This window comes from Geotalea toluenoxydans JCM 15764, assembly GCF_001311985.1.
Classification (GTDB): domain Bacteria; phylum Desulfobacterota; class Desulfuromonadia; order Geobacterales; family Geobacteraceae; genus Geotalea; species Geotalea toluenoxydans.
This window is the reverse complement of sequence record NZ_BBCJ01000008.1, coordinates 57,427-115,097: the sequence shown is the minus strand read 5'-3', so window position 1 is coordinate 115,097 and position 57,671 is coordinate 57,427. Positions and strand designations below refer to the sequence as shown.

The following is a 57,671-nucleotide window of genomic DNA, read 5'->3' as shown; positions in this document are numbered from 1 at the left end:
CATGCCCAATATGGCTACCATGCTGGCTTTTATTGTAACTGATGCCGCTGTGGAACAGTCCTGGCTTAAAAAAGTCTTCAGCGAAGCCAATGATGCCTCTTTCAACATCATTTCCGTTGATGGCGATACTTCCACCAACGATACGTCATTGATACTTGCCAATGGCATGGCTGGTAATCCGACGATCCGGGAAGGAACCGGAGATGCCGAAACATTCCGGTCCCAGCTGCAGGCAGTTCTTTTGTCGCTTGCGCAACAGATAGTCAGGGATGGTGAGGGGGCGACCAAGTTCGTGGAAATATCCATCAAGGGAGCGCAGTCTGTGGCCGATGCCAAAAAGGCTGCAATGGCCGTTGCCAATTCCTCACTGGTCAAGACAGCTTTTTTTGGTCAGGATGCCAATTGGGGCAGAATTCTTGCCGCAGTGGGGTATTCAGGAGCCGAGGTTGATGCTGACAGAATTGAACTTTTTTTTGATGACGTGCAGATGGTAAGGAACGGAGTCTTTACCGGAGGAAACGCAGAAGAAAGGGGCTCCGAAGTGCTGAAGAGAAAAGAGTTCGCCGTAACTGTAGACCTGAAGCTGGGGCAGGGAGAGGCTACCGTCTACACCAGTGATCTGTCTTACGAGTATGTGAAAATAAATGCTGATTACCGGACATGATCCGGTTCTTCGAAAAGGCAGAATAAATCTGCAAAATCATGCCGGAGGCTTTATGAGGGTAAGGCTATCAGGATTATTGTCGTTATTGGCTAGTGTCAGCATTGTTGTCGCTTCTGGTCACACTGTTCGAGCCGGAGAAATCAAGATCGCTGAAATGGCGGTGACGACCAAAATCGTCAAAGGCAATCCCATCGATTCTGTGAGTCGCATTTCATCATCATCGGTGAAAGCGCTTTTTTGTTTTACCCGGTTAACCAAGGACCTGGAAGAAGACGCTTCGGTCAAGCATGTCTGGTACAAAAATAACCAGTTCGCAGCCGAGTATGATCTTCCCGTGAAGGGGAAGCGTTGGCGTACCTACAGCCGGAAGCTTATTGGAAAGGGTGCGAGCGGTGACTGGCGGGTAGACGTTCTGGACGAAGAAGGTAACCTTCTCAAATCCATCAATTTCAGGATTAACTAGTTTTCCTCCGGAAACTCCGGATGGAAATTAACTTACTGATTGCGGGGAAATGGTGCTTTCGATCCGTTATTTTTTCGTTTTCCTGTTGTTTGTTACTGCGCCGGTCTTTGCAGCCGATGAGATACCGCAGCTTCCTGATCGCCATGCAAAGATCAATGAATTGATTGAGGGCGCAATCTCTGACGGTCTCATAGCCGGCGGTGTAGTTCTCGTCGGCGACCATGCCCAGGTCTTGTTTGAAAAAGCCTATGGCAAAGTCTCCAATGCTCCCGATGCCAGGGCGATGACAGCCGAAACCATCTTCGATATCGCTTCTCTTACCAAGGTAATAGCTACGACCCCGGCCGTCCTGAAGCTGATGGAAGAGGGGAAGCTCAGCCTCGTTGATCCTGTTGAAAAATGGTACCCGGAATTTTACGGCCGCATGAAAGACGATCTGCTAATGGCCAACCTTCTCACCCACACTTCCGGCCTTGACGACTTTCCCCTCTCTTCGGAAAACCCCATACAGAGTGCGGTTAACGGGGCCGCAACCCAGAGAATGAAAGGCTCTGTCTGGAGCCGATTCAAGTATGCCGACATAAATTTTATCCTCCTTGCTGAATCAGTGAAAAGAGCATCAGGGAACGGACTTGACACCTATGCCGCAACGAGCTTTTTCAAACCTATGGGGATGAAAGATACGACCTTCAACCCCAGCAAAGAAGACGGTCAGCGTTGTGCTGCTACCTTGGATACGGATAAAACGCTCCTGTTCGGCCAAGCCCAGGATTATGTTGCCCGACAGTTAGGTGGAGTAGCTGGTCATGCAGGGCTCTTCAGTACAGCCGGTGATCTTGCCCGTTTTTGCCGAATGATGCTGAATGGCGGCGAATATGAAGGGAAGCGGATCCTTTCCCAGCGAGTTATCGAGCAGATGACGGCACCGTACTTTTCCCGCGGCGGCAAGGTGATCAGGGGGCTCGGTTGGGACATAAACTCTCCGTACTCTTCACCACGAGGAAACTACTTTTCATCCACCTCCTTTGGCCACACCGGATATTCAGGCTCCTCGATCTGGATAGATCCATATAGCGACCTGTTTGTGATACTTCTTACCTCCAGGCTTGACTACAAAAACACTCATGGTTTCAGCATGCTGAGAGGCGCTCTTTCAAGCGCGGCAGCAGAACTATTTGCACTTTCTTCACCCAAAATTGAGGAAGTGACCAGCCTTGATTATCCGTAACCCGTGAAAAGGCAAATAGCTTGACACACTATGGCCATTGTGCTAGGTTTTTCGCATTTGTTCGGCCATTTATAACTTTCGCCCAGGCTAATCAGTCTTTTTCTAAGGTCCCATCAGAGGAGGGATAGATGAGCAATAAATTGCTCCTCGCCGATGACAGTATTACCATCCAGAAAGTTGTCGGTATAATCTTCGCGAATGAAGATTATGAACTCACTGTTGTTGATAACGGTGATGCAGCTCTGGAAAAAGCAAAACAGATAATTCCGGATATAATTCTTGTCGATGCGCTCATGCCAGGTAAAAACGGCTATGAAGTCTGTGCAGGAGTGCGGCGGGACCCTAAGTTGAACACGATACCGCTGCTCCTCATGACCGGCGCCTTTGAGCCATTTGATGAGGACAAAGCCCGTCAAAGCGGTGCCGACGATTTCATTTCAAAACCTTTTGAATCCCAGCAGCTCATTGACAGGGTCAAAAAACTGATCGAACTAGGCAAGGAGAGGGTGTCCGTTCCTGCTGCGGGACCCTCTGTTGCAATTGCGGCATCGCCCGAACCTGTCTTTCCCTCAGCCGTGGCAATGCAGACAGCTGCTCCTGTTGCTAATGAATTGGCTCAAGCCTTTGCCGAGGAGCCTGTCATAGAAGAGAAAGCCGAGGAAATTTTTGCCCTTGGCGAGGAGGCTATCGAGGGGAGTGCTGACGACGATCTGTGGGGCGCTTTCGAAATTGAAGATCTTTCTGCGGGTGGAGCTGCTGAATTCGGGGTTGTCGAAGAAAAAGTTCCTGCTGTGGCAATTCCGGCTCCTGTGGAAGTTGATGAAGAATTTTCCTTTGCCGATGTGAACGACGACATAGGTGGTGCGGTCGCAGCCAGTACTCAGGCTGAAGTTCAGCAGTTCGAGACGGGCTGGGAGCCTGTGGAAGAGCAGACTTTTGCTTTTCAGGAGGAAGAACATGGAGAGGTCGGCCAACCTGTAGAGCTGGGTGTGGCTGCTGAACCTTCCGAATTCGAGTTTGCTCCGGAAGCTGAAGAACCTGCTCCGGAAACAGTTTTTTCTTCCGATGAGAATGCTGAAACTGTTGTAGATTTGTCCTCAACAGTCTCCCCCCAGCCAGCTAAAGCACCGGTTGCTCCTGTGGCAATCCCGGATGCTGGTGTGTCAGCTGCTCCTGCTGCCGATGGTTCACAACTTCCCGTAATTACAGAGGCTCAGCTGGTAGCAGCACTTCGCACACTTTCGCGGGAGGTTATCGAGAAAATAGTTTGGGAAGTGGTTCCGGATCTGGCGGAGTTACTTATCAAGGAAGAAATCCGCAAACTTAAGGGTGGATCCGGGAGTTGATACTGTTTAGTTATAGGCATTAAAAACGGGGATTTAATATCCCCTTTTTTATTCGAAATTATTTGAAGAGGTTGCTGATGGCAGATAAAGAACTGACAAAGGTATACGATCCTGAAAACGTGGAACAGAAGTGGTACCGGGAGTGGGAAGCAAAAGGTTATTTTTCCGCTGCTGCGACCTCTGCCAAGCCAGCCTACAGCATAGTAATTCCTCCCCCCAATATCACTGGCGTACTGCATATGGGACATGCCCTGAACAACACCCTTCAGGATATTCTCTGTCGCTGGAAGCGCATGCAGGGGTTCAATGTACTCTGGATGCCCGGAACCGATCATGCCGGCATAGCCACCCAGAATGTGGTCGAACGGCAGCTGGCGGCCGAAGGGAAGGACCGTCATGAACTTGGTCGCGAGGCCTTTACCGAAAGGGTTTGGCAATGGAAGTCAGAGTCAGGTGGGCAGATCATCGGCCAGCTGAAAAGGCTCGGCGCCTCCTGTGACTGGGGACGCGAACGGTTTACCATGGACGAGGGCCTTTCCAAAGCAGTCCGGGAGGTATTTGTCCGCCTCTACGAAGAGGACCTGATCTATCGGGATAATCGGCTCATCAATTGGTGTCCCCGCTGTCATACGGCACTTTCCGACATCGAAGTGGAGCATGAAGAAAAAGACGGCCATCTCTGGCATCTTCGTTACCCGGTTATCGGCTCCGGCCGGCATCTGGTCGTTGCCACTACCCGCCCTGAGACCATGCTTGGCGATACTGCTGTTGCGGTCAATCCGAACGATGAAAGATATAAGGACCTCATCGGCGGCCACGTCATGCTGCCCCTTGTCAACCGGAAGATTCCCATCATTGCCGATGAATACGTGGATATGGAATTCGGTACCGGCGTTGTAAAAATCACTCCGGCCCACGACTTCAATGACTTCGAGATGGGTAAACGGCACAACCTGGACAGAATCAACATCTTTGACGAATCGGGTGTCATCAACGCTGCCGGCCATCAGTATGAGGGAATGGAGCGCTTCGCTGCCAGAAAGCAGATTGTCGCTGATCTGGAAGCACAGGGACTGATGGACAAGATCCAGAGCCATGCCCTGTCAGTGGGGGGCTGTTACCGGTGTAAAACTGTAGTCGAGCCTTACATGTCTCTGCAGTGGTATGTGAAGGTCGGGCCTCTCGCAGAAAGAGCCCTTGCTGCCGTAAAGGAGGGCAAGACCCGCATCGTTCCCCAGCAGTGGGAGAATACCTATTACGAGTGGATGGAGAATATCCGTGACTGGTGTATTTCACGCCAGATCTGGTGGGGGCATCGCATTCCTGCCTGGTACTGTGACCATTGCGGTGAGATTACCGTTGCAAGGTGGATCCTGTCAAATGCAGCAAGTGCGGCAGCGACGAAATCAGGCAGGAAACCGACGTTCTCGATACCTGGTTTTCTTCCGCCCTTTGGCCCTTCTCAACCATGGGCTGGCCTGACCGCACCCCTGAGCTGGCAACTTTCTACCCCACTTCCTGCCTGATCACCGGTTTTGACATTCTCTTCTTCTGGGTTGCCCGGATGATGATGATGGGGTTGCACTTCATGGAAGAGGTCCCTTTCCGGGATGTCTACATCCATGCTCTGGTTCGCGATGCGCAAGGGCAGAAGATGAGCAAGTCCAAGGGCAACGTCATCGATCCCCTGACCGTCATCGATTCTTACGGCACCGACGCATTCCGTTTCACTCTGGCTGCCTTTGCCGCCAGGGGCGTGACATAAAGCTGGCCGAGGAGCGAATCGCCGGTTACCGGAACTTTGCCAACAAGATCTGGAATGCTTCCCGCTTTGCAATGATGAACCTGGAAGGGTTCGATCCTGATGCTGTCAAGCCGATGAACTAGAGCTGTCCAACGCTGATCGGTGGATACTGTTCCGTATTAACGAAACAGCCGGCGAGGTGGAGGAGAGCCTGAATGCCTATCGCTTCAATGACGCTGCTGCTGCCTTGTACCGGTTTACCTGGAGCGAATTCTGTGATTGGTACATAGAGCTTGTCAAGGACGATCTCTACAAGGGGGATAGCACCCGGCAAACTACGGCGCGCTATGTATTATGGATGGTTCTGGAGCATCTTCTCAGGCTGCTGCATCCTTTCATGCCATTTATCACCGAGGAGATCTGGCAAGCACTGCCAGGGAAAAAGGGTCACGCTAGCATCATGCTGGCCGAATATCCGCGCCGCAAAGCGGAATGGGATTTCCGTGACGGAGCGACGGAAATGGAACTGGTGATGGCCGTAATCAGTGGCATCAGGAACATCCGCGGAGAGATGGAAGTCCCTCCCAGCAAGAGCATTGCCGCCATGCTTGATTGCAAGTCTCCAGCCAGCCTCAAGCTGCTTAAAAAGAATGAGGTCTACATTGTCAGTCTGGCCAGGCTCTCCGACCTTGCCATTGGTCAAAGCATCGAACGTCCCGCCGATGCGGCTCTGCAAGTTGCAGGGGACGTGGAAATAGTCGTCCCGCTTAAAGGGCTGGTAAACGTTGAAGAAGAGGAAAAACGCCTCCTGAAGGAAATAGGCAAAATCGACAAAGATATGGATTTTCTGAGTAAAAAGCTTGAGAATCCGAGCTTTGTCGATCGGGCTCCTGCCGAAGTGGTGGCCAAGGAGCGGGAGAAGGTTGCAGAATTTGCAAACAAGAAGCAGGTGCTTGGCGAGAGCTTGGAGAAAATCAGAAGATTGAAGTAGGATCAAGTCTGGCAAGCTCGGGCAGGGGGCATGGCGATGTCCCCCTTTACGGAGATTATGTATGGCAGGCACGTTACCTTTTTATATATTTGCCTTTGTTTTTGGCGCCGTTGTCGGTTCCTTTCTCAACGTCTGCATCTATCGTTTGCCAAACGGACAATCGGTGGTCTTCCCCCCATCACACTGCCCGAACTGCGATTACAAGATCAGATTTTACGATAATATTCCCATGCTCAGCTATCTGCTGCTCCGCGGCAAATGCCGCTCATGCAAGACTCCGATATCACTCCAGTACCCCCTGGTCGAGTTGATAAACGGCTTGCTCACGCTGTTTCTTTTCATCAAATTCGGTCCGACCCTTACATTTCTCTTCCTCTTCATATTTTCATCCGCCCTTGTCACCATCACCTTTATCGATCTGGAACACCAGATCATTCCCGATATCATCAGCCTTCCAGGCATAATAATCGGCTTTGTCGCTTCTTTTTTTCTGCCATGGCTGGGGTGGAAGAACTCACTGATCGGCATACTTCTCGGCGGTGGCAGTCTGCTGGTCGTTGCTTATGGTTACCAGTTCCTTACCAAAAAAGAAGGGATGGGGGGAGGAGACATTAAATTATTGGCAATGATGGGGGCATTTCTCGGCTGGCGCTCAGTTCCCTTCATCATTTTTGTCGCCTCTTTGGTCGGGTCGATAGTTGGTGTGACCCTGATGCTGGTTCAGAAAAAAGATTCCAAACTGGCCATTCCCTTCGGGCCATTTCTTGCCTTTGCCGCGTTGCTCTATGTCTTTTACGGCCGCGAGATCATCTGGTGGTATATGTCCCTGGCCGGTCCCAACCCAGGAGGGTAGGGGGCAGCATGAACCAATTTCGCATTTCCCTCACCGTTTCCATTCTCTCCTCTCTGGCTTGTCTGCTGGTCCTGACTTGGCTCTTGCTCAGTCTCATCTCTTTTAAAACCGCCGAAAAAGATCTCTTGCATCAGAAGAACGATGAAGGGCGTATTCTTCTCGCGGCTTTTGTGGAAGTGCTCCCCTCATCCCTCGGCAATTTGCCGGGAGATACCGTCATACGGAATTTTTCTGCACGCCTTGCCAGAGAGAAGGATTTTGCCGGCATTCATGTGGTGGATTCCAGCGGGAAACCGGTTTATTCAGTGGGGGATTCCCGCGGTGCCGACAGACAACTTCAAGAAACGCTTTCAACCGGCAGGGAGACGTATGCCTACAGCCGCGACGGCCGGTTTATCTATCGCTATGCTCCCATTGAGGCAGCAGATAAAATTACGGGGGCGGCTCGCCTTACCATTTCCCTGAAAAAAGCACAGGAGCACCTTGTTGAGTCCCGCCGCATGTTCGTTGCTTACTTCGTGCTGGATTTTCTCCTTCTGCTCGGCATCGGTTCATTCATGCTGTCACGCATTGTAGTAGTGCCGGTGCGGAAGCTCTTGGCTGCCACCGCACGGATAGCCTCAGGCGACTACCGTCACATGGTGAAGGTTCCGGGGAGTGCCGAAATAGCAGAATTAGCAGAATCCTTCAACACCATGGCGGAGGTGCTCGAACAAAAGCGGCTTGAGGTGAAGCGGACCGTGCAATCCCTTGAAAAGGCCAACCTGGACCTTCAAACCGCGAGGGAAGAATCGATACGATCGGAGAAAATGGCCTCGGTCGGACTGCTTGCCGCAGGGACGGCTCACGAAGTCGGTACGCCCCTTGCCGCCATCATCGGTTACGCCGGAATTCTGAAGGATGAACTTAAGGGTGACGAGGTAACGACGGATTATGTAAACAGGATTGAGGCCGAAGCGAGCCGAATCGATCGCATTGTCCGTGGGCTGCTCGATTACGCCCGGCCCACTCAGGCCCACCGTGAGCAGGTTAATGTCTCTCAACTGGTTAGGGATACAGTCGGACTCCTCCAGGAGCAGGGGATACTCAAACGACTGAGCCTCTCCATTACGTCGTGTGAGGATCTTCCCTACGTTGATGTGGATCCCCATCAGTTGCAGCAGGTTCTCATCAACCTGGTGATAAATGCCAGAGATGCCATGCCTGCGGGGGGAGCCTGGATATACGAACAGAGCTTGTGCGTGGGGATGTAGCCCCGCTACTGAAACATACCGGCGGCGGTGGGATTGTAAGGAGGCGGAAGGGGGACGGCAACAACGCCTTCAGGTGTGGAAACTTCATCTACCGGTGCCCTGACGGCTGGGTGACCATCTCGGTTCTGGACACGGGTGAAGGGATTGCCGCAGACAATCTTGAAAAAATTTTCGATCCCTTCTTCACCACCAAGGAACCGGGCAAGGGGACAGGCCTTGGACTGGCCATCTGTGCGCGGATTATCGACTCTTTTAACGGCAGGATAGTTGCTGAAAGCGAAACCGGCAAGGGGACTGCAGTTACCGTATGGCTGCCGGTCCCCGAAAGGTAAGGAACCACTATGAAGAGTGCCGCAAAAAGCATACTTGTCGTTGACGATGAGGAGAACCTTCGCCACATGCTGCAGGTGATGCTGGGCAAAAAAAGCTACAACGTTGACCTGGCATCGGAGGGGGCCGAAGCGTTGAGGCTTGTTTCCCAAAAGCATTACGATTTTATCCTTTGTGACATCAAGATGCCCGTTCTTGACGGGGTCGGCTTCCTCAAGGGGATAGATCGGGCCGGCACTGCAAGCACCATCATCATGATGTCCGCCTACGGCACGGTGGACACGGCCATCGAATGCATGAAGCTGGGGGCATACGACTATATTTCCAAGCCCTTCAAAAGCGATGAGATAGCCCTTGTCCTGCGCAAGGCGGAGGAGCGAGAGCGGCTGAAATTCGAGAATCGGGTGCTCAGGGATGAACTGAGGAAGGAATACTCATTTGCCGACATCGTCAGTAAAAACCGGCACATGCAGGAAATTTTCGGTCTGGTGCAGAAGGTCGCCGATTTCAAGACCACGGTATTGATCCTGGGGGAATCTGGAACCGGCAAGGAGCTTATCGCCAGGGCGGTACACCGGAACAGCAAACGGAAAAGCCGTCCTTTCGTGGCAGTAAACTGTGCCGCCATACCGGAGACCCTGCTTGAATCGGAACTTTTCGGCCATGTCAGAGGCGCATTTACCGATGCCTTGGCCGATAAAGTCGGGCTCTTCGAACAGGCGAACGGGGGAACGCTTTTTTTGGATGAGATCGGTGAAATGCCGATTTCACTGCAGGTTAAGCTACTGAGGGTCCTGCAGGATGAAGAAATCAGGGTTGTCGGCGGGACGACCACCAAAAAGATAGATGTGCGCGTTATCTCCGCCACCTCCAAGGATCTGGAGCATGAAATTACCGACTGTCGCTTCAGGGAAGACCTCTATTTCAGGCTCAATGTATTCACAATCACTCTCCCGCCGCTTCGTGAACGGCAGGAAGACATCCCCCTGCTGGTGGACCACTTCATCACCAAACATTCGGTGAATATGTCGAGGGAGGAGGTGGCGTGCTCGCCTGAAGCGCTAAGAGTGATGCTGGATTACAATTGGCCCGGCAATGTCAGGGAACTGGAAAATTGCATCGAGCGGGCCCTGGTGGTCTGTGAAAAAGGCACTATTGCCCCGGACTGCCTACCGGAAAAAATCACTCGCCACGGCAGCGAACACACCCCCCACAAGGTCGACTTCGGATCCCTCTCCATTAAACAGGCGGAGGAAACCGTTGAACGGGAACTGATCAGACAGGCGCTGGAAAAGACCGGCGGAAACCGGACCCATGCGGCGAAACTTCTTGAGATCAGCCATCGGGCGCTTTTGTATAAGATCAAGGAGTATGGGATGGAGTGAATGACACTTTTTGCATAATTGTAGTGTTGAACTATGAAATAAATGCATAGCGTCTTTGCTTGGGTATAGGCAATTCTTCGATTTAGCTCAATTTTTTTATTTTTGTTCAGCGGCATGCATGTTGCTCGTATGCTGCTGTTTCTTTTAAAGGTCTACGTTGTAAAGGAGATGGTGATGGCGGATTTGAGGATTTTTATTCTTGCTCTGGGTATTTTGATGTCTACAGGATCGATATCTGCGCTTGCCGATGAAGATGGTGCCGTTGTAGGCACCTACCTTGGTGTGAAGTTTTCCCGACTTACCATCGATGTTCCCCATAAGGGAACACGTACCTTTGTCGTCAATAACAAAACCAGGGTAAACAGTTCCGGCGTCCCATACGATATTAAAAAAATTCCGAGGCATTCGGTGGTAAGAGTCCTTGAAAAAGACGACGTTGTTTCTGTCGTCATTGTCGAGGAGGTACCGCGATGAGAAAAATATTTGTCAACCTGACCTTTCTCCTGCTCTTACTTATCCTTCCTACAGTTGCAAGAGCCGCTCTGACTTACAATGTCGATCCCACCGACGGTACAACAGGTGTTAGTGTAAACATCGCTACAGTATCGATTACCTTTAACGAAGCGATGCAGCTTTCCAGCTTCACCGACCGTGTTTCAGGCATTCCCATAGATTCAATAACCGCTTCCGCAGATAAAAAGACCTTATACTTCCATCTCAGTTCTACCTTATCCTACAGCACCACATACACGGTCACCATCAATAAAAAAGTTAAAAACGACAACAATGTGAAGATCGGTGATTTAGGTTATTCCAGTGGCATATCCTGGTCATTTACAACCATGGCAAAACCCCTCACCGATACCACCCCTCCGACCGTTGCTTCGACCTTTCCCACTGCTGGTGCCACGGGGGTAGCAGTCAGTGCTGTAGTCAGGGCGACTTTTTCCGAGGTCATGAACCAAGCCACCCTAACAACCTCCACTTTTACCGTTTCTGCAGGAGGGAGTCCCATAACTGGTGCAGTAACTATGGACCCCACCAATAAAATTGCGTATTTTACACCATCGGTAAATTTGTCCTCCAACACCGTCTACACTGCAACAATAACTACGGGTGTCCGGGATGCGGCGGGCAATGCAATGACAGTGGCTTACAGTTGGAATTTCACTACTGTCAGTACCGATGCAACCCCGCCGACCATAGTTTCAGTTTCTCCATTAAGCGGTGGAACAAGCGTTCCTGTAAGCACTCTTGTTTCAGCCACCTTCAGCGAAGCCATGGATGCCGCCACCATAACCAGTGCTTCATTCACCCTGAAAGCAGGCGCAACTTCCATAAGTGGTAGCGTTGCTTATGATAACGGCATCTTTGCTGCGACCTTTACGCCCCTTTCTGCTCTCGCCAACTCCACGACTTATACTGCCACCATTACAACCACCGCAAAAGATTTGGCCGGAAATGCCCTGACAAGTACCTATACCTGGACATTTACAACGGTTGCCGCAACTGCCGTGCCACCTGCCTCCGATTATTGCCAGATCCCACCGTATGTCACGTCTGGGTCGAGCAGTTTGAAACCCAACGTGCTGATCCTGCTGGACAACTCGGGGAGTATGGCTGAATTTGCCTATAAGACAGAGGGGAAAGGTTCCAGCAACAAGAACTATGATGACAGTTATAATCCTGACGCTTCCTATTACGGCTATTTCGACAGCACAAAAATGTATTCATATTACACCACATCAGGGGGGTACTTCAGGGTTGACCCGGCACTTGCTCCTGACAAAACCTCCTTCTGGTCAGGTAATTTCCTCAACTGGCTGACCATGCGCCGGGTCGATATCATCCGCAAGGTACTCGTGGGGGGGAAAACAAGCCCCAGATCTGCAAACGTTGCCAACTATCTGATTCCCCTTGAAGATCCCGACAGGGACTTTTACAAGACCTACAATAACGTCAAATATATGGTTTATGGAGGAACATCCAAAGAGCAGATAGTCAATCAAAACACCGGCACATCCTACACCCTTCAAGTTTATGTGGGTGATCAGCTTCCCCAGGAGGGCATCATTCTGACCATGGCCGATAAAATCCGTTTCGGCATAGAAATCTTCAATGATGCCGGTCAGAAATTCGAGACGGGTGGGAATGGTACTGCCGACGGCGGCAACATTATTGTGGATATAGGTTCTACAGGAACAAACCTTATCACCCAGATAGAATCTGCGGACCCTTCGACCTGGACTCCCCTTGCAGAATCTTTTTATGAGGCAACCCGTTATTTTCAGGCTACGACCGGTGCATTCACAAATGCCAATTACGCAGCAAAGGACCCGATTCAGTTCAAGTGCCAGAAAAATTTCATCTTGATCCTCACCGATGGTGAGTCCACCATGGATCGGAATTTGCCCGGTGGCAATTGGCAGAGCAGCAGCAATGCCAATCCTATTGCAGATAATGTTACCTCTCCCAATAATTTCAATGTCGAAACCTGGATGGACAGCATTGCTACTCAGGAAAATATAACCAGCCAGTGGGCAACTGATGCCAACCCATCGGGAGGAACATATTATCTTGAGGGGGTGGCCTACTGGGCACATAACACGGACATGCGCAGCTCCGTGCGTGGTAAGAATGATATTCCCGGCAGTCAAAATATCACAACCTATGCTGTTTTTGCTTTCGATGATTCGGCTGTGGGAAGGGACCTCCTGAAAAAAGCGGCGAAATATGGCGGCTTTAACGATTATGACCATACCGGCAAGCCGGATAATGCGGCAAAATGGGATAGGGATGGTAACGGAGTTCCTGATACTTACTACGAGGCCCAAAACGGAGCGCAACTGGCAGGAGAACTGCTGAAGGCGCTGAACGATATCCTCGCCCGTGTTTCAGCGGGTACGGCCGCTTCCATTCTCAGCAACAGTGAAGGGAGTGGCGCCAACATTCTGCAGGCGGTGTTCTATCCAAAAAAATTCTTCGATGCCCAGACCTCAGCCGACTGGATCGGGGAAATGCATAACATGTGGTATTACATCGATCCATTCATCAACAACAGCTCTATCAGGGAGGATTCCGACTACCCTAACCCGAATACAAAGCATGAACTGAACCTGGGCACCGACAAGGTGGTGAATTTCTATTTCAATACTGCCCAAAGCAGAACTTTGGTGCAGCGGTCCACCGATAGTCTCGGCGACGGCCAACCGGACATCGATACCAATGGTGATGGGGTCAAGGATACATATACCTTTGTCGACGAGGTCGACCCCGATTACGTGAAGAGTATTTGGAAAGCCGGTAAACAGCTGTGGAGCCGGACCTCGTCGCGGACCCTTTACACCCAGCTGAACGGCACGTTGACCAATTTTGCCACTCTCGATACGACACTTGCTTCAACTCAATCCTTTCTTCAAGCTGCCAACAAGACGGAAGCGGACAAAATCATCGCTTTTACACTGGCACTATGCCGGAACAGAGCGGTTATCGCAGCAGAAAGGTCACTATCGGCGGAACCACAGGGGTCTGGAAACTGGGTGATATCGTCTCTTCGACCCCCAAACTGCAATCGTCCATCAGGCTGAATGCCTACAATGTTCCCTCCCCCGTCGGGTACGGTGATACTACCTATGGAAACGACAATGCAAAAACAGGCTATATCTACACCTCCGGTTACAAAAATCGTGGCATGGTCTATGTCGGTGCCAATGACGGAATGTTGCACGCCTTCAAGTTGGGGACGCTAGATGTTACGGCAGCCCAAGACCGCAAGGCATCTCTGAAGGGCAGCGGTTTGGGCGAAGAAGAATGGGCTTTCATCCCCAAGAACGTTCTGCCTTACCTGCGGTACAGTACTGAAATGAACTACGAGCATCTGTATTATGTCGACGGCACGACGACCATCAATGATGTGAGCATCGGAGTACCGTCCGGGTGTACGGGGGATTACTGGAATTGCGTACGCCCGGCCGACGGCAGCAGCTGGCGGACGGTTCTTGTGGGCAGCATGGGGTTGGGGGGTGCTTCGAAGATCAAGGGTGCCGGATGCAAAGGTACCGGCTGTGTCGAGACTCCTGTTCTTGATCCTTCGGATAACACCAAGGGGATAGGTTATTCGTCCTACTTTGCCCTCGATGTGACGAATCCAGATTCACCATCCCTTTTATGGGAATTCGGCGATCCAGGACTTGGTTATTCAACTGCCGGCGCGGCTTTTGTGAGAATAGCCGGCAGGGAAGCCGATAACGTGACCCCCGATAAGACGAAAAATGGCAAATGGTTCGCAGTGTTAGCGTCCGGGCCAACCGGTCCCATAGATACGACGCAACATCAGTTCAAGGGCAGTTCGAACCAGAACCTGACCCTGTATGTGCTGGATTTGAAGACCGGAGCAGTTGTCGCCACAATCGACACATTGACTGACGGCACCAAGCTGGCAAATGCTTTTGCCGGAAGTATTACCGGCGGTGTGGTGGATACCGACCGTTGGAATAAGGACGCATCTGGTTTTTATCAGGACGACGCAATCTATATTGGCTATACCCAGCTTTCCGGCACCACGTGGAGCAGTGGGGGAGTGTTACGACTTATGACTGGAGAAAACCTGGATCCGACCGATCCGACCAAGTGGCGGCTGAGTAAGGTAATTGACGGCATCGGCCCTGTCACCACCAACATCACCAGGCTCCAAGACCGCAAGAATCACAACCTCTGGCTCTATTTCGGGAGCGGGCGGTACTACTTCAACCAGGATGACAACAGCAATCAGCAGAAGATATTCGGCCTCAAGGAGCCTTGCTATCTCACCTCAGACAGGCTCGATGCCACCTGTACACTAAAAAAGACACTGACGGATCTGACCAACCAGTCCACGACTGCCAATGCCGTGAGCAACTCCGGTTGGTATATAAATCTCGATGCCGAGGACACAACGAATAATTTTGGTGCGGAAAGGCTGATAACGGATCCGGTGCCCATGTCGAACGGTGCCGTCTTTTTCACCACCTTTAAGCCAACAGTCGATGTCTGTAGCTTTGGTGGCAGCTCCTACATGTGGGCGACCCGTTATGATAATGGACTACAGGCCCCTCCTAAAGCGCTTGAAGGAAAGGCGCTTGTACAGGTATCTACCGGCGCATTCGTCGAGCTTGATTTGTACAAGCACTTTGACCCGGTGTTAAATCCACCTACATCCGCCAATCGATTGGGGCGGAGAATCGATGAACCCATGATCGGGAAACCACCAAGCGACCCGCCCCCGATTGTTTCAAAAAGCAACCTGAAGCCGGTGAAACGTGTCATCCACATACAGGAACATTGATATGCATGACGATCATGGTTTCACGCTGGTGGAACTCATAGTAGTAATGGCAGTTATGGGCATATTGCTGTCACTGGGTACGATGGCTTTTAATGAATACTCAAAAAAAACAGCCATAGAATCCCAAGTCAAAACCATGTACGCCGACCTGATGGCACTTCGGGCCGAAGCGTTTTACCAGAAACAGAAACGGGCCGCTGTAATCTCGGGAAATGAATTCTTGATTTATGCCACCGAGAATACATCTGATACCCCTGTTGAACGGAAAAAACTGTCGTATCCAGTTGTCTCCAACAACGGCGATACCATAATCATTGACAGCAGTGGTTTGTTAAATGCCTCAGGTATAGACGGCAAGAGTATCTGTGTTAATGTGGGCGAGAATGGTGCTGTTGTTGACAGTCTAGTTCTCTCAACAAGTAGAATTCATTTAGGCAAATGGCTAACTCCTGGAGGTGTTGCTGGTGATTGTAAAGGCCATAAAGATTACATTAAAAGACAGTGATCGAGGGTTTACGCTAGTTGAACTGCTTGTTGCCATGGTGATAACAATGGTTGGTCTGTTGGGGCTTCTCCAGGCAGTCAATGTGGCCACAGAGCACAACTTGCGGAATCAGTTACGTGACGAAGCCGGGCGCATCGCCGATGAACAGATGAAATACATGCGGGAACGTCCCTTCAGCAATGTGTCGACCCCCCGGATTATCAAGGGTGACATGAGAGGCTTCAAGAAGGATTACGTGGTTGTTTTGGAGAGCAAGTCGATGACTCCCTCTACCTCACGCGAACTGATCATAACTGTAGGTTGGTTATACAAGAATGCCAGTTCCCATTACCAGCTGAGAACGGTCAAATCGGAATAACGAGGCGGAAACGGCTATGAACGGAAACAAAGGTTATTCTCTGGTTGAACTAATCGTGACCATGGCCATTTTCATCGTCATCCTTGGCCTGGGATCCTACGCATTCCAGAATATTATCGCAACATCGGCACAACAGTCTAAATCCATACAAAGCAATATCGAAGGGATGATCGGACTCGAGGTGATGCGCCAGGACATCCAGCACGCGGGTTTCGGCCTGCCTTGGGCATTTCAGAATTACACCGGCACGCTCGGCCCGGCATTTAACTACAAGGAATGTGATGTCGTTACGGGGTGGCAGGCGAAGGGAGTCGACTCCACCAGTTTTAACGATACTCCTCCCGATATGCCCCGTGCCCTTAGCAGCGGTACGTCTACAAAGGAGGTGAATGGTGCGGACGCCGTTTCTGCTGGCGGCGGCCCCGATTACCTCGTGGTAAAGTCGTCCATTGCCGCCATCAACAACACGGCAAAAAAATGGAGCTATGTCAACTACTCCACCTTGAACAACATTACCAACAAGAGTTACATACGGTCATGGGGCAAGAGCGATGATATAGCTAATGATGATCGCGTTGTTACCATTAACTCAACCTTTACTGCAGCAGGCAAAGAGAGCAAGTTACTGGTTACTGACGGAAAATCCTTTTCATACAAAGTCAATGGTTTCCAACCCCCATCCATATTCCAACCCGGTGATGGTGCGCAGGTATACATTGTTTACGGCATCGACGGAACTAAAGACCTGAAGATGCCATACAATCGTGCCGATTTCTATGTGAAAAAACCTTCTGACAACTTTCCTGCTGCCTGCAATCAAAATACGGGCACTCTCTACAAAGCGGTTGCACAACATGGTGGTGCCGGCTTCACCGAATATCCGCTCCTGGATTGTGTCGGCGATATGCAGGTTGAATTCGAGTTGACAGACCCCGAAACATTGACTCAGACAATGTCGTTGCCAGCTGGTGAGATACGTGAAAGGCTACGGGAGGTCAGGGTGTATCTTTTGGTCCAGGAAGGTAGAAAAGATACCGGGTTCAAATTTCCCATTGCCGATGTGAATAATGTTATCCAGGTGGGTGACAAGAGATTGTCCTCATCCGGTCGGAGATGGACAAGCGCCAACATGCAGACGGTATTCGGTGCCGACTGGCGCAACTACCGTTGGAAGGTTTATACAATCGTTGTTAATCCCAGTACCTTGAAATAAAAAAGGCAGGGCGTCATGATCATAAAAAATGAAAAAGGTATAGCCCTTGTTACGGCACTGATGCTGACACTGATTTCGTTGGCCATCGTAATGGCCCTGCTGTATCTGGTTACCAAAGGTACACAGCTGTCGGCCTCGCAAAAGCGGTACAAAACGGCATTAGCAGCATCATACGGTGGAGCCGAGGTATTTACAAAAGAGTTGATACCGCAAATCTTCAATAATTACTCGACGAGTAAACTCATCACTGACTACAAGGGCATCGACCTTGCTTTGTCAGCCACAGGCTGTCTGCAGCAAAAACTAAACATGAATACCAGTGACTGGGGATCCGCATGTTCTGCGGCTGCGAAAACTTTCGATCCAAAGACAGCACCAGATGCTTCCTTTAAACTCAAGGGGTATTTAACCCAGCCGGGTTTCAAAGTTTATTCAAAGATAGTGGACACAAGACAAGGTAACTCTGATCAATCGGGGTTTGAATTACTGGACAGCGGTGCAGGCGTTACCGGTACCAGTGCAGGGGTTGGGCCGAAGCATATGCCTGCTTTGTATAAGATCGAGGTCCAGGGCGAGAGGGAGACACAGGCACAAGAGAAGGCAAATCTTACCGTTCTGTATGCTTATTGATTATCGGAAAGTTTTTAATTGCTTCAGCCATTCGACTGAATTATGTCAGAAATATGACCATTGTTGTCACTTTTACGTTCACTGCCATCGTAACAATGGCTAAGCACCGAGCTATTCCATGGATTTAACGTTCTTATTATTTCTGTCTTTGTTAAGGAACGGTTTTTGCAGTTTTTGAGTAAATTTCTAACATCCGATACACGATAATACTAAACCATCCGCGAGGATGGGGCGGAAAGCTATAGGGTCTCAAGTAGACAGCCGGGTTGCCGAAATATCAAATTAGGCGACCCGGTTTTTTTGTGCCGGTACTATACAAATATTGCAATTGTATATAATTGTATTTATTTGGTTACAAAAAACATAAATTTCTTGACAGTTCTTTTCATTGTGCTATTTTCCTTATAAAATCCGCGGGAAGTGGGAAAAGGAAATGCGCGTAAAGAATAATGTCAGAAAAATCCGGGAACAGCGTTTGATGAGCAAGGCTGAACTGGCAAGATTGGCGGGTGTCTCTCCAGTCACAATAGATCGTATTGAACGTGGAGAAGAGTGCCGCATGGAAACAAAAAGAAAGATAATACTGGCATTGGGATTTTCTTTGTCGGACAAGGATAAGGTATTTCAAGAATAAGTGCGAGGGTGGACTGACAATGTTTTTACCGGAAAAAGATGTCGTCGGCATTGATATTGGTTCCAGTTCGATCAAGCTAATCCAGCTTAAATCCCAGAAAGGCATGTATCAGCTGCAGAATGTGGGACTGATTCCATTGCCTGCTGAAGCCATAGTTGACAACACGCTTATGGACAGCGCCTCAGTGGTTGAGGGGGTTAAAACCTTACTTGCCAGCCTGAAAATCACAGCCAAAGAAGCTGCATGCTCTATCTCGGGTAATTCGGTTATTATTCGGAAAATATCCTTGCCGGTCATGCCGACCGAAGAACTGGAAGAACAGATACATTGGGAGGCAGAACAGTACATTCCATTCGATATCAATGATGTAAATATCGACTTTCAAATCATAGCCCCCGACGATATCGACTCCTCCAAGATGAACGTACTTCTAGTGGCAAGCAAAAAAGACATCATCAATGACTATCTTGCTGTTTTTACAGAAGCAGGTTTGAAACTGACAATTGTAGATGTTGATTCCTTTGCCGTTCAGAACGCATTCGAGTTAAATTACGATCCAGATCCTGATAATGTCATAGCTCTGGTTAATATTGGCGCCAGTGTTATGAACATGAATATAGTGAAGGATGGTATTTCTCTCTTTACTCGTGATGTTCAGCTTGGTGGCTCGCTGTATAACGAAGAAATACAAAAGCATTTTGGTGTTAATAACGAAGAAGCCGAACGGATAAAGGTTTCCGAATCTTCAACTGACAATAGGCTGAAGGACATCCTTACCCGTGCCAATGACACACTAGCCATCGAAATGCGGCGGTCCCTCGACTTTTACAATTCAACTGCCGGAGAGGGTAAAATCAGCAAGGTATATCTGAGTGGTGGGGGGGCCAAGTCTGCAATGCTGGCAGAGACAGTAAGTCAGAAACTCGCTATCCCAGTGGAAATCTTGAACCCTTTTGCGAAAGTAAAATTTGACGAAAAACAGTTCGATCCCGATTATCTGAAAGAAATTAGTCCACTTGTAACTGTTGCTGTGGGACTGGCTACAAGGAGGCTTGGGGATAAATGATCAAGATAAATTTATTACCGGTCAGGGCAGCCAAAAAGAAGGAAACTACCAGGCAACAGATCTCCATACTGGTCATTACCCTCCTTGGTACTATAGTCATATGCGTGCTTTTGTATTCCATGGCGATTTCCAAAATTTCAGCACCAAGGAAGACATTGCCAAAACTGAGCAAGAAATTCAGCAGCTGAAGGCTAAGATAGGAGAGATAGACAATATAAAGAAACTTCAAGCCGAGGTGAAGAAGAAGCTGGACATCCTTAGCCGGTTGAGGAAAGAGAAAACCGGTCCTGTCAGCAGGCTTGCTCTGCTGAGTAATGCTGTGCCTGATAAATTGTGGCTCACTAAATATACAGAAGCAGCCGGTACCATATCTATTTCCGGCGTTGCCTTTAGCGAAGACGATATTGCAACTTTCATGAAAAATCTGCAGTCAATCCCGGATTTTAATAATATAGAACTCCAAGTTTCCGAACAGACTGAGATAAACAAGACCAAAGCGAAAAGGTTTGACATAACCTTTAAACTCACCGCCTTTGGCCCCCCCGAACCGGACAAAGCGGCTAAATAATAAAGATTACATCAGCTTTCGAGGCTTTCATGGACCCACAAATTGAGAAGTTATTGAAGCTTCCGACCAAGCAAAAGCTGGCGCTGCTGTTTCTTATTGTTGCTTTACTTGGGGCAGGATTCTATTTCGGCCTTTACCAGCCAAAGCTAAAAGAACTGAATGGATTACAGACAAATCTCGAGGAACTGCGCAAACAGGCTTCGGAAGCGCAGAAACTTGCAAGCAATCTTCCCAAATATAAACAGGAATACGAGCAATTGCAGAATGAATTGAAAGTTGCTCTCACCGAGTTGCCAAATCAAAAGGAAATACCTTCGCTTTTGGCAAGTATCTCCAATGCAGGTAAAAGTGCAGGTTTGGAATTTCTTCTTTTCAAGCCTAAGCCGGAAGAGCCAAAAGACTTTTATGCCGCTGTTCCAGTGGATATTTCAGTGTCCGGCACTTTTTATAAAGTGGCCGATTTCTTTCAGGCAGTGGCAAATCTTCCGCGAATAGTGAACATTTCCAACGTTAATTTCGCAGACATCAAAACCGCCAATGGTGTTACTACGCTCAAGGTTAATTGTCTGGCAACAACATTCCGTTTCCTTGATAAGAAAGAGATAAAGGATGAAAAAAAGCCCAAATAAACTTGTCTTGGCACTTTTAGCTGGTCTTCTGACTATCTGCGCCATCGGTGGATGCAAAAAAAAGGATGAGGCGCCGGTACCAAGTCAGGTACCTGCCCCTGCTGCTCAGCCCAAGGCAGCAGCAAAACCCGCTGCCGCATTGCAGGCAGCTGTTTCTTCCGCAAAAAACAGCCAGACGACACCGACATTGGGTTTCAAAGGGAAGAAAGATCCTTTCAAGCCGTTGATTGCTCCTCAGGAGGCGACTGCTGCAAAAGCGCCGCTGCCTGTGAAACGTAAGATCGTCGATGCGCTTCCCATACAGAGTTACGAAGTAAGCAGATTTGTCGTAACAGGAATAATTACAGGATTGAAGGAAAACAAAGCATTGCTTATCGACTGCAGGCAAGGGATACGTGGTCAAAACAGGGATGCTCATCGGTGATAACGGTGGGCGAATTACAAAGATCACTGCATCTTCCCTGGAAGTGACCGAGCAGTACGAAGATGGTAAAAAACGAATAAAAAGCAGGAAGATAGTACTGCCATTGGCCAAGAAAAGTAAGGAGACTTCCCGATGAGAATGAGTTCATTCCGAATCATTTGCCAAGCCCTTGTACTTATTTTTTTAATGGCTTTGTCTGGCTGTGCCAAGAAAATGGTTGCAGCAAAAGATGTTGAACAATATGAGTCTAACTCTTCTGCTGTCATTCAGGCTATAAACATTGTAAAAGATGGATCTCAAGCAGAAATCCTTACCAACAGGCCTTTGACGTACACCTCTTACAAGACGAACGATCCCCCCAAAATATTCATAGATCTAGCGCAAACGGAGCCGGGTACCATTAAACCGCAAACCTCGGAATCCGGAGGTATCAAGACTATCCGTGTGGCTCGTCAGGATTTCGGCAGCGGTTTTCTCAGCAGGGTAGAAATTGAACTGAGACAGGATGCAGATTTCTCCGTCAAAACCGACGCAAACGACAAGGGAAAGCTTCATGTTGTTCTATCTGCCGGGAAGAATGAGGAGAAGGCTGCCAAGGCAGAAGATGATGGACGTGCTGTTTCTGAACCAGAGAAAGCAGCTGATGACGCTAAGCCGCAGACTAATGTCGTACCTGTCCCAGTCGCAGCAGTTGCCGAAACCACTGTCGAAGCAAAAGAGGACGTGACAGGAAAAACTGTCGGTGCGGAGGATGGCAGAGAGGCAAAGGGGGAATCGAATGCTGCTGTGGAAAACAAGGCCCCTGCCGATGGGTTGAAGGTTCTCAATGCCATTAAGGTGCTTGACCAAAGGATAGATCTGGCTGTTTCCGGCGGCCTGTTGCCTTCACTACATTTAAGCTTGATAAACCAGGTCGCCTTGTTGTCGACCTTTTTGAAATCCAAAACCAACTCAAAGCCAATGCCATCTCCATAGACCGCTTCGGTATAACAAAAGCAAGGATCGGCTCTTCTCCTGGGAAGGTGCGGATAGTGTTCGATGCTGCGAACGACCAAGTTCCGGCTTATCGCGTTGACAAGGCAGATATCGGTTTGAGTATCGCCTTTTCCGATTCGGCTAGAGAACCGGCCGCCACGAAGAAGGCAACGGCACCAGGACCCCAGGGAAAACCTTTAGAACAGAAGAAAGCTGGAGTTGAAAAAGGTTCAGTCGAATCAATCGACTTTAAGGTTACAGACGGATTTTCACGGGTTGAAATCAAAACAGCCGGTTCCTGTTCAGCCGACAAGCCTGCCGACACCTCTAAGGGCATCCTCCTTAGCTTTAAAAACTGCGAGCTTCCCAGAAAACTTCAGCGGACGCTGGATACAAAAGCATTTGCCAGTTCCGTTTTAAGCGTAACCCCATACCAAGTGAAGGTTGCCGGTGGGACCAATGCCAGAGTGCTGGTCAAACTTCGTGGCAAGAGTGCATATTCCGACCGTACAGAAGGCAACACCTACGTATTTGAGGTGAGAAATCCCGTTATTCCTGCTGTGGTATCAGGTCCTGCCAAAGACAAGGCTCTACCTTCTTCCAGGATAGAAGAGGAATTGCTGACAACACCAGCTAAAGAAGGTGATGCCGCCGAGTTGCCAAAATCTGTCCTAACCAAGCAGCAACCGAAAAAGATTTACACGGGCAGAAAAGTTACCCTTGAATTTTCCGATGCTGATATCCGCAAAATATTCCAACTCATTGCAGAAGTAAGCAATCTAAATTTCCTTATAGCTGATGACGTCACCGGGACGATCAGCATCAAGCTGGTAAATGTGCCTTGGGACCAGGCCCTGGATGTTATTCTCGACACCAAAGGCCTTGGTATGATCCGGGAAGGAAACATCGTTCAAATCAAGCCAAAGGGTAAGATGCAATCTCAGGCTGACGAGGAAATGGCTGCAAAGAAAGCCCGTGAAAGAGGGATGGAGCTTCGCAGTGAAATTTTCGATGTTAATTATGCAGCTGTCACTGATATTGCAACCCAATTCGGTACCCTTAAAAGCGAACGAGGGATTGTAAGTACCGATGCACGTACTAATCGTGTTATTGTCAAAGATATTGCAACAACCATAGAAGACATGAGAGCCTTACTTAAGGCACTGGATACGCCAGAAAAGCAGGTCATGATCGAAGCCCGAATAGTCGAGGCAAGCACCTCTTTTGTCCGGGATCTCGGAGTGCAATGGGGAATTCATTACATAGACGGTTCTGCATCCGTTGCCGGTATCAGCAGGCTCGACACAGGTTTCGGCGGGCAGGTTTCCAATGCTCCCACATCGGGTACATCCGGACCTGGTGCTGCCGTCGGTATGTCATTCGGTAAGCTTGCAAGCAACATACAACTTGATATGCGCCTTTCTGCTGCAGTTACTGCAGATCAGATCAAGATAATGTCCACACCGCGTGTGGTTACGCTTAATAATAAGCCGGCCAAAATCTCTCAAGGTGCGTCCATACCCTATCAAACAACATCTGCAGAAGGGACCAAAACCGAATTTGTTGAAGCTGCCTTAACCCTAGAGGTGACACCGCACATTACGGCAGATGGCAGCATCGGCATGAAGATCAAGGCCTCCAACAACTCTGCCGGTACCGGTTCACCACCACCAATCAACAAGAAAGAAGCTACCACGGAACTGCTGGTGAAGAACGGCGAGACCACTGTTATCGGCGGCATATATGTGGACAGCGACACCGAAAGCGACAAGGGAGTTCCATTCCTGCAGGACATACCCCTGCTGGGCTGGCTTTTCAAATCGAACACGAAGAATAAGACGAAGAATGAGCTTCTGATTTTTATAACACCTAAGATTGTCAGTTAAGGGGGGGGTAATGTTTAAAAAGGCCATATTGAAGAGTCTCTTGGTAATTTGTTGTTCTGCGGCTTTGATCTCATGCGGAGACTCCAAGGGCGGCGGCACAGCTGAATTCAATACCGTTTATGCTACTGCGAATGGTCCAACCTCTTCGTTGGATGCAGACGTGGCAAAATGGGTGGATGCAAAAGGTACCGCAGCTACTGCCTGCATTGCTGGAAGTTCCCCTTCGATTTCACCGGATGTTATCGAGGTAGCTATCTCGACAGTTGCTTATTCCGGCGTCACCAATCCGTCCAAATTGTATATCAACGGGTACAGAATGGTTTTTACTCCCGCAGACAGCCTTACGCCTGCACTTCCTCCACTATTTCAAACACAATATCAACCGGTCGGCCAGACCATTAACGCAGGTACTGCAGCAACTGTCTCCGTTCGGGTAGCTACTCATGAAATCAAAGATTATCTCCAACCTGTGCTGAACTGTAACGGCACCATATATAACTATGATGTCACGATTAGTTTTGATGCAGTGGAATTAGATACCAATAGAAGCGGTTCCGTTGACACCACCAAAATGAGGGTTCGTTTCGCTGATTTTGCCGACAAGAGTAACTAATCCTTTTATTTCATTTACTGGAACACAAATATCGGGAGATAGTATGCGTATAGCTAACAAAGGGACAGCAATCCTTCTTGCATTGCTGATGGCAATTATAGTGGGTTGTGCAGGAAGTTCGACGGATTCGTCGCAACAACCGATTAAGAAAAGCACGGCAAAGGTGCTGGAAAATGACAAGCAGATTAGTACGGATACTAACGACCAGGCTACACCTGCTGTTGCCTATGATACCGTCCACGACAAATACCTGACTGTATGGACGGATATGCGTAACGGCACCAACAATGTAAATATTTACGGTGCTGTCTGTACCGGTTCCGGCACCGGTGCCTCCACAACCATGACTTGCGGTGCTGAGTTTGTTATTTCAAATGCGCTGGGAAATCAAACCCAGCCCCGCGTTGCCTTCTATGAGGATTCTGCCACCCCTGCGAACAGCAAATTTTTCGTTGTCTGGACCGATACCAGTGCAACCTACGGCCAAATAAAAGGTCGGGCTGTTGCAGCTAACAGTACCGATAATAATGGAGCTTTGCTGGGGACTGAGAAGGTTATTTCAGCTCATGTCGTCGCTCTTACTTCAGACAACGGCACCAATCAATCGGACCCGGATATTGTCTATAATCCGGTTATTAACAAATTTGTCGTCACCTGGTTGGATAAAAGTATCGCCGATAACAGCGACAATACAGACAATAGACTTGTTGTTACAGGCGCAAAATGCTTAAATTCCTACACAATATCCTATGTTCCATTGCCCGTAGTTGATAACAATCTTGTCAGGACAGTAGAGGTCGATCCGGCAACAGGCGATGCTGTGGCAAGCACGCGTAAAAATGCAACAGGACTTGTCAGCACAGGTCCTGCAGTGGATTCCGGCAGTGCCATTACAAAAGGATGGATCGCTCAAAGGAACGAATCACAACCAAAGATAGGCTATGACCGGAACGGCAACTACTTCGTTGCCTGGAGCGGCATTACTGATAATGTCACGATGACTATCAATTATACAGTGGGTACCATAACCGCCCCTGCCACACAGGGTGTCTGTACCTACACCCCATTGGCGCCTGCTGCTACTACTTCCGACACGGGTCCCAAAATCAAAATTAGGCAGAACGACGGTCTTGGGCTCGTCAAAGATTACAGCTTCGGTACCGGCAATGCGCTCTATCCTACCCTTGCCACCGATCCGAATACGAACAGGACCTTGCTTGCCTGGGAGGAGGACCAGCAAATCCAGGGGCAACTTGTAGATCTGGGCTCTTTTGCAGCGTACGGCCCGGCGATTGCCATCTCCACAGGCACCGGGGCACGTACTGCCCCTGCGGCAGCTTTTGACAACGTCAATCAGCGCTTCCTCGTCACTTGGGAGGATGCCCGCAATGGATCGGCAACGGTGAGCAATATCGATATTTACTCACAGTTTGTTGATCCTCAGGGGGCGCTCAGTGGCGGCAATACCATCGTCACGGTCGCACCCGGTAACCAGTTGGCACCGGCTGTAGCCTTTGGGGATGTTAATTTTAGAGATTTTCTCGTTGTCTGGAAAGACGGCAGGGCTCCGGGAAATTCGGACATCTATGGACAGTTGCTGGAGTACTCCACTTTGCCGCAGCTGCTCATTACCGATTCTGCAGGACAGCCCATACTTAACGGCGCTATAGATTTCGGTAGTATCGACGTGACTTCAGCGACAACTTTCAGCGATTTTACCTTCAAAATCCGTAACGATGGTAACAGCCAGCTGACCATCAGCAATATCAGTACTCCCAAAGATCCGTTTTCAATCATTACTCCCACACCGAAAACGATCAGCCCGGGCACCAGCGTTGACATGACGGTACGTTTTGCCCCGACAGGGCAAGGTTCTTTTTCCGGTGACGCATCCAACGACTACAAGATAGCCTTCACTTCAAATGGCGGCAACGCGGTCATATATTTCAGCGGGACGGCAACTGGGTCTATTCCTCTCACGGTATCTACAACGTCTCTTCCCGATGGTGCTGCAGGGACCACTTATGATACCGCGTTGAGCGGCAGCGGGGGTACTGTCCCCTACAGCACATGGACCATCACCTCTGGCGCTCTCCCCTCGGGATTGACTCTTGACCCGACTGCCGGAGTAATCAGCGGTACTATAGCTCCGACTCAAAACGGTATATATACCTTCTCTGTTACTACCACCGATAACGCGGGTATGACCAGTGCACCAAAAACCCTGACCATCAACGTCACTACGGTCAGTATCACCAGTGGCTCGCCCTTGACCTCGTGGACACAGAATCAAGCGGGGTATAGCCACCAATTCACTACCAGTGGTGCCACCGGTGCTTTGACATGGTCAATCAGTGCAGGTGCCGGGGCAGGTACTCTAAGCCCTGTGGCCGGCCTGACTCTGAATGCCTCGACAGGCGTCCTGAGCGGTACACCTACCGCTGCAGGTACATATACTTTCACCGTCAAGGTTGTAGACGGCGCATTCAAGATGGCCACGAAACAGTTCACTGTTTCCATAAACTCTGCCCTGTCAATCTCCACAAGCAGTCTTCCAGGCACGGTCCTCAACGGCACCTATAGTCAAAAACTGGCTGCACTTGGGGGCACACAACCCTATACCTGGTCCATAACCGGCGGCTCACTGCCTCCAGGCTTCGGCTCCATCGATCCAAGCACCGGCACTATCTCAGGTACTGCCAGCAGCTCGGGAACCTTCAATTTTACCGTTCAGGTGAGCGACAATATCGGTGCTACCACAACCAAGGCGCTTTCCATAACAGTAAATCCTCCTTTGAATATCACCACTCCCGAGGGTGCCATTACCCCTGTGGCTACATCTGGGCAGTCTTACACCAAGATTTTTGCCGCAACAGGCGGTAGCGGCATGTATGACTGGTCTGTCGTCAGTGGATCTCTTCCCACCGGTCTGACCCTTAACGCCATCACGGGAATGCTGAACGGGACTCCGACCGCTCCTGGAATCTATACCTTCTCGGTCCTCGTAAAAGACAAGCAGTACCTGGATACGGTTTTCAAAACCTATTTCCTGACCGTCATCGACCCGACCACATCGGCAAGCACTACAGTTTATTACAGCGATTCCACCGCCAACATGATCACGTCGCTACCCTTCAGCAATGTCTTTGTCGGAGCAACAGGCAAAAAAGCCGTAACCATAACGAATAACAGTCCCAATGTAGTTACGATAAGCTCGGTGTCCTCCACCAGCAGCGCCTTTTTTACCGATCTGCCGGCTGTTTTCGATTTAGCAGGAAATACCAGCAAAACTTTAAACATCTCATTTGTTCCGGGCAGCATTACCTCATACAGTGGCGAACTGGTCTTGACCGATTCAAACGCTGCTCAGTACAAACTTGCTTTGACCGGTGACGGATCGCCCCTCTCGGTGTCCACAGCCGCCGGCAATGGTACTGTGGGTACAGTCACACCCTTGTCTGCATCCCAGGTTCCTCTTGCCACTGTTCCGGCTAACCTTACCGTCACAGCTGCTGGGGAATTTACCATCACCGGTCTGACCAGTTCACCTGCTACTGTCACCTTAACATTCGACCCCAGTGTTGTCCCTGCAAGCCCGGTATTTTATACCATCGACAATAACGGTCAGTGGCACGAGTTGACTGGAACGGTCTCCGGCAATACCTTCACCTATGCATTAACTGATAACGATGCCAATATGGACAAAGATACTGCTGTCAATGCCGTCAGAAGTCTTGTTGCCATCGGTACAACGAGTGCTGCCGGTCCAGGACCGGTTGAAACAGGTACAGGCTATGCACCTCCCAGCTCCGGCGGTAAGAGCGGCTGCTTCATTGCCACTGCTGCTTATGGCAGCTACCTCGATCCAAATGTCATGGTGCTTCGTCACTTCAGGGATGATGTCCTGCTGAAAAGTTACCTGGGTACAGCGTTTGTTAAATTCTACTATGCTACTAGCCCTCCCATTGCCGATTTCATAAGAGATCATGAAGTGCTGCGTACTGTTACCAGATGGATGCTAACACCACTTATCTATGCCGTTAAGTACCACACAGTCATATTTGCCTTTGCCCTGGCTATTCTTGGATACTTCGGTATGCGCAAGCGCATGAGAAAAAGCATTTGATGTAACTTGTTTACGATAGCTTTGAGATGGGGCACGGCTGGCTGTGCCCCATTTTGATTTTTCAGAAGGAGCGGTCGATGCCCTTAAAGAAATTTGTAATTATAAAAAAGATGGTAGTTTGTGCTTTATTGGTCATGTTTCTCTCCGCATGCAGTTCGGCCCCTACGAAAGACGTTGCGACGGCTGCCTTTAAAAAAATACTGCCCATGTCTTTTTCCATTGAAGAGATAAAGCCGGTGAAAGGCATTCGAGGCCTAAGTGAGGTAATAGTTATTGCTAACATGCAGCCGATGGTGTTTTATATGGACAAAAAAGGCGCTTACATAATTTCGGGCAATATCGTGGAAGCGGAAACCAAAAAGAATCTCACCATCGAGGCCTTGCAAAAGCATCAGCAGGTGAAATAAAGACAGTAGAGGATTGCTATGTTCCGTTACTTAACAGCCGGTGAATCCCACGGTCCGCAACTGACCGCTATAATCGAAGGAATTCCTGCCGGTCTCAACCTATCAGAAGAGATTATTAACGCTGACCTTGCCCGCCGGCAGGGAGGGTATGGACGTGGCGGCAGAATGGCCATTGAGAAGGACCAGGTGGAGATTCTCTCCGGCGTCCGTTGGGGGAAAACCATTGGTTCTCCCATTACTCTCTGTGTGAAAAACAAAGACTGGGCGAATTGGCAGGAAAAGATGTCTCCCAAGGAACGGTTCAGGGATGACAATATTCATGTCACCCGTTCCCGACCGGGTCATGCCGACCTGCCAGGGGCGATGAAGTATGACCATAGGGACGTAAGGAACATTCTGGAGCGCTCCAGCGCCAGGGAAACAGCGGTTCGTGTTGCTGTTGGTTCGGTTGCTAAGGCACTCCTTGGTCAATTTAATATAGATATATGTGGATTTGTTTCTGAGCTTGGAGGAATCAAGGCAATCCGCCCAAAACTTTGTCTTGCAGACCTACGTAGCACCGTCGCAAAATCGGAGGTGTATACATGCGACAGCAGCGTTGAACCTGGTATGAAAGAACTCATCGACGAGGCAAAGTCTGCAGGTGACACCGTTGGCGGGGTGGTAGAGATAATTGCCTCCGGGGTTCCCGCTGGATTGGGCAGTCATGTTCAATGGGACAGGAAGCTGGATGGCCGGATCGCCATGGCCATGATGAGTATCCAGGCTTTCAAGGGGGTCGAAATCGGCCTTGGTTTTGAAGCTGCTGCCCGGAAAGGTTCTAACGTCCATGACGAGATCTTTTATGACCGGTCCCGTGCTTCCCAAGGAAGCATGACCGGGTATTATCGGGTGACCAACAATGCCGGCGGCATTGAGGGTGGAATGACCAACGGTGAGGATATTGTTGTCAGGGCTGCCATGAAGCCTATTCCTACCCTCTACAAGCCGTTGCGCTCTGTGGACATCGTCAGTAAAGAACCCTTCGAAGCCACCGTGGAGAGGTCCGATGTTTGTGCCGTTCCGGCTGCATCGGTGGTCGCAGAATCGGTATTGGCCATTGAACTTGCCGATGCCTTTATGGTAAAGTTCGGCGGTGATTCCATAGAAGAGATGCAGCGCAATTACGCCGGCTATCTGGAATATCTGAAAAACTTCTGATCAACCCTCGAGTTTTAATATGAATAAAAATAATTCTTCTGTTGTGGATGCCATTAAGGTCGGGCTAGGAGATCGGAGCTATCCGATACATATCTCAACTCACAACCTCAATTCTCTTGGTTTCCTTTGTCTTGAGCATAAACTTGGCCGTAAAGCCGCGATCGTGACAAACCCTACCATTGGCGCCCATTATTTTCAGCCGGCAGAAGCATCTCTTGTTTCAGCCGGCTTCTCCGTTTGCAAGATAGAAATTCCGGATGGCGAACAGTATAAAAACAGTGAGACTCTCAATCTCATCTACGACAAACTGATCGAAAACGGCCTCGATCGCGGCTCTTTTATCGTAGCACTCGGGGGGGAGTCATCGGCGACATGGCTGGATACGCTGCTGCAACCTATTTGCGCGGTATTCCATTCGTGCAGGTTCCAACCACGTTACTTGCTCAAGTGGACAGCAGTGTGGGGGGGAAAACTGGCATCAATCACCACAAGGGGAAAAATCTTATCGGTGCCTTCTACCAGCCGAAGTTCGTTCTCATAGATCTTGCCTTACTGGACAGCCTCTCTGATCGTGAATATATCAGTGGGTTTGCCGAGATGCTCAAATACGGCGTTGTGCTCGATGGGAAATTTTTTGATTTCATGCACGCCAATGCTGAAAAATTGCTGCACCGGGATAAAGACTGCCTTCAGTTTGCCGTTAAAACTTCCTGTATGCTAAAGGCATCCATTGTCGAGCGTGACGAGAGGGAAGGGGGGCTGCGAGCCGTCCTCAACTATGGTCATACCATTGGCCATGCCGTTGAGACGCTGACTGATTACAGGCAATTCCTCCATGGCGAGGCTGTCTCAATAGGCATGGCCCAGGCAGCAAGGATTTCCGAGGCTATGGGGGGGGCTTCAACAGCGTGTACAGAGCGTATTCTGAGCCTTTTGACAAAGCTTCATCTTCCCACTGATCTTCCTGCGTTCAAAGCTGATGACTACTTGGCAGCAATCCTTCATGACAAGAAGGTCAAGGATGATGGGCTCAGTTTTGTTTTTAATAAAGACATTGGCAACTTTTATATAGATAAGGTTAAAGATGTGAGCCGGTTATTGAAAGTATGCGAAATAGGGGACTGACAATGGATCAGGATACGCTTTCCTTCTGGGCTGACATCGGTAAATATGAAGAAACGCTGGCTAAAGATCCCAATTCATTTTGTTTTGCACCTCTCGCCGACCTCTACCGCAAACTTGGCCTTCTGGATGAAGCTATTACTGTCGCCAGTAAAGGATGTGACAGGCATCCTGGCTACATAGGCGGATTTATGGCTCTTGGACGAGCTTATTATGAAAAAGGCATGAAAGAGGAAAGCAGGGCTGCTCTGGAAAAAGTCATTGATGCGACTCCTGAAAATCACCTGGCGCAAAAGCTTTTGAGTCAGCTTTATTTTGAGACAGGAGATAAGGTTTCTGCTAAACAATCATTGCAGATGCTGCTGTCACTCAATCCCGATGACAAGGAGAGCCGGGATCTGCTCAGTTCCCTGCAGTCCGGCCACAGTTCATCTGTAGACGTTTCCAGTGAATCGCCTGCAGATAGCTCTTTTTCGTTTGACACTGACGTTGTTCAAGGAACTGCTTTGGAATGCGAGCTGGCCCTTGACGAGGTGGAAATTATAGAAGAGCTGACCGAAGAAATTACCGATCATCAGGCGAAAAATGCTGCCGATGAAGTTGAATTATCAACCGGCATGGAAAGCGAGACCGACCGGAAAGATCCTCTTAAAACTGCTACCCTGGCCGAACTGTATGTATCGCAAGGTTTCCTGTCATCTGCTCTCTCCATTTACCAGGAACTGCTGAAAAGCGAGCCTGGCAATAAACATTATGAAAGGCGTTTATTGCAAATAAGGCAAGCCGTGGCAGTTCAAGAGAAAGAGGCCCAACAGCCCGTAGAGACTGTCTCAACAGATCTTGAGGAATTTATTCAGGACAATACTTCACAACAGCATTCAGAAGCTGTTTCTAATGGTTCTGACCCTGTTGCCGTATTGGAAAGATGGCTCGAAAACATCCAGAGGAGGCGTTGATGCCATTCAAGGACATCTTGCAGACGGTGGTCGACAGTGTAGAGGGGGCCGTTGGCGCTGTTGTCATGGGCTATGACGGCATTGCCATCGATGACTTTGTTAAAAAAGAAAACCCCTTTGATTTGCAGCTCTTGACAGCGGAATACGCGGCCGTGCTGAAGGAGGTTAAGGGGACGGTTGAAGTTCTGAAATCCGGCCTGCTGCAGGAGGTGTCCATTAACACGGAGCTATCGATTGCCATTGCCAGAGTGATTAACGAAGATTTTTTTGTCCTCCTTGTCATCACCGGTGGCGGGAACTTCGGCAAAGGTCGCTTTTACCTGCGCCGGGAAGCTCCAAAACTTGCTGAAGCTCTGCAGTAAAGGTAATCTGTCTTGGAGAGATCATGAAAATACTCGTTTTACATGGGCCAAACTTAAATATGCTAGGCACCAGGGAACCTGAGATATACGGTAGTCTGACACTTGACGATATAAACGCGGCACTAAGCCAGCTTGCCTTTGATCTTGGCATTGAGATCGAGTGCTTTCAAACAAATTCGGAAGGGAGACTGGTTGACCGGATTCAATCCGCTGCTGGCCTGTTCGATGGCATTCTTATTAACCCTGCCGCCTACACCCACACCAGCGTTGCTATCCGTGACGCTATTGCCGCAGCCGCACTGCCTGCAGTTGAGGTCCATCTCTCCAATATTCACAGCCGGGAAAAATTCAGAACAAAAAGCTATATAGCACCTATGGCCATAGGCCAGATATGTGGGTTTGGTGCTGACAGTTATCTGCTTGGGCTTCGCGCCATTTTTAATCACATTAAAAAATAGATTGTATTACGGTTTTGATTATGCTAAAAGACAGAATCTTTTCCGCGCAGCGGTATTTGAAGCGATTAGATGTTGATTTTCTTATCTTTTTCGGTCTGAGCACAATCAGATACCTCACCTGTTTTACCGGCAGTTCAGGTGTGCTGATTCTTGGACAAGAAGACTGCTGGTTCCTCACTGACTCCCGCTATACAACCCAGGCTTCCGCAGAAATCAGCGGCTGTAGCGTTATTGAATACCGCAGCCAGATTGAGGGAATTTCTTCTCTGGTCAAGGGCATTCCTGCCCGACAAATTGGCTTTGATGCAGAGCATACTACGGTCGCTCTTTTTAACGAGCTGTCTAAAGCATTGCCGGATGTACGGCTGGTTCCTGCAGGCAAAGAGGTTGAATGGCTGCGTGCGGTAAAAGATGCAGATGAAATAAATATCCTGGCAGCAAGTGCTGAAATTGCATCCAATGCACTGCTGGGAATGATCAACCGGATTAAGCCTGGGGTAACCGAGCATGAGATAGCCCTGGCCCTTGAATTTGCCATGAAGAATGCGGGTGCCGAAGAAAAGGCTTTTGATTTCATAGTGGCATCCGGGACCAGGGGGGCGTTGCCACACGGCAAAGCAAGCGACAAGATAATTGCTGCAGGTGAACTGGTCACAATCGATTTCGGCGCGGTATATAAAGGGTATTTTTCAGACGAGACAGTCACTTTTGCTGTGGGAAGGACTGACCCTCGCCAGGAGCAGATTTATTCCATAGTCAAGGATGCTCATGACCTGGCTATGGCGGCGGTTAAGCCGGGTATAACCTTCAAGGCGCTCGATGCACTGGCCCGAGATTACATTACCGAAGCAGGTTTCGGCAGTAACTTTGGTCATGGATTAGGACACGGCGTTGGTCTTGAAGTTCATGAGTCCCCCACAGTATCGTTTCGCAATGACGGTGTGGTAGAAGAAGGAATGGTATTTACCATCGAGCCCGGGATTTATATTCCAGGATGGGGTGGTGTCAGAATTGAAGACACCGTTGCCGTTACAGTCGACGGTTGTGATGTTTTGACCAAGGTGCCAAAAGTACTGCAGGTTGTATGAATTCGTTTTACATCTGATGTGACTATTCCAGAGATAAAGACAAAGGAGAAGAAGGCAATGGATATAAAGGATTTGAAAGTATTGGTCAAAATGGTAACAGAGACCGACATCACCGAATTTGAGCTGGAAAGTGCAGATGAAAAAATCAGGATAAAGCGTGGAGTGACTTCAGAGGTCATTCACTATCAGCACCCGTTGCTCAAGCCCAGTTTCCACCCATTCACCATCCAGCTCCTTCTGCACCCGGCGAGGTGACACCTGCGCCTGCTGCGGGAGCAGAAAAAGGTCAGAAAGTACCATCCCCATAGTGGGAACCTTCTATCGCGCACCTGCACCGGATGCCGCACCGTATGTTGAAGTGGGGCAGATAGTTGAAAAAGGCCAGGTTCTATGCATCGTCGAAGCAATGAAGCTTATGAATGAGATTGAGGCTGAGTTCCGTTGCAAAATTATCAAGATCTGCAAGGAAAATGCACAGCCTGTCGAGTTCGGAGAGTGCCTGTTTACAGTGGAGCCGCTGTAATTGCAGAATGTTTTTACCCCTCAAATGTCAATAATAATGGAGATCCTTTAGATGTTCCATAAAGTGCTCATTGCAAACCGTGGCGAAATCGCCCTTCGTATAATCAGGGCCTGTAAAGAGTTGGGAATCAAGACGGTTGCCGTTTTTTCCACTGCAGACAGCGAATCTTTGCATGTCAAGCTTGCCGATGAAAGTGTCTGCATCGGACCTGCACCAAGTATCCATAGTTATCTGAATATAAATGCCATAATCAGCGCCGCGGAATTGACCGATGCAGAAGCAATTCATCCGGGATACGGGTTTCTCTCGGAGAATGCTGCTTTTGCTGAAATCTGCGAAAAATGTGGTATAACCTTTATCGGCCCATCGTCTGAGAGCATGCGCCTGATGGGGGATAAGATCAGCGCAAGACAGGCCGTCATCAAGGAAGGGGTGCCCATTCTTCCCGGTACGAAGGAAGGGGTCAACGATGTTAACGAGGCGGTCAAAATTGCCAAGAAAATCGGTTTTCCGGTGATAATCAAGGCTACCGCAGGGGGGGGCGGCAGAGGAATGAAGATAGTCCATTCCCCGGCGGCACTGCCCAATGCCTTTGCTACAGCAAGGGCGGAAGCACAGGCCGGCTTCGGCAATCCCGAGGTTTACATCGAAAAATACTGCGAGAACCCGCGCCATGTGGAGATTCAAGTATTGGCCGACAAGCATGGCAATGTCATCCATCTCGGCGAGCGCGACTGCTCCATCCAACGCCGGCATCAGAAAATAATTGAAGAGGCCCCTTCAACCGTAAGCACTCCTGAGTTGAGAAAAATCATGGGCGACGCAGCCGTTCGAGCGGCAAAAGCCGTCGGTTACAACAGCGTCGGTACCATGGAGTTTCTTGTCGACAAGAACAATGATTTCTTTTTTATGGAAATGAATACCAGGGTTCAGGTGGAGCATCCCGTTACTGAAATGGTTACCGGCGTCGACATCGTGCGCGAGCAGATTCGTTCTGCTGCGGGCCACAAGCTTCGTTATAAGCAGAGTGATATCAAGATCAACGGCCATGCCATTGAGTGCAGGATCAACGCTGAAGATCCTGCCAAGTTTACTCCCTGTCCAGGGAAGATAACTTCTTATCATACCCCCGGTGGTCTTGGCGTCCGTGTCGATTCATTTGTATATGACCAATATTCCGTGCTGCCTCACTATGATTCACTGATAGCCAAACTGATAGTCCATGCCGAAACCAGGGAAGATGCCATTAAACGCATGGCAAGGGCCTTGATGAATACATCATCGAGGGGATTAAGACGACCATTCCCTTTCACAAGCGCATTATGGCAAACAAAGACTTCATAGAAGGGAACATAGATACAAGTTTCATCGAGAAGATGGTTCTGGAGTAATAATGGACTGCCCTGAAGAACTGAAATACAGCAAAGAACATCTGTGGGTCCGAGTTGAAGGTAACCGAGGAATCATCGGCATTACTGACTACGCCCAACAGGAACTTGGATCCATAACGGTTGTTGATCTTCCTGATGTTGGCGAAGAACTTGAACAGGATGACTCGTTCGGCTCGGTGGAAGCAAGAAAGACAGTTGCAGAACTATATGCGCCTATTAGCGGCACTGTCAAAGAGGTAAATTCCGAACTTCACGGCACTCCGGAAATGGTCAATGATGATCCCTATGACAGTGGCTGGCTGGTGGTTGTCGATATGGCAGATCCGGAGGAACTAAATCTGCTTATGTCCGCGGATGTTTACGAAGATCATCTTGCCGATAACTCCTGAAAATTTAACGCCTGATAACTTTTTTAAGGTGAGACGCTTTGTCTCACCTTTTTATTTTTATGTGTAAGAGGTTCAACAATGGAAATCAGAATAGGCGAAATAGAATATGCCAATTGTACTCCCATATTTACAGCCCTAAAGAAGAACTTCGACTGTAGTGGATATCATTTTGTCAGGGAAGTGCCTTCTGCGCTGAACGCCATGCTCTCCAAAGGGGAAGTGGATGTAAGTCCTTCATCATCCATAGAGTATGGAAAATCTTTTGAGAAGTATTGCCTTATGCCGCAGATATCAATCAGCTCCATCGGCGCAGTGAAAAGTGTCTTTCTCTTTTCGCGCATTCCCATTGAGAATCTGCATAAAAAGACTATCGGTCTTACAACCGAGTCCGATACCTCCGTTAACCTGCTAAAGATAATTTTGAAAAAGAAATATGGTCACGACAATGAATATCAAAGGACACCGCTTCCATTGAAGGAGGCGCTCCAGGCAAATGAGGGTTTGCTCCTTATCGGTGATGCGGCGTTGAAAGCGTCTCTTTCGGAACATCATTTCCATGTTTATGATCTGGGCCAGCAGTGGTATGAGTTTACCGGTCTACCCTTTGTCTTTGCGCTTTGGATTGTGAGGCGTGAGGCTGCTGCTCGGAAGCACACAGAGATGTTGCTTCTTCGGGACAATCTGCTCCTTGCCAAAAAGCTGGCCTATGATTCATATGATTCGATAGCCCTGGATAGTAGGGAGAGGGAATGGATGAGCGCGTCAGCGCTTGTGGACTACTGGAAGACGATCTCATACGACCTGACAGCAGATCATCTCAAGGGGCTGGAGACCTTTTACCGGTATGCTGCAGAAATGGAATTGATCCCGACCCAGCCTGAGATTTCACTGTTTTCCTGAATGAAACCTGTTTCTCTTCAGATATTACCCTGTGACTTCATGCGGCGATAGTCATCGAGAATCTGCCGGTGATCAAAACATAATTCTTGAGGAAGCTTCTCCAGCGGGAAGATGGTCAGCGCTGCTGCATCGTCGGCAGCCTTTGGAACGCCCTGGGCGGTGGCTGCATAGACTGTAGAGATAGTATGGGCACGTTTGTCCCTGCCGGGGTCGGAGTAGCATCCTAGCAGTCGCAGGTTGCTGATCTGCAAGGAGGTTTCTTCCTGTGCCTCCCGAACGGCAGCATCTTCCAACGACTCGCCATAGTCGACAAAGCCGCCTGGGATAGCCCATCCGTAAGGCTCGTTTTTTCGCTCGATCAGAATGATCCCTTCATTGATTTCAATGATGATATCAACGGTAGGGAAGGGGTTGCGGTAAGATCTGACCTTTTCACCACATTTTGGACAACCGAGATAGTCAAATGGCAAGGACTTCCTCCTTTCCAGGGAAATAAAAAAGGGAGGATGAACTCCTCCCTTTCCTGTACCACTGTTTGCGGTTGGTTACTTCTTCTTGCCACCGCCGGAAGCTTTCTTGGATGCCTTGAGCGGGTTCACCTTGGTTTCTTCGCTCTTTATCTCAACCTTCACATGAGTGGCAAAGTTGCACAAGCCGGCTGACCATTTCTTTTCGGGAGCGGGATAAGCGCTGCACACCTTGCCGATGCTGCTGTCAACAATCCTTTCACAACCCTCACAATTCTCAACCACAATCTGGCAAGAGCCTTCAGCAAATACACAACCCTGTTTCCCCCAAAAGGTACACTCGGCACCGGGAAGTACTGTTTGACACTGCATTGATATTCCTCCTGTTTCTTTTGCTTCGTGATCGTTCAGCAGCATTCACTCTAACAATTTTAAAAGAATAATGTCAACAGGAAAATCCCCTGCAAAAGTCTGTTCTCCTTGACTCCGCATAGCCTATATATTAACCTTGTGATGGGTTTTGTTGCGGTTAATTTTCAGGGTATTACAGTTTCGGATGGAAGCGAATGCAATTTATTTTACCTAAGGAGTAATGTTATGCAACGTATTAGTTTCGGTACATCCGGCTGGCGCGGAATCGTGTGCGACGATTTCATCTTTGAAAATGTCAAGGTGGTTACTCAGGCCATTGCCGATAACGTAATTGCTGCCGGGGAAAAGGAAAAAGGGGTAATAGTCGGCTACGATTCTCGTTTCATGGGTGAGCATTTTGCCAATGAAGCTGCTCGAGTCTTGACCGGTGCAGGGATAAGGACCTTTCTTTGTACCAGGGACACACCCACACCGGTAATTGCATTTGAAATACTGCGCCGCAAGGCGGCCGGCGCCATTAACTTTACTGCCAGCCACAACCCTCCTGAATATAATGGCATCAAGTTTTCTCCTTCCTGGGGAGGACCAGCTTTACCCGAAACAACGCGTGATATAGAACGGCGAGCCAACGAAATGCTGGGGGAGATCTGCTACAAGGAATGTGATCTTGATGATGCCAGGCGTGACGGCAAATTAGTGGAAATAGACCCACTGCAAACATACCTTGATGACCTGTCCACCAAGGTTGATTTTGCCGCCATTGCCCGATTGGGCAAAGTGGCGGTCAATCCGCTCTATGGTACCGGGCGTGGTTACCTTGCTGAACCGTTGCGTGCCCATGGTGTAGACGTTGTGGTGATAAATGAACATCGTGATCCATATTTTGGCGGTTTTCCTCCCGAACCATCAGAAAAATATATCCAGGATTTCATAAACCTTGTTAAAAGCGACCCCGAAATCAAACTGGGTATTGCCACGGATGGGGATGCGGACCGGTTCGGCATTGTTGACGAAGATGGTTCATTCATCGAGCCTAATTATGTAATAGCACTGCTCCTCGACTATCTGGTCAGGGTGAGGGGTCTTAAGGGAGGGGTTGCCAGGAGCGTCGCTACCTCCAGTCTTGTCGATGCTGTGGCGGCAAAACATGGTATTGAAGTCTTTGAAACTCCGGTAGGTTTCAAATACATCGGTGAGCTGATCAGCCGGGACAAGATTATCATTGGCGGCGAAGAGAGTGCCGGCCTGACCATAAAGGGTCATGTGCCGGAAAAGGATGGCATACTTGCCTGTCTGCTGGTGGCGGAAATGGTTGCCCGCGAGGGACAGCCGGTACGCACGCTCCTGGAAAGACTTTATGGGCAGGTGGGGCGCTTTGTTACCAAACGGGAGAATATCACCCTGGCCCCGGAGATCGAGGCTGTTTTCGCCGATAAATTGAAAGCAACCCCGGCTGTTATTGCCGGAGTAAAATTGAAGGAAACAGTGACCATTGACGGCACCAAGTTCCTCCTTGAAGACGGCAGCTGGCTCCTGTTCCGGAAATCGGGAACGGAACCAGTGGTGCGCCTCTATGCGGAAGCACCATCAGAAGAACGGCTCAAGGAACTTCTGGCTGCCGGTAGAAAATTAATACTTGAGTGAATTTGTAATATATTGTAAATATATGTATGTGCCAAAGGCGCAAAGGTAATTGCTGAAAGAGGTGCCTCATGCTTCTTTTACAAGCTTTGTGCCTTTGCCTTATATATGGTTGAGAAAAAGGAGGATGTATGTGGGACTATACAGAAAAGGTGAAAGACCATTTTCTGAATCCGAGAAACGTCGGTTCAATAGAGGATGCGGATGCTGTTGGTGAGGTTGGTAGTCTTGCCTGTGGCGATGCACTCAAGCTATTCCTCAAGCTGGATGAACAAAAGAAGCGCATTGTAGACGCCCGCTTTCAGACCTTCGGTTGCGGTAGCGCCATTGCCTCCTCTTCGGCTTTGACCGAGATGGTGAAAGGGAAAACCCTGGATGAAGCGTTGCAGATTTCCAATCAGGAGATAGCTGATTTTCTTGGTGGCCTGCCTGAAGAGAAGATGCATTGTTCGGTCATGGGACAGGAGGCTCTGGAGGTCGCCATAGCCAAGTATCGTGGCGTGGCTGTGCCGAAGCATGATCACGAGCATGGTGATGCAGATATGCAGGGGGAAATAGTCTGCAAGTGCTTTGGTCTGACCGACGTCTTCCTGAAAAAGGTTATTGCCTCAAACAAGCTGCATACCGCCGAGCAGGTCACCCATTTTACCAAGGCCGGTGGTGCCTGTGGCGGCTGTATTCCAAAAATCAAAGAGCTTATCGCCGAAGTTATGGGTGAAGAAAAGAAAGCTGAAGAAAAAAAACCGGGCAAGCTGACCAACATGCGCAAAATGCAGCTTATCCAGGAGACCCTGGAGAATGAGGTACGCCCGCAACTGTGGGCTGATGGCGGGGACCTGGAGCTGATCGACATAGACGGCGGCAAGGTGCAGATTGCTTTCCGCAAAGCCTGCGCCGGCTGTGCTTCTTCCGGATTTACGGCGAAATTCGTCGAGCAGAAACTTCGCGAACTGGTATCCGATGATATTACAGTGGAGGAGGTCCAGGGATGAAGGAAATTTATCTCGACAACAATGCCACAACAAAGGTGGATGAGGCTGTCTTTGAAGAGATGCGCCCCTATTTTTGCGAACTGTATGGCAACCCTAGTTCCATGCATTTTTTCGGTGGCCAGGTGCAAAAGAAGGTTGACGAGGCCCGGAACCGGGTTGCGGCTCTTTTGGGGGCACTCCCCGAAGAGATCATCTTTACCGCCTGCGGCACGGAGAGCGATAATGCCGCCATTCGGTCAGCCCTTGAGGTTTTTCCTGAGAAGCGGCATATCATCACCACCCGTGTGGAGCACCCCGCCGTCCTGACCCTGTGCCGCAACCTGACCAAAAAGGGATACCGGGTCACCGAGCTTAATGTGGACAATGCCGGCCGGCTGGATCTCAATGAACTTAAATCGGCCATTGATGATAATACTGCCATTGTTTCAGTGATGTATGCCAACAACGAAACCGGCGTCATCTTTCCTGTGGAAGAAGTTGCGGCCATTGCCAAGGAAAAAGGAGCACTCTTCCATACCGATGCGGTCCAGGCAGTGGGAAAAATCCCCCTCAACATGGCGGCTTCTTCCATCGACATGCTTTCCTGTCGGGGCACAAGTTGCATGCACCCAAGGGAATCGGCGTCCTTTACGTGCGCAAGGGCGTTCCTTTCAGGCCATTCATGGTCGGTGGACACCAGGAGAAAGGGCGCAGGGCGGGTACGGAAAGCACCTCATCCATAATAGCCCTTGGCAAGGCCTGCGAGTTGGCCACAAAATTCATGGAAGATGAGAATACAAGAGTGAAAGGGATGCGCGATCGGCTTGAAAGAGAGCTGATGGCCCTCATCCCCAGTGCCCGCGTTAACGGAGGGGCTGCCGACCGCTTCCCAACACGACCTCCATCGCCTTTGAGTTTGTAGAAGGAGAGGCTATCCTGCTGCTGTTGAGCGAAAAGGGCATCTGTGCTTCATCCGGCAGTGCCTGTACTTCAGGCTCACTGGAGCCATCCCATGTGCTTCGTGCCATGGGGGTGCCATTTACCTGTGCCCACGGCTCGATCAGGTTCTCCCTGTCTCGCTTTACAACCGATGGGGATATCGATGCCGTTATTCGCGAACTGCCCCCGGTCGTCAACCGTCTGCGTGAAATGTCTCCCTTCGGCAGAGAGTTTCTGCAGTCAAAATAGGAAAAGCTTCACCCCAAACAGTAAACAGAGCGCCCTGCCATTTATTTTTCATGGCGGGGCGTTTTTCTCTTTCAGGTGTTTTTAAGAATTCACCTGGTCCGGATCTTCTGGTGTTCACAGAGTGTTTGCTGTTGACTTGAACAGGCAGGTGCATTACAAAAACATTCGAAGACACATTGATGTGAATTGGAGCAGTGTATTTAAATGGGCTATCGAAATTTACAGGAGTGCGTCAAGGATCTGGAGGCGGGAGGAAAACTCCTCCGCATTAACCATGAGGTGGATGCCGAGCTTGAGGCGGGCGCCATCCAGCGCCGTGTTTATCAGGCCGATGGGCCGGCGTTATTGTTTACTAACGTACGCGGCTGCAGGTTTCCCATGCTGGGCAATCTCTTCGGTACCCTGGAGAGGACCAGGTATATTTTCAGGGATACCTTGAAGGACATGGAGCGCCTGGTAGCAATGAAAATAAACCCGAGGGCAGCGATCAAAGACCCCTTTGGATTTCTCGGTACCTTGCCGGCGGCTCTCCATCTGTTGCCGAAAAAAGTGTCGAGCGGACCAGTCATGGAAATGCAGACCACTATCGACCAACTGCCGCAGCTGAAATCATGGCCCGATGACGGAGGGGCTTTCATCACCTTGCCGCAGGTCTATTCGGAGAGTGCGGCAATGCCCGGCCTGCGCCATTCCAACCTGGGCATGTACCGGGTGCAGCTTTCCGGGGGCAAGTACCGCCCCAACGGGGAGATCGGCCTCCATTACCAGATTCACCGTGGTATCGGTGTTCACCATGCGGAAGCTCTGGAGCGCCGCCTGCCGTTCCGCGTCAATATCTTCGTCGGCGGTGCACCATCGATGACCGTGGCGGCGGTCATGCCCCTCCCTGAAGGGATGCCGGAAATATCCTTTGCCGGGTTGCTGGGAGGTCATAGACTGGAGATGGCCTGCAGGAATGGCCAACTACCCATTGCAGCAGAGGCCGATTTCTGCATTACCGGTATTGTCGATCCCGATCGAACCCTCCCGGAAGGACCATTCGGCGACCATTTGGGTTATTACAGCCTGGCCCATGATTTTCCCGTTGTCCGCGTCGAGAGAGTCTATCACCGCCGTGACGCCATCTGGCCTTTTACGACCGTTGGCAGGCCGCCCCAGGAAGATACCTCCTTCGGTGCTTTCATCCACGAGATCACCGGGCCACTCATCCCCACGGTCATTCCCGGTGTGCGGGCGGTTCATGCCGTCGATGCGGCAGGAGTGCATCCGCTTCTGCTGGCCTTGGGAAGCGAGCGCTATGTCCCCTATGCCGGAGAAAGGGAACCACAGGAACTGCTTACCATTGCCAACGCCATCCTGGGCCAGGGCCAGCTTTCCCTTGCCAAGTACCTTTTCATCGGTGCCCAAGAGGATAATCCGGCACTGGATATCCATGACATTCCCGCGTTCCTTCGGCATGTGCTGGAGAGGGTCGACTGGAGCGCGATCTCCATTTCCAGACCAGCACCACCATCGATACTCTGGATTATTCGGGAAGCGGCCTCAATTCCGGTTCCAAAGTGGTGATTGCTGCAGCAGGCAACAAACGGCGGGAGCTATCCTCGGTTTTACCAGGTGACTTTTCGCTGCCGAGCGGATTCGCTGAGCCACGTGTCTGCCTGCCTGGGATTCTGGCCATTCGCGGCCCCCGGTGCACCACTGGCCCCAATTGCCCGGATCCGGTTGTTGAGGATTTCTGTCGCCAGTTCGGTCAACGCCATCCTCTCACTTCCTTTCCCTTGGTGGTGATTGTCGATGACAGTGAATTCACCGCCAGAACCTTGAATAACGTTCTCTGGGTCACCTTTATCAAATCGAATCCCGCTTCTGATATATACGGCATCGGCGCATCCAACGTGAGCAAGCACTGGGGCTGCACCGGCCCACTGGTAATCGATGCCAGAACCAAGGAATACCATGCGCCACCACTGATCCCGGACCCGGCTATTGAAAGAAAGGTCGATGCTTTGGGCGCTCCGGGCGGTGTTCTCCATGGGATTATCTGAAATGAGCAGTAAAACGGGAACCGAAAAAAGTGGCTAAAGAGAGGCTGGATAAGATTCTGCTTGATCGGGGACTGGCGCCTTCACGGGAACGGGCCAAGGCGTTGATCATGGCCGGGCAGGTGGTGGTGGACGACCATCTGGCCGATAAGGCCGGACAAATGGTTGCCGTAGATGCGGAAATACGTCTGAAAGGGGAGGTACTTCCCTTTGTCAGCCGTGGTGGCTTAAAGCTGCAAAAGGCCCTCGATGAATTCGCCATAGACGTAACCGGCCTGGTTGTCATGGATGTTGGGGCATCTACCGGCGGTTTCACCGATTGCCTGCTCCAGCGCGGGGCAGCAAAGGTTATTGCCGTCGATGTGGGCTATGGTCAGCTGGCATGGAAGCTCCGCCAGGATGAACGGGTAATCAATCTGGAGAAGACCAACATCCGTTATCTGGAGCGGGATAAGTTGGGAGAGGTCCCCCAGATGGCAGTCATAGATGCCTCCTTCATCTCTCTTGACAAGGTGCTGCCGCCGGTACTTGATCTTATTTCGCCTTCTGCCGTTGTAGTAGCTCTCATCAAGCCACAGTTCGAAGTCGGGCGCGGTGAGGTGGGGAAGGGGGGAGTGGTGCGGGACGTAAAGAAGCACGCAGAGGTTATCTCTGCCATTACTGCCATGGCGCTGGATTTGAAGACGGAGGTCAAAGGCATTACCGAGTCTCCTATCCTTGGGCCGAAAGGAAACAGGGAATTTCTCATTTACCTGTCAAAGCCGAGCAGTGAATGAGTATCTCTTGAAAAACAGCCTTCAGCAGAGTATAAACGATTATTGAAATTCTTTCACAGTGAAAGGGGAGGACGGCATGACGGATTGTCTCTTCTGCAGAATGATTAAAGGGGAAATTCCGGTTAAGCCGGTCTTCGAGGACGACCAGCTTTTGGTGATCCAGGATATTGCTCCGGTTGCGCCGCAACATCTGCTTGTCATCCCTAAAAAGCATGTGGCCAATACCCTTGCCCTTCAACCGGAGGACGAAGCCTTGATAGGACATGTGTTTCGGGTCGCCGCAGCCATCGCCCGGGAAAGAGGCATTGCTGAGGACGGTTTCCGTATCGTCAACAACAATAATGCCGGAGCGGGTCAGTCGGTATTTCACATTCACTTTCACCTTCTCGGTGGGAGGCAGTTCAACTGGCCTCCCGGCTAACAACACAGATAGATTACATCAAGTGGAGGAATTGCATGAAAACCTTACTAGTATTTTCTCTTCTCCTTTTTGCTGTGCCGGCATTCGCCGTGACCTATGAATGGACTGATGAGAGAGGAACGGTCAATTTTACGGAAGATCTGGGCAATGTGCCTAAAAAGTACCGCAAGCGCGTAAAAATACTGGGGGCAGAAGAGGATTCTCAACCCCGGGTAATCGAGACAGACAATGGCGAAAAGGGAAAGACTACGGCGGAAGAGGGGCAGAGCAAGGTAAAGGAAGATGTTGCCGGAGCGGAAACCAAGAAGAAGCCTGCCGTTTATGGCGGTAAGAATGAAGCTGCCTGGAAGGCCGAATACGGAAAGCTTTCAGCTGATGTCAAGGCTGCAGAAGAACAACTGGATCACCTGAATGGGCGTCTGGGCGATACAACCAGGATGTCCCGTGCAGAGTACTTAGGCCTTCAGCATACGGTAAAGAACACGGAATCGAGACTTAACGACCTGAGAAAGAAGCTGGATGCCTTTAACGCATCTGCTGCAAAGGCTGGTGTGCCACCGAATGTGATGGAATAGCAGGTAAGACTGAAAAAGCCCGGCATACCGGGCTTTTCTATTTTTCCTTTAAAGGGAGGCACTGCTGAAGTTACCGACGCAGACATTGGTCAAAACCCGAATATTCTTCCCACTGCACCGGGAGACAGCAGATCTACGGTCATGAGTAGTGTCAGACCAATCATGACAACAACGGTGATCCAGGCAATAAAATTGAATACCAGACCATTGGTATGGTTACCCATCAGGCTTTTGTCATTGATCAGGAGCAGCATGAAGATGAGAACGAAGGGAAGCACCGTGCCGTTTACCACCTGCGAAATGAACATGATCATGATCAGTGGCACGTCGGGCAGGAGAATGGTAAGCGCGCTGATGACGATGATGATGGTGAAAAGCCAGAAAAACTGGGGCGCCTGCCTGAAATCCTTGTCAATCCCGGACTCCCATCCCATTCCTTCGCAGACGTAGTAGGAAGTGGAAAGGGGGAGGATGCAGGCGGCAAAGAGTGAAGCATTGAACAGGCCGAAGGCGAACAGTGATGATGCATACTCTCCCACCAGGGGTTTAAGGGCGAGAGCGGCATCTGCAGCGGTCTCCACCTTCAGCCCCTGCAGGTTTATGGTGGCGGCGCAGGCAACGACGATGAAAAAGGCGACGACGATGGCCATCAGGCAGCCGATCATGACATCCATCCGGGAAAAGCTGTACTGATCTATGGTTATTCCCTTTTCTACGACGGCGGATTGCTGGTAGAACTGCATCCATGGAGCAATGGTCGTACCGACGACACCGATGAGGGTGATCAGGTAGCCGCTGTCCATGCGGAAACTGGGGACTACCGTTGCCTTGAGTACTGTACCCCATTGGGGGCCGGCCATGAATGCTGCGACAGGGTAGGCTATATAAACCATGCAAGCCACGAGGAAGACCTTTTCCACTACCTTGTAGGAGCCCTTCACCACCAGTAGCCATACCAGGACGGCACTTATGGGGACGGACACATATTTGCTGATGCCGAACAGCTCAAGGCTGGCGGCAATACCGGCGAACTCTGAAACGGAGTTGCCCATGTTGGTGAGCAGGAGGGCGATCATTACATAGAAAGTTACCTTTACGCCGAAGGACTCCCGTATCAGGTCCGACAGCCCCTTGCCCGTCACTGCTCCCATGCGGGCGCACATCTCCTGAATAACAACCAGGGCAATCATGGTCGGGATCATGGCCCAAAGGAGGGTGTAGCCGTAGTGGGCGCCGGCCAGTGAATAGGTGGTTATGCCGCCTGCATCGTTATCCACGTTGCGGTAATTATTCCCGGCCCGAGGATGGCGAGAAAGAGAAAGATGTTCTTTCTGTTCACCTTGCGGATGGGCTTGAACAACTTCGTTATGCTGATGCCGGTAAACATTTATCGTCCAAATCCTTTGAGTTTTCTGATACTGCTAATGGTGGTGATATCGTCTGCGTTTCAGGGCGTAAGGCAGGAACATTTCCAGGACATCGTCAACCGTTACCAACCCTGCCATCTTTTCTTCCTTGTCAAGAACCGGCACAGCTATCAGGTTGTACTTGGCTATGATTTCGAGAATTTCTTCCGGGGTGGATTCAACACCCACTGTCTTCAGATTGGTGGTCATGAGCTTGGAGACAGGCTCTTCCCCATGGGCCAGAATTAATTCCTTCAGACTGATGACCCCCTGTAAGCGCTCTTCCTTATCCACAACATAAATGTAATAGACCGTTTCCACATCAGGGGCCAGAAGCCTTACCACCTTCATGGCATCAGCCACCATCAGCTCGCTGGATACAGACAGAAATTCACTGTTCATAAGTCCGCCGGCGGTATCTTCTTCGTGTTCCATGAGTTCCTGAATATCCTCAGCCTCTTCCTCATCCATCAAACCCAGCAGCTCCTGGGCCTTTTCTTCGGGGAGGTCGCCGAGGACGTCGGCCGCTTCGTCAGGATCCATTTCTTCCAGGATGTCAGAAGCCTGCTCACTGTCCAGCTGGCTGATGATGCGGCTTCTGAGCTCTGGTTCCAGTTCATGAATGGCTTCACCCGCGGTTTCCGTATCCAGTGAGTTCAAAACGGTCTGGATGTTTTTGGCAGGTATTCTGGAGATGATATGGGCAAGGTCGGCAGGGTGAAGTTCCTGCATCTGTTCCCGGGCAACGGTCAGAGTCAGCCGGGACAGGTTCATTTCTAGCAGTTGCACATATTCCCAGCTGATATGCTGGTGTGCCAGCTTGATCTTCATAAGGCTGGCCATTTTTTCCCCGAGGCGTTCATATCCAAGGCGACGCAGCAGCCCTCTGAAGCCGATATCGACGAAGAATATGCAGAGGTGGTCCTTGTAGCTGCCAAGCTTCAGGTCATTGACCCGAACCACCTTCGCCCCGTTGACGTCCACAATCTGTTTGTCGAGGATGTGACGTTTGACGAGGATCTCGTTCTCTCTGGGCAGATATTCGGGAAGATGGCTTGAGGCGCCGGATACGGAAATGACATAACGGTTGAAAAGGGAGATGCGTTTCCATGGCAGGGCCAAAACCCGCGAGCCCTTTTTTACCAGGAGGTGCGAGACTTGGGGAAATACTTCGCCGGGAACCATGATCAGGTCCCATAACTTGCCGATCTCGTGCCCCTGGGTGTTGATGACGGTCTTTCCCAGCACGGTGCTGAGAAAGATCTCGCTCATTATGTCCTTTTGATCCGTATTCACAAGAAAAGGCCCTTTCAGGGAGAAAGGGCCTCATGCGCAAAAGGACACCATTTTCCCCTGGTTTGAGTTTTAGCAGAGCACAACGTAGGTGAACCACCACCAGCTACCTTAGATAAAGCCTTAATCCGACTGAATCTGGTCTACCACATTGGCGTCTTTCGACGTTTCTGGGCAGTAGCTTCTGTTTGTGCTAACGCCTCTTCCTAACGAGGAATTTTTCCTGAAATTTATATGCCCCGAGACATTTTTTGTCAACCGTTTGTTGTCCCTCAGGGCCTGCCAATCTTAATAAGTTTTCTGCATGGGCGTCTCGGCGTTGACACTGCAGTCGTTTGTTGTTACCTTAGGGCAAACTTCCTCTGGAGTCTTCTAATGAAATTTCCGGATTTCGATCCCGTCTTTCTGCGCATCGGTCCCCTTCAGTTCCGCTGGTACGGTCTCATGTACATCATCGGATTCATTGCCGCGTATTTCATAATCAAGGCAGGGGCGAAAAAAAAGCATCTTCCCTTGAGCAAGGATGATGTGGCAGACCTTATTTTCACTGTGGCTCTCGGTGTAATACTGGGTGGTCGTCTGGGCTACATACTTTTCTACGATCTGCAGGTATATCTGGCAAAACCCCTTGAGATATTTGCCGTCTGGCATGGCGGGATGTCCTTCCATGGAGGTCTGCTGGGCGCCATCGCAGCTGGTTTTTATTATATCAGAAAGAAAGGGATCGGCTTCTATCAGATTGCGACATCGGCTTCATAGCCGGGCCCGTCGGTCTTTGTCTCGGCAGGATAGGCAATTTCATCAACGGAGAACTTTATGGACGCGTTACCAACGTGCCATGGGGAGTGGTATTTCCCGGTGCAGGAAATTTGCCGCGTCATCCTTCCCAGTTGTATGAGGCCGTACTGGAGGGTCCACTAATGTTTTCGATACTATGGCTTTTAGGTAGACGGAAACATCCGGAGGGGGCTGTCTTCTGGTCGTTTATCGGTTTGTATGGACTTTTCAGGTTTATCGTTGAGTTCTTCAGGGAGCCGGATGCCAGCTTGGCCTTGTTGCAGGCAGGTTCTCCATGGGACAGTTGCTAAGCTTGCCGATGGCGTTGCTTGGGTGCGGGATGATCGTGTGGCTGTACCTCAGGGCCAAAAGGCATTCCAACTGACTTATTGCAGCTTCTTTTTCATTTCCAGAATGTTGCCGTCGCACATTTTTTTGTAAGACACCGAGTCCATCAGCGATTTTATCATGAAAATGCCGCGACCCCGGTCTTCCAGTTCCTCGAAATTGGGGGGGGGGATGATATTGATATCGAACCCTTGTCCCGAATCGAACACCTTGATTGTCAGCTCGCTTTCACAGATATTGATGATGATGTGCACCAGGTTGTCTGAATCTTCACTGCCGGCATGTTTTATGGCATTTACCATGGCTTCTGTCAGCACAAGATTCAGATGATAGGCCAGCGTATCCCTGTCGCCTGTATATCTGACCAGTTCCTTGGCTATGTCTTCACCGATCCGGCCTATGAGACTCAAGTAGCGGGTCTGATTGGGGACCTTGATATCTACCTCTATCTCGTTTCTTTCCATCTGAGCCTCACATTTAGAAGTTTTCAAGTGCTTCTGCGGTAGAGGGAAATATTTCAAAAACCCTGTGCAACCTGGTCAGTTCGAACATTGATTTTACCTGTGACTGCAGGGTCGAAAGCTTCAGGTTGCCTGATGGGAAATGGCGTTTTTGAATCCGGAGACGAGGGCTCCCAGCCCGGAACTGTCGATGAAGCGAACATCTTTCAGGTCGATGAGCATATTTTTTCGGCCCTGTTCGAAGAGCTTCTGCACCTCGACCTTCAATTCGCCTGAATTATGGGCGTCAAGTCTTTCCTCATTAACATAAATGATCACTATGTCATTCTTTAGTTCAGTCCGCAGATTCATGATGTGCCCCCTCTGAAACGGGATATGATTGTTGTATCATTAATTTCATAGTTTATAACACCGCAGCACCACCTTCAACAAATTGTTTTTAGCTGCGACTCGCTTTTTTGTCAGTCGATCTTCATTATTATCATTGAGATGTCATCTTCCAGTGGTTTAGACCCGGCAAACTGAGTAACTTCAGCCAGCACCTTCTCCATAATTCTGTCGGGTGATTCCTGAGACATTCCATTGAGGATCATGCAGAGCCTGTCCACGCCAAAAAGTTCTCCCTCGTCGTTTTGTGCCTCTATGATACCATCCGTATACAATAGTACCAGATCACCCGCATGCAGTTGAAAAAGCTTTTCTTCGAAGGAAACTGAGCGGTTTATGCCGAGTATGAGCCCTTCTGCATCCAGTTCGATGCAGGCTGATCCTCCCGGTTTCATGATCAATGGCGGGTTGTGACCCGCATTTGCATAGCGGAGAAGTCTGGTGCCTGCATCGTAACTGGCATAAAACATGGTGATGAACAGTTCCGCCCTGGTCAAGTCCTCATACAGTAGCCCATTCAGCGAGGCAAGGACTTCACTGCTGGATGTGGTCAGTGGTACCTGTGCCCTGAGAACGCTACGTGTCTCGACCATGATCAGTGCGGCCCCCACACTGTGTCCGGAAACATCGGCGATTATCAGGTCAACCATGTCTTTGCCACGAACAAAGAAATCGTAATAATCACCACCCACATGTGCGGCAGGAACGCAGCAACTGGCAAAGCGCACCCCCGGCAGGTCGGGGGGGGAAGCGGGCAGCAGTGAAAGCTGTATCTGTTTGGCAATCTCCATGTCCCGTACCACCCGTGCGTTTTCCAACAGGGCTGCCTCTTTCTGTTGCCGTTCCTTCTCCTTTGCTTCACGCTCCGAAACAATCCTGACTGCCTGGGCAAGCTGGCCGGCAAGGCTTCCCAGCAGTTGGAGGAAAGGTTCGGTGAATAATCCGATGATTGACTTGGAGAATACCGAGAGTATGCCGACCGGCGGTTCACCTTCGCTGGCGATGGGAATGTGGGCGAAGGATTTTATCCCTTCACGTTCCATGATCTCCCTTGATTTCTGCTTGGTCAGGTATCGGGTGTCGTTGACAAATTCGGTTCTGTTGCTGAGAAATGCCTCCCCGATGTGGGTATCTATCTCAGGAACCCAGTTGTTCTTCGTTATCTGCTGATCTTCCGGTCCGAGATAGGCAGTGACAGTCAAGATGCCTTTTTCGTCCACTAGCCTGATTATGCAAAGATCGAATTTGAACTCCTTCTGCAACAATTCCAACAGGTCTTTCATGATGATTTTCAGATCCAGGGAGCGGTTCATGATCTCCGATGCCCTGAGCCTGACGAAAAGCGCCTCTCTGCTCTGGTCGAGGGAGGTGCGGACAGTGCTGAATATGTCGTAGACCGATTCCATCTTCGAACCGACGTCGGTGAGATAGCTTTCGACAACGGCCCCCGCCGCTGCAGCGCCAAGGGAACCGGCCAAAGTCTTTTCAATGAAGCGCTTCAGGTCGGGAAGCTCGAACTCTGAAACTCCACCCCGGCTGTCGATCTCCCTGTTGCCTATGTAGTCGCTGATTGCAGCATGGGCCTGGCTTCACCGATAAATTTCGCCATCAGGTTTACGAACTGCAGAATGGTCACCGGCTTGGAAAGTCGCTTGGTTTCCCATCGAGCCTTGCCCCTTTCGGGGGATAAGACATCAATGAATCTCCTTGCCTGCTCCTGCTCTTTTTCGTCCTGATCTGTCAGGATGGAGAGAATCAGATATGTGCCCAAGTTGAAAAAGAGGCTCCAGAACAGGGCATGACTCCACATGTCGAACCCGGTAAGGCCGAAGAGCTCAGTGGGCCTCAGAAAGCGGAGCCCGAACGGTCCGTTGGTCATGATGTCGCTGTTCCACCATCCCGATCTTATAAATGAAGGAACCAGCAGGGTGTAAAACCAGACGATAAAGCCGAGGAACATACCGGTGAGGGCGCCGACTTTGTTGCCACGGTGCCAGTAGAGGCCGCCGAGCACGGCAGGGGCGAACTGGGCGGCGGCGGCAAAGGAAATGAGCCCCATGGTCACAAGCATATAGGTCTCGCCGACGATATTCTGATAGAAGTAGCCGAGAAAGACCACCAGGAAGATCCCGCCCCTCTTGGTGTTGATGAGCAGCTCAGGAAACCAGGTTCGCGGTTTCAGTCTTATTACGATCGGCATGATGACATGATTGAGCAGCATGGTTGAAATGGTGATCGATTCAACCATCACCATGCCGGCGGCTGCGGAAAAACCACCAATATAGGCAATGAGCGCTATCCACTGGTTTCCTGTCTGTAAAGGGATAGTCAGGACGAAGTAATCTGAATTGAGATTGCTGCCGGTGATGAGAATGCCCCCCATTGCGATGGGCATGACGAAGATGTTGATCAGAAACATGTAGAAGGGGAAAAGCCACATGGCTTTGGTGATGTGTTTTTCTGAAGAGTTCTCTATGGCCATTATCTGAAACTGTCTCGGGAGAAACATGATAGCTCCCATTGACAGATACAGCATGGTGAACAGGGTTGTATAGGAGGTTTCCTGTTCATCACCTAAGGTTATCAGGTGTTCAGTAAGGACAGGATCTTTCATGTACATGCGTTGGAAAATGTCGCCGATGCCGTCAAAGAGGAAATAGGTGACAAAGATGCCGACGGTGAGAAAAGCAACTAGTTTGACAATGGATTCAACTGCAATGGCTGCAACCATCCCCTCATGACGTTCCGATGACACGAGATGCCGGGCGCCGAAAATGACGCTGAAAGCAGCCAGTATCAGGCGGAAAAAAAGCCTGGGTGGGGTGAGGGGAGGGAAATGCTGTCCATGAAACGCAGATGGAAATCCGGATGGCCGGTCAGGATGGAAAAGGCGCTGGAAACAGCTTTGAGTTGCAGTGCGATGTAGGGCATTATACCGGTAATGGAGATGATGGTAACCAGTGCGCCCAACCACTGGGACTTGCCGTAGCGAGAGCTGACGAAGTCGGCCAGTGATGTGGTGTTGTTTTCTTTGGTTACCCGGATGATCTTGCGTAGCAGAAACCACCAGGAAAAGGCTGTCAGTGAAGGCCCCAGATAGATGAGTATGAAATCCAGACCGGTTGTGGCTGCCTTGCCTACGCTGCCGTAAAAGGTCCAGGATGTGGCATAAACGGCGATTGAAAGAGAATAGACAACTGCATTGGAGGTAATGCTTTGGCCTGCTCTCTGCCTTTTGTCAGCCAGGTAAGCTACCAGAAAGAGGAGAGCTATGTAGAGGATTGATATCCCCCAGACCAGTTCGGCACTGACCATTAACTGCGCCCCTTGTGGTTGTTGTTTTTGTCGGCAAAATGATTTGCTTTGGTGAAAAGGAAGATGACAAAGATGGAGATGAGCCAACCCAGTTGCAAATAAAGGTAAAGAAGAGGCAGGTCAAAGAAGTAAATCGGCTTGTTGAAAATGGATATAAAGGGATAATTCATCATGATGATCCCCAGAATGAAAAAGATCACCCATGACTCTCTGGTCCGCAGACTCAGCAAAAGCAACTGTTTGAGTTTCATGCGCATTGGATCAGCTCCAGTTTACCGAGAAGATGATCGATATTATCCAATAAAGGGGCGGAACTATCAATGGGAATTATTTTCCCTTCATTTTCTTCCAACGGCTGAAACTCTGACTTTTGCCGGTGGAACAGATCCCATCTGCCGTCGGATAATGCCAGAGGGTCCTTCTCGCGCTGCATAAGGCGCTTTTTGGTAATGTGATCGGGGCAAGACAATGAGATAATAATGAAATCAACGCCCAGTTTTTCTGCCACAAGTCTGAACGCCAAACGATCTGACCTGCGTCGGAATGTGGCATCGACGATGATGCTGCTTCCTGCAGCCAGGGCGTGTTCACTGCGAATAAGAAGTTCTTTGTAGGTTGCATCTGTCCAGCTTTGGCTATATATCCCTTCACCGTAGTCACTTCTGTCCTTTGCCGATTCGGCAATTTCTTTTCTTATGGCATCCGAAACAGTGGTTTCAAGTCCCAATTCCAATGCCAGTGCCTTGGTCAATGAGCTTTTGCCGCTCCCCATCAGGCCACAGGTTATGAAAAGCGCAGGCTTAAGTCGTTGCCGCAACTGGTAGCCCCGTGCCAGGTGGAAATAAAGGCTTGCCTTTTGTCCGGCCAACTCTTTTTCCCCCGCAGGAATCTCCGGTTCTTGCAATTTGAAGCTTTCCACCTTGCCCCGGACAACGGCACGATAGGTCTTGTAGAAATCAATCAACGCCGTCAGTCCCTTGTCCCCGGTCTGCAACAGGTATTCATCCAGCAGAACATCACCCAGGTTGCTCTTTCTGTTGTAGTCCAGGTCCATGAGCAGAAAAGCCAGATCTGAAGCTGTGTCACAGCAACGGAATCGTTTATTGAACTCAATGCAATCAAAAATGCAGACTGTATCAGTGAGGCATATATTCTCTGAGTGTATGTCTCCGTCACATTCCCTGATGAAGCCTTTTTCGATTCTTTCCAGAAACAGGCGCCGGTTCTGGTCAATGAAGCTGCTTACCCATGACTTGAGAAACTGCAGCTGACACCCTGAAATCGAAATGCCGATAAACCTCTGCAACTGCTGAAAATTTTCTTCCCAGTTGTAAATTATGCTGTCGAGGCTGCCATAGCCATCTGTTTCAGGGTTACGTTCTGCAGCCCTGTGAAAATCTGCAATAGTCGCTGCAATGCGACGCATGTCCATTTCCGAAACATTATTTTCCCTGAGTAGGACATGCAGCATTCGCTCTTCCGGCAGTCTTTTCATCTTTACGGCATAGTCGATGATCCTGCCTTCTCCGTCGATGACAATTCCTGACCGGGTTTTCCTGATCTCTACAACACCCAGATAAATATCTGGACAGAGACGACGATTCAGACGGACTTCTTCCTGGCAGTAAAAGCGCCGTCGATCCATGGTGGTAAAATCGAGAAAACCGAAATTGACCGGTTTTTTTATCTTATAGACATAATGGTCGGTTATAAGAAGAAATGACACATGGGTCTGGAGGAGTTTTACTGAGGATGTTTTTTCAGGGAAGGCTCGCAGATTCAACAATGATCTTATCCACTTTTGAGCCATTGGCAGTCCTTAAGTTTCTGATTTCATTTGCAAATGGTATCACATTAACCCTGCATGGCAACCGGCGAAGAATGATAAAGTTTGTTTGACGCTATTCCCTATTTATGTTAGCTTTTCATGTGCTGCTAATTCTCCACCGCGGCAGGTGGCGCTTATAAAAACGTCTAGTCGAATGCCATCCATATGACCTTATCCAGAGACTGTTTCTTAACCGGAAAGTATTACATGAAAAATAAGTTTTACCTCATCCTTCCCTTGCTCTTCACCATCTTCCGGGATGCGCTGCCAATCATGCCCAGACCCCACCGTCCCCTCAGCCACAGACCGGCCAGCCGTCAATTAATATAATTGAATCACGAGCCAGGTACATTTTCTCCCTGTCCCGTCTCCATCTCCTGGAAGGTGACCTGGACGGAGCTCTGTCACTTCTGCAGGCAGCTGCCGAGGCAGACCCGCAGGCGGCTTATATTCATAAGGCCGAAGCCCAGATTTATCTGCAGATGAACCGTTACCAGGATGCCCTGCAAGCCTGTGAAAAGGCCATAAAACTCGATCCTGAGTTTGCCGAGGCCCAGATTCTTGCCGGAAATATCCTGGTGGCACTGCAACGTGACAAGGATGCCATACCCTATTACAAGAAAGCCATAGAGCTTGAACCTGCCAAGGAAGACATCTATCTTCATCTGGCCATTGCTATTTGAAAACATTTGAATATGAGGGTGCTGTCAATACACTGAAAGCACTGATAAAGGTTTCACCCGATTCTGCGTTGGGCTATTACTATCTGGGAAAAACATATGACCAGATGAAACTGTCCAATGAAGCGATCAAGTATTACAAAAAAGCAGTCGAGTTGAAACCTGACTTTGACCAAGCATTTATTGATCTTGCTATTACCCAGGAAATGCAAGGTCTGACAAAGGATGCCATCAATGCCTATAAGGAACTGCTGAAGATAAATCCTGTCAATTACACAGTTGTCCAGCATCTGGTACAGCTCTATATACAGAATAAAGATATGGAGTCAGCTCTGATACTGTTGCAGGATATGGCGAGGAATAATATCGGAGGGCAGGAATCCCACCGCAAGCTGGGACTAATCCTGCTTGAAATGGAACGTTACGAGGATGCGATTACCGAGTTCTGCGACATTCTGCGCCAAGATCCGGAGGCCTACCAGGTCAGGTACTATCTGGCATCCACCTATGAGGAAATGGAAGATTTTGAAACAGCCATAGAAGAATTTAAAAAAAATCCCGACTTCATCGACTTATTATTATGACGCAGTTGGGCATCTGGCGTATCTGTACAAGGAAATGGGCCAGGAAGCAAAGGGAATACAGATTCTCAAGGAATCCATTGCTGAGCAACCGACCAAGATTGAGCTTTATCTGAATCTGGCTGGACTTTATGAGTCC

55 protein-coding genes, 7 pseudogenes and 2 riboswitches (2 of these 64 only partly in view) are annotated in these 57,671 nt (G+C 49.8%); of the genes and pseudogenes, 50 read left to right on the top strand and 12 right to left on the bottom strand.

Features of this window, described 5'->3' with window-relative positions:
* The 39 genes and pseudogenes from argJ to JCM15764_RS06760 form a co-directional block, all read left to right on the top strand.
* A pseudogene (argJ, locus tag JCM15764_RS06920) lies at positions 1-664 on the top strand (bifunctional glutamate N-acetyltransferase/amino-acid acetyltransferase ArgJ) (it extends 517 nt beyond the left edge of the window).
* Entirely contained in the window at positions 645-1,127 is a 483-nt protein-coding gene (locus JCM15764_RS06915; protein ID WP_243688516.1) for a DUF2914 domain-containing protein, read from the top strand. The pseudogene argJ and the gene JCM15764_RS06915 overlap by 20 nt, the downstream one beginning before the upstream one ends.
* Before the next feature lie 52 nt (positions 1,128-1,179).
* The gene (locus JCM15764_RS06910; RefSeq protein WP_054694013.1) at positions 1,180-2,355 is read left to right on the top strand and encodes a serine hydrolase domain-containing protein; all 1,176 of its coding nucleotides are present in this window, start codon (positions 1,180-1,182) and stop codon (positions 2,353-2,355) included.
* Positions 2,356-2,483: 128 nt separating this feature from the next.
* Positions 2,484-3,701: a response regulator gene (locus JCM15764_RS06905; protein WP_054693941.1), complete on the top strand. Its 1,218-nt coding sequence runs from the start codon at positions 2,484-2,486 to the stop codon at positions 3,699-3,701.
* A 77-nt stretch (positions 3,702-3,778) separates the two neighbouring features.
* Positions 3,779-6,436: pseudogene (locus JCM15764_RS26255) on the top strand (valine--tRNA ligase).
* 61 nt (positions 6,437-6,497) lie between these two features.
* The gene (locus JCM15764_RS06895; protein WP_054693938.1) at positions 6,498-7,289 is read left to right on the top strand and encodes a prepilin peptidase; all 792 of its coding nucleotides are present in this window, start codon (positions 6,498-6,500) and stop codon (positions 7,287-7,289) included.
* An 8-nt stretch (positions 7,290-7,297) separates the two neighbouring features.
* Positions 7,298-8,542: a sensor histidine kinase gene (locus JCM15764_RS06890; protein ID WP_243688514.1), complete on the top strand. Its 1,245-nt coding sequence runs from the start codon at positions 7,298-7,300 to the stop codon at positions 8,540-8,542.
* Complete coding sequence (locus tag JCM15764_RS27975) at positions 8,527-8,874, top strand: sensor histidine kinase (protein WP_243688513.1); 348 nt, start codon at positions 8,527-8,529, stop codon at positions 8,872-8,874. Before JCM15764_RS06890 ends, JCM15764_RS27975 begins: the two co-directional genes overlap by 16 nt.
* Before the next feature lie 9 nt (positions 8,875-8,883).
* Positions 8,884-10,257, top strand: coding sequence for a sigma-54-dependent transcriptional regulator (locus JCM15764_RS06885; protein WP_054693935.1), 1,374 nt, complete (start codon positions 8,884-8,886; stop codon positions 10,255-10,257).
* A 129-nt stretch (positions 10,258-10,386) separates the two neighbouring features.
* On the top strand, positions 10,387-10,731 hold the full coding sequence (locus tag JCM15764_RS06880) for a hypothetical protein (protein WP_054693933.1): 345 nt from the start codon (positions 10,387-10,389) through the stop codon (positions 10,729-10,731).
* Positions 10,728-13,844: an Ig-like domain-containing domain gene (locus tag JCM15764_RS22265; protein ID WP_243688512.1), complete on the top strand. Its 3,117-nt coding sequence runs from the start codon at positions 10,728-10,730 to the stop codon at positions 13,842-13,844. Before JCM15764_RS06880 ends, JCM15764_RS22265 begins: the two co-directional genes overlap by 4 nt.
* The gene (locus JCM15764_RS22260; protein ID WP_243688511.1) at positions 13,727-15,580 is read left to right on the top strand and encodes a pilus assembly protein; all 1,854 of its coding nucleotides are present in this window, start codon (positions 13,727-13,729) and stop codon (positions 15,578-15,580) included. Before JCM15764_RS22265 ends, JCM15764_RS22260 begins: the two co-directional genes overlap by 118 nt.
* Position 15,581: 1 nt before the next feature.
* A complete protein-coding gene (locus tag JCM15764_RS06870; protein WP_054693930.1) occupies positions 15,582-16,085 on the top strand; it encodes a pilus assembly FimT family protein in 504 nt (167 codons plus the stop codon).
* Positions 16,045-16,443, top strand: a complete 399-nt coding sequence (locus JCM15764_RS06865) for a type IV pilus modification PilV family protein (RefSeq protein WP_243688510.1) — start codon at positions 16,045-16,047, stop codon at positions 16,441-16,443. Before JCM15764_RS06870 ends, JCM15764_RS06865 begins: the two co-directional genes overlap by 41 nt.
* A 16-nt stretch (positions 16,444-16,459) precedes the next feature.
* Entirely contained in the window at positions 16,460-17,656 is a 1,197-nt protein-coding gene (locus JCM15764_RS06860; RefSeq protein ID WP_054693923.1) for a PilW family protein, read from the top strand.
* 15 nt (positions 17,657-17,671) lie between these two features.
* Positions 17,672-18,286: a hypothetical protein gene (locus tag JCM15764_RS06855; protein ID WP_054693920.1), complete on the top strand. Its 615-nt coding sequence runs from the start codon at positions 17,672-17,674 to the stop codon at positions 18,284-18,286.
* Positions 18,287-18,484: 198 nt separating this feature from the next.
* Positions 18,485-18,560: riboswitch (cyclic di-GMP riboswitch) on the top strand.
* Between the two features lie 159 nt (positions 18,561-18,719).
* A complete protein-coding gene (locus JCM15764_RS06850) occupies positions 18,720-18,920 on the top strand; it encodes a helix-turn-helix transcriptional regulator (protein ID WP_054693918.1) in 201 nt (66 codons plus the stop codon).
* Positions 18,921-18,939: 19 nt separating this feature from the next.
* Positions 18,940-19,986 (top strand): type IV pilus biogenesis protein PilM, encoded by a 1,047-nt coding sequence (pilM, locus tag JCM15764_RS06845; RefSeq protein WP_054693914.1) that lies wholly within the window; start codon positions 18,940-18,942, stop codon positions 19,984-19,986.
* Positions 19,973-20,554, top strand: a complete 582-nt coding sequence (locus JCM15764_RS06840; RefSeq protein WP_369412274.1) for a PilN domain-containing protein — start codon at positions 19,973-19,975, stop codon at positions 20,552-20,554. The genes pilM and JCM15764_RS06840 overlap by 14 nt, the downstream gene beginning before the upstream one ends.
* Before the next feature lie 29 nt (positions 20,555-20,583).
* Positions 20,584-21,183 carry a type IV pilus inner membrane component PilO gene (locus JCM15764_RS06835; protein WP_054693910.1) on the top strand — a complete coding sequence of 200 codons (600 nt, stop codon included), beginning with the start codon at positions 20,584-20,586 and terminating at the stop codon, positions 21,181-21,183.
* Complete coding sequence (locus JCM15764_RS06830; RefSeq protein ID WP_243688509.1) at positions 21,164-21,607, top strand: hypothetical protein; 444 nt, start codon at positions 21,164-21,166, stop codon at positions 21,605-21,607. The genes JCM15764_RS06835 and JCM15764_RS06830 overlap by 20 nt, the downstream gene beginning before the upstream one ends.
* The gene (locus JCM15764_RS22255) at positions 21,594-21,743 is read left to right on the top strand and encodes a hypothetical protein (RefSeq protein ID WP_243688508.1); all 150 of its coding nucleotides are present in this window, start codon (positions 21,594-21,596) and stop codon (positions 21,741-21,743) included. Before JCM15764_RS06830 ends, JCM15764_RS22255 begins: the two co-directional genes overlap by 14 nt.
* Positions 21,740-22,582 (top strand): AMIN domain-containing protein, encoded by an 843-nt coding sequence (locus JCM15764_RS22250; protein WP_369412273.1) that lies wholly within the window; start codon positions 21,740-21,742, stop codon positions 22,580-22,582. The genes JCM15764_RS22255 and JCM15764_RS22250 overlap by 4 nt, the downstream gene beginning before the upstream one ends.
* Positions 22,540-22,647: pseudogene (locus JCM15764_RS22245) on the top strand (hypothetical protein); the annotation flags it as partial. The gene JCM15764_RS22250 and the pseudogene JCM15764_RS22245, both read left to right, overlap by 43 nt.
* On the top strand, positions 22,630-24,468 hold the full coding sequence (locus JCM15764_RS22240; protein ID WP_369412272.1) for a type IV pilus secretin PilQ: 1,839 nt from the start codon (positions 22,630-22,632) through the stop codon (positions 24,466-24,468). The pseudogene JCM15764_RS22245 and the gene JCM15764_RS22240, both read left to right, overlap by 18 nt.
* A gap of 10 nt (positions 24,469-24,478) precedes the next feature.
* The gene (locus JCM15764_RS06820; RefSeq protein ID WP_054693908.1) at positions 24,479-25,081 is read left to right on the top strand and encodes a hypothetical protein; all 603 of its coding nucleotides are present in this window, start codon (positions 24,479-24,481) and stop codon (positions 25,079-25,081) included.
* Positions 25,082-25,124: 43 nt separating this feature from the next.
* Positions 25,125-29,207 carry a putative Ig domain-containing protein gene (locus JCM15764_RS06815; RefSeq protein ID WP_054693904.1) on the top strand — a complete coding sequence of 1,361 codons (4,083 nt, stop codon included), beginning with the start codon at positions 25,125-25,127 and terminating at the stop codon, positions 29,205-29,207.
* Between the two features lie 77 nt (positions 29,208-29,284).
* The gene (locus tag JCM15764_RS06810; RefSeq protein ID WP_054693901.1) at positions 29,285-29,614 is read left to right on the top strand and encodes a disulfide isomerase DsbC N-terminal domain-containing protein; all 330 of its coding nucleotides are present in this window, start codon (positions 29,285-29,287) and stop codon (positions 29,612-29,614) included.
* An 18-nt stretch (positions 29,615-29,632) separates the two neighbouring features.
* Entirely contained in the window at positions 29,633-30,814 is a 1,182-nt protein-coding gene (gene aroC / locus JCM15764_RS06805) for a chorismate synthase (RefSeq protein WP_054693898.1), read from the top strand.
* Positions 30,815-30,833: 19 nt separating this feature from the next.
* Positions 30,834-31,939, top strand: a pseudogene (aroB, locus tag JCM15764_RS06800) (3-dehydroquinate synthase).
* A gap of 2 nt (positions 31,940-31,941) precedes the next feature.
* Positions 31,942-32,892: a tetratricopeptide repeat protein gene (locus JCM15764_RS06795; protein ID WP_054693895.1), complete on the top strand. Its 951-nt coding sequence runs from the start codon at positions 31,942-31,944 to the stop codon at positions 32,890-32,892.
* Positions 32,892-33,254 (top strand): roadblock/LC7 domain-containing protein, encoded by a 363-nt coding sequence (locus JCM15764_RS06790; protein WP_054693892.1) that lies wholly within the window; start codon positions 32,892-32,894, stop codon positions 33,252-33,254. The genes JCM15764_RS06795 and JCM15764_RS06790 overlap by 1 nt, the downstream gene beginning before the upstream one ends.
* 23 nt (positions 33,255-33,277) lie before the next feature.
* A complete protein-coding gene (gene aroQ / locus JCM15764_RS06785) occupies positions 33,278-33,712 on the top strand; it encodes a type II 3-dehydroquinate dehydratase (RefSeq protein ID WP_054693889.1) in 435 nt (144 codons plus the stop codon).
* 20 nt (positions 33,713-33,732) lie between these two features.
* The gene (locus JCM15764_RS06780) at positions 33,733-34,800 is read left to right on the top strand and encodes a M24 family metallopeptidase (RefSeq protein ID WP_054693886.1); all 1,068 of its coding nucleotides are present in this window, start codon (positions 33,733-33,735) and stop codon (positions 34,798-34,800) included.
* A 57-nt stretch (positions 34,801-34,857) separates the two neighbouring features.
* On the top strand, positions 34,858-35,055 hold the full coding sequence (locus JCM15764_RS22235; RefSeq protein WP_243688507.1) for a hypothetical protein: 198 nt from the start codon (positions 34,858-34,860) through the stop codon (positions 35,053-35,055).
* Positions 34,985-35,323 (top strand): acetyl-CoA carboxylase biotin carboxyl carrier protein, encoded by a 339-nt coding sequence (gene accB / locus JCM15764_RS06775; RefSeq protein WP_243688526.1) that lies wholly within the window; start codon positions 34,985-34,987, stop codon positions 35,321-35,323. Before JCM15764_RS22235 ends, accB begins: the two co-directional genes overlap by 71 nt.
* 51 nt (positions 35,324-35,374) lie before the next feature.
* Positions 35,375-36,667, top strand: coding sequence for an acetyl-CoA carboxylase biotin carboxylase subunit (gene accC, locus JCM15764_RS06770; RefSeq protein ID WP_369412271.1), 1,293 nt, complete (start codon positions 35,375-35,377; stop codon positions 36,665-36,667).
* A gap of 49 nt (positions 36,668-36,716) precedes the next feature.
* Positions 36,717-37,103, top strand: a complete 387-nt coding sequence (gene gcvH, locus JCM15764_RS06765; protein WP_054693883.1) for a glycine cleavage system protein GcvH — start codon at positions 36,717-36,719, stop codon at positions 37,101-37,103.
* Positions 37,104-37,181: 78 nt separating this feature from the next.
* On the top strand, positions 37,182-38,003 hold the full coding sequence (locus tag JCM15764_RS06760; RefSeq protein WP_054693880.1) for a menaquinone biosynthetic enzyme MqnA/MqnD family protein: 822 nt from the start codon (positions 37,182-37,184) through the stop codon (positions 38,001-38,003).
* 17 nt (positions 38,004-38,020) lie between these two features.
* On the opposite strand, the gene JCM15764_RS06755 is transcribed toward JCM15764_RS06760, so the two are convergent.
* Positions 38,021-38,473: an NUDIX domain-containing protein gene (locus JCM15764_RS06755; protein WP_054693876.1), complete on the bottom strand. Its 453-nt coding sequence runs from the start codon at positions 38,471-38,473 to the stop codon at positions 38,021-38,023.
* A 75-nt stretch (positions 38,474-38,548) separates the two neighbouring features.
* Entirely contained in the window at positions 38,549-38,842 is a 294-nt protein-coding gene (locus JCM15764_RS06750) for a PxxKW family cysteine-rich protein (RefSeq protein ID WP_012648123.1), read from the bottom strand.
* Positions 38,843-39,067: 225 nt separating this feature from the next.
* Between JCM15764_RS06750 and JCM15764_RS06745 the strand changes: the two genes are divergently transcribed.
* The 7 genes and pseudogenes from JCM15764_RS06745 (at position 39,068) to JCM15764_RS06715 (ending at position 46,456) form a co-directional block, all read left to right on the top strand.
* Positions 39,068-40,486, top strand: a complete 1,419-nt coding sequence (locus JCM15764_RS06745) for a phosphoglucomutase/phosphomannomutase family protein (RefSeq protein ID WP_054693875.1) — start codon at positions 39,068-39,070, stop codon at positions 40,484-40,486.
* A 128-nt stretch (positions 40,487-40,614) separates the two neighbouring features.
* Positions 40,615-41,475, top strand: coding sequence for a Fe-S cluster assembly protein NifU (gene nifU / locus JCM15764_RS06740; RefSeq protein ID WP_012648121.1), 861 nt, complete (start codon positions 40,615-40,617; stop codon positions 41,473-41,475).
* Positions 41,472-42,642: pseudogene (gene nifS, locus JCM15764_RS06735) on the top strand (cysteine desulfurase NifS). The gene nifU and the pseudogene nifS overlap by 4 nt, the downstream one beginning before the upstream one ends.
* Before the next feature lie 204 nt (positions 42,643-42,846).
* Positions 42,847-44,687: pseudogene (locus JCM15764_RS06730) on the top strand (UbiD family decarboxylase).
* A gap of 29 nt (positions 44,688-44,716) precedes the next feature.
* A complete protein-coding gene (locus JCM15764_RS06725) occupies positions 44,717-45,460 on the top strand; it encodes a TlyA family RNA methyltransferase (protein WP_054693872.1) in 744 nt (247 codons plus the stop codon).
* A gap of 76 nt (positions 45,461-45,536) precedes the next feature.
* Complete coding sequence (locus JCM15764_RS06720; protein ID WP_054693869.1) at positions 45,537-45,881, top strand: histidine triad nucleotide-binding protein; 345 nt, start codon at positions 45,537-45,539, stop codon at positions 45,879-45,881.
* A 35-nt stretch (positions 45,882-45,916) separates the two neighbouring features.
* Positions 45,917-46,456, top strand: coding sequence for a DUF4124 domain-containing protein (locus JCM15764_RS06715; RefSeq protein WP_054693867.1), 540 nt, complete (start codon positions 45,917-45,919; stop codon positions 46,454-46,456).
* Between the two features lie 89 nt (positions 46,457-46,545).
* Here the strand turns inward: JCM15764_RS06715 and JCM15764_RS06710 are convergent, their stop codons facing one another.
* Genes JCM15764_RS06710 through JCM15764_RS06705 form a run of 3 tightly spaced genes read right to left on the bottom strand, consistent with a single transcriptional unit; the run spans position 46,546 to position 49,134 of the window.
* A complete protein-coding gene (locus tag JCM15764_RS06710; protein ID WP_243688506.1) occupies positions 46,546-47,733 on the bottom strand; it encodes an Nramp family divalent metal transporter in 1,188 nt (395 codons plus the stop codon).
* Positions 47,709-47,843: a hypothetical protein gene (locus tag JCM15764_RS29390; protein ID WP_279384314.1), complete on the bottom strand. Its 135-nt coding sequence runs from the start codon at positions 47,841-47,843 to the stop codon at positions 47,709-47,711. The genes JCM15764_RS06710 and JCM15764_RS29390 overlap by 25 nt, the downstream gene beginning before the upstream one ends.
* 34 nt (positions 47,844-47,877) lie before the next feature.
* Positions 47,878-49,134, bottom strand: coding sequence for a magnesium transporter (locus JCM15764_RS06705; protein ID WP_054694010.1), 1,257 nt, complete (start codon positions 49,132-49,134; stop codon positions 47,878-47,880).
* Positions 49,135-49,206: 72 nt separating this feature from the next.
* A riboswitch (M-box (ykoK) riboswitch) is annotated at positions 49,207-49,376 on the bottom strand.
* 154 nt (positions 49,377-49,530) lie between these two features.
* Between JCM15764_RS06705 and lgt the strand changes: the two are divergent.
* A pseudogene (gene lgt / locus JCM15764_RS06700) lies at positions 49,531-50,317 on the top strand (prolipoprotein diacylglyceryl transferase).
* 1 nt (position 50,318) lies between these two features.
* Here the strand turns inward: lgt and JCM15764_RS06695 are convergent.
* From JCM15764_RS06695 to JCM15764_RS06675, 7 genes are all read right to left on the bottom strand, one after another.
* Entirely contained in the window at positions 50,319-50,744 is a 426-nt protein-coding gene (locus JCM15764_RS06695) for an ATP-binding protein (RefSeq protein WP_054693864.1), read from the bottom strand.
* Between the two features lie 120 nt (positions 50,745-50,864).
* Positions 50,865-51,092, bottom strand: coding sequence for an STAS domain-containing protein (locus JCM15764_RS06690; RefSeq protein WP_279384313.1), 228 nt, complete (start codon positions 51,090-51,092; stop codon positions 50,865-50,867).
* 110 nt (positions 51,093-51,202) lie between these two features.
* Positions 51,203-52,606, bottom strand: coding sequence for a GAF domain-containing SpoIIE family protein phosphatase (locus JCM15764_RS22225; protein ID WP_243688505.1), 1,404 nt, complete (start codon positions 52,604-52,606; stop codon positions 51,203-51,205).
* Between the two features lie 77 nt (positions 52,607-52,683).
* Positions 52,684-53,859, bottom strand: a complete 1,176-nt coding sequence (locus JCM15764_RS22220; RefSeq protein WP_243688504.1) for an SLC5/6 family protein — start codon at positions 53,857-53,859, stop codon at positions 52,684-52,686.
* Positions 53,860-53,924: 65 nt separating this feature from the next.
* Positions 53,925-54,443, bottom strand: a complete 519-nt coding sequence (locus JCM15764_RS22215; RefSeq protein WP_243688503.1) for a sodium:solute symporter family transporter — start codon at positions 54,441-54,443, stop codon at positions 53,925-53,927.
* Positions 54,443-54,700, bottom strand: coding sequence for a hypothetical protein (locus tag JCM15764_RS06680; RefSeq protein ID WP_012648109.1), 258 nt, complete (start codon positions 54,698-54,700; stop codon positions 54,443-54,445). The genes JCM15764_RS22215 and JCM15764_RS06680 overlap by 1 nt, the downstream gene beginning before the upstream one ends.
* On the bottom strand, positions 54,691-56,169 hold the full coding sequence (locus tag JCM15764_RS06675) for a bifunctional aminoglycoside phosphotransferase/ATP-binding protein (RefSeq protein ID WP_243688502.1): 1,479 nt from the start codon (positions 56,167-56,169) through the stop codon (positions 54,691-54,693). Before JCM15764_RS06675 ends, JCM15764_RS06680 begins: the two co-directional genes overlap by 10 nt.
* 422 nt (positions 56,170-56,591) lie before the next feature.
* On the opposite strand from JCM15764_RS06675, the gene JCM15764_RS30595 reads away from it, so the two are divergent.
* The 3 genes in view from JCM15764_RS30595 to JCM15764_RS22195 are tightly spaced (at most 34 nt apart) and all read left to right on the top strand, a layout consistent with a single transcriptional unit that may run on beyond the window.
* A complete protein-coding gene (locus JCM15764_RS30595) occupies positions 56,592-56,954 on the top strand; it encodes a tetratricopeptide repeat protein (protein WP_369412276.1) in 363 nt (120 codons plus the stop codon).
* Positions 56,951-57,535 carry a tetratricopeptide repeat protein gene (locus JCM15764_RS22200; RefSeq protein ID WP_243688500.1) on the top strand — a complete coding sequence of 195 codons (585 nt, stop codon included), beginning with the start codon at positions 56,951-56,953 and terminating at the stop codon, positions 57,533-57,535. Before JCM15764_RS30595 ends, JCM15764_RS22200 begins: the two co-directional genes overlap by 4 nt.
* Positions 57,536-57,569: 34 nt before the next feature.
* A protein-coding gene (locus tag JCM15764_RS22195; protein ID WP_243688499.1) for a tetratricopeptide repeat protein crosses the window boundary here: on the top strand, positions 57,570-57,671 show its beginning. Its footprint extends 528 nt past the window's final position; the window shows 102 of its 630 coding nt (coding positions 1-102); its start codon is at positions 57,570-57,572; its stop codon lies beyond the right edge, outside the window.

Excerpts from the sequence above, each read along its gene's own strand:
- JCM15764_RS06915 (WP_243688516.1), top strand. The coding sequence starts at position 645 with ATGCTGATTACCGGACATGATCCGGTTCTTCGAAAAGGCAGAATAAAT.
- JCM15764_RS06905 (WP_054693941.1), top strand. The coding sequence starts at position 2,484 with ATGAGCAATAAATTGCTCCTCGCCGATGACAGTATTACCATCCAGAAA.
- JCM15764_RS06895 (WP_054693938.1), top strand. The coding sequence starts at position 6,498 with ATGGCAGGCACGTTACCTTTTTATATATTTGCCTTTGTTTTTGGCGCC.
- JCM15764_RS06890 (WP_243688514.1), top strand. The coding sequence starts at position 7,298 with ATGAACCAATTTCGCATTTCCCTCACCGTTTCCATTCTCTCCTCTCTG.
- JCM15764_RS06885 (WP_054693935.1), top strand. The coding sequence starts at position 8,884 with ATGAAGAGTGCCGCAAAAAGCATACTTGTCGTTGACGATGAGGAGAAC.
- JCM15764_RS06880 (WP_054693933.1), top strand. The coding sequence starts at position 10,387 with ATGCTGCTGTTTCTTTTAAAGGTCTACGTTGTAAAGGAGATGGTGATG.
- JCM15764_RS22265 (WP_243688512.1), top strand. The coding sequence starts at position 10,728 with ATGAGAAAAATATTTGTCAACCTGACCTTTCTCCTGCTCTTACTTATC.
- JCM15764_RS22260 (WP_243688511.1), top strand. The coding sequence starts at position 13,727 with ATGCCGGAACAGAGCGGTTATCGCAGCAGAAAGGTCACTATCGGCGGA.
- JCM15764_RS06870 (WP_054693930.1), top strand. The coding sequence starts at position 15,582 with ATGCATGACGATCATGGTTTCACGCTGGTGGAACTCATAGTAGTAATG.
- JCM15764_RS06860 (WP_054693923.1), top strand. The coding sequence starts at position 16,460 with ATGAACGGAAACAAAGGTTATTCTCTGGTTGAACTAATCGTGACCATG.
- JCM15764_RS06855 (WP_054693920.1), top strand. The coding sequence starts at position 17,672 with ATGATCATAAAAAATGAAAAAGGTATAGCCCTTGTTACGGCACTGATG.
- JCM15764_RS06850 (WP_054693918.1), top strand. The coding sequence starts at position 18,720 with ATGCGCGTAAAGAATAATGTCAGAAAAATCCGGGAACAGCGTTTGATG.
- pilM (WP_054693914.1), top strand. The coding sequence starts at position 18,940 with ATGTTTTTACCGGAAAAAGATGTCGTCGGCATTGATATTGGTTCCAGT.
- JCM15764_RS06835 (WP_054693910.1), top strand. The coding sequence starts at position 20,584 with ATGGACCCACAAATTGAGAAGTTATTGAAGCTTCCGACCAAGCAAAAG.
- JCM15764_RS06830 (WP_243688509.1), top strand. The coding sequence starts at position 21,164 with ATGAAAAAAAGCCCAAATAAACTTGTCTTGGCACTTTTAGCTGGTCTT.
- JCM15764_RS22255 (WP_243688508.1), top strand. The coding sequence starts at position 21,594 with ATGCTCATCGGTGATAACGGTGGGCGAATTACAAAGATCACTGCATCT.
- JCM15764_RS22250 (WP_369412273.1), top strand. The coding sequence starts at position 21,740 with ATGAGAATGAGTTCATTCCGAATCATTTGCCAAGCCCTTGTACTTATT.
- JCM15764_RS06820 (WP_054693908.1), top strand. The coding sequence starts at position 24,479 with ATGTTTAAAAAGGCCATATTGAAGAGTCTCTTGGTAATTTGTTGTTCT.
- JCM15764_RS06815 (WP_054693904.1), top strand. The coding sequence starts at position 25,125 with ATGCGTATAGCTAACAAAGGGACAGCAATCCTTCTTGCATTGCTGATG.
- JCM15764_RS06810 (WP_054693901.1), top strand. The coding sequence starts at position 29,285 with ATGCCCTTAAAGAAATTTGTAATTATAAAAAAGATGGTAGTTTGTGCT.
- aroC (WP_054693898.1), top strand. The coding sequence starts at position 29,633 with ATGTTCCGTTACTTAACAGCCGGTGAATCCCACGGTCCGCAACTGACC.
- JCM15764_RS06795 (WP_054693895.1), top strand. The coding sequence starts at position 31,942 with ATGGATCAGGATACGCTTTCCTTCTGGGCTGACATCGGTAAATATGAA.
- JCM15764_RS06790 (WP_054693892.1), top strand. The coding sequence starts at position 32,892 with ATGCCATTCAAGGACATCTTGCAGACGGTGGTCGACAGTGTAGAGGGG.
- aroQ (WP_054693889.1), top strand. The coding sequence starts at position 33,278 with ATGAAAATACTCGTTTTACATGGGCCAAACTTAAATATGCTAGGCACC.
- JCM15764_RS06780 (WP_054693886.1), top strand. The coding sequence starts at position 33,733 with ATGCTAAAAGACAGAATCTTTTCCGCGCAGCGGTATTTGAAGCGATTA.
- JCM15764_RS22235 (WP_243688507.1), top strand. The coding sequence starts at position 34,858 with ATGGATATAAAGGATTTGAAAGTATTGGTCAAAATGGTAACAGAGACC.
- accC (WP_369412271.1), top strand. The coding sequence starts at position 35,375 with ATGTTCCATAAAGTGCTCATTGCAAACCGTGGCGAAATCGCCCTTCGT.
- gcvH (WP_054693883.1), top strand. The coding sequence starts at position 36,717 with ATGGACTGCCCTGAAGAACTGAAATACAGCAAAGAACATCTGTGGGTC.
- JCM15764_RS06760 (WP_054693880.1), top strand. The coding sequence starts at position 37,182 with ATGGAAATCAGAATAGGCGAAATAGAATATGCCAATTGTACTCCCATA.
- JCM15764_RS06750 (WP_012648123.1), bottom strand. The coding sequence starts at position 38,842 with ATGCAGTGTCAAACAGTACTTCCCGGTGCCGAGTGTACCTTTTGGGGG.
- JCM15764_RS06745 (WP_054693875.1), top strand. The coding sequence starts at position 39,068 with ATGCAACGTATTAGTTTCGGTACATCCGGCTGGCGCGGAATCGTGTGC.
- nifU (WP_012648121.1), top strand. The coding sequence starts at position 40,615 with ATGTGGGACTATACAGAAAAGGTGAAAGACCATTTTCTGAATCCGAGA.
- JCM15764_RS06720 (WP_054693869.1), top strand. The coding sequence starts at position 45,537 with ATGACGGATTGTCTCTTCTGCAGAATGATTAAAGGGGAAATTCCGGTT.
- JCM15764_RS06715 (WP_054693867.1), top strand. The coding sequence starts at position 45,917 with ATGAAAACCTTACTAGTATTTTCTCTTCTCCTTTTTGCTGTGCCGGCA.
- JCM15764_RS29390 (WP_279384314.1), bottom strand. The coding sequence starts at position 47,843 with ATGTTTACCGGCATCAGCATAACGAAGTTGTTCAAGCCCATCCGCAAG.
- JCM15764_RS06705 (WP_054694010.1), bottom strand. The coding sequence starts at position 49,134 with ATGAGCGAGATCTTTCTCAGCACCGTGCTGGGAAAGACCGTCATCAAC.
- JCM15764_RS06695 (WP_054693864.1), bottom strand. The coding sequence starts at position 50,744 with ATGGAAAGAAACGAGATAGAGGTAGATATCAAGGTCCCCAATCAGACC.
- JCM15764_RS06690 (WP_279384313.1), bottom strand. The coding sequence starts at position 51,092 with ATGAATCTGCGGACTGAACTAAAGAATGACATAGTGATCATTTATGTT.
- JCM15764_RS22220 (WP_243688504.1), bottom strand. The coding sequence starts at position 53,859 with ATGGTTGCAGCCATTGCAGTTGAATCCATTGTCAAACTAGTTGCTTTT.
- JCM15764_RS22215 (WP_243688503.1), bottom strand. The coding sequence starts at position 54,443 with ATGGTCAGTGCCGAACTGGTCTGGGGGATATCAATCCTCTACATAGCT.
- JCM15764_RS06680 (WP_012648109.1), bottom strand. The coding sequence starts at position 54,700 with ATGCGCATGAAACTCAAACAGTTGCTTTTGCTGAGTCTGCGGACCAGA.